Here is a 57,671-nt window from a genome sequence, read left to right as displayed (position 1 = left end):
AAAATCAATTCCGAATACTCCGATTACGGAAGTGCAATATATGAAAACAAGCTTGTTTTTACTTCTGCCAGGGATACAGGGCGTATCGCAAAAAGAATTCACACGTGGACGAATAATCCTTTCACCAGTTTGTATGAGGCAGAAATTAGCGTAGACGGAAGCATTGGTAAGGTCAAGAAGTTTGCTAAAGCTATTACCTCGAAATTTAATGAATCAACTCCTGTGTTTACGGCAGATGGTAATACCATGTATTTCACTAGAAATAATTATAATAAAGGCATTCGAGGCAAAGACATTTCCGGAACAACCTTGTTAAAAATATATCGAGCCATAAAAGTTGATGGAAAATGGGGTAAAGCCGAAGAGTTGTCGTTTAATGGTGATAATTTTAGTACGGCTCATCCCGCGTTAACTCCAGACGGGAAATGGTTGTATTTTGCTTCAAATCGACAAGGCGGGCAGGGAAATTCGGATTTATATAAAGTAGAGATTTTGGCATACGGAAATTTCGGAAGTCCGATAAATCTGGGATCTGCTATTAATACAGGAGGCAGAGAAACCTTTCCTTTTATAACCCAAAACAACGAACTGTATTTTTCTTCTGATGGTCATCCTGGATTAGGAGGTTTGGATATCTTCGGTGTAAAAATTCTCGAAGATGGAAAATTTGGGAAAATAAAAAATATAGGAACTCCTGCAAATAGTGAGTCGGACGACTTTGCTTTTATGATTAATAGTACCACTAAAAAAGGTTTTCTGAGTTCCAATCGTGCTAATGGAGTAGGTAAAGATGATATTTATTCGATTTTTGAAACCCGCGAATTGGATTTAGATTGTTTACAGACCATTAAAGGTGTTGTTTACGACAAAGAAAGTAATGAAAAGCTGAGGAACACTAAAGTAAGCCTCTTCGATAATAGTTTTAAATTCATAAATGAAGCGATAACAGATGACTTGGGTCGTTATGAATTTACTCATTTGAATTGCGGATTAAAATATAGAGTGAATGCCAGCTTAGAAGATTATAATACGGCTGAAGTTACGGTAGATTTGCCGTTCAGAGAAGGCAGTGTATTGGTGGATTTTGGATTGGAAAAAACGCGAATCATAGTAGAGAAAGGCGACGATTTATTCAAAGTACTGAAATTGCTTCCTATTTATTTTGACTTCGATAAATCAGATATTAGAAGCGATGCCACCATGGAGTTGGCTAAGGTAGTAGCTGTTTTAGAACAATATCCATCTATGAAAATCGATATTCGCTCACATACTGATAGTAGAGGAAACGACAATTATAACTTACAACTTTCCGATAGAAGGGCGAAATCAACTAGAGCTTGGTTAATCAGTCAGGGTATTAGCGGCTCGCGCTTGTTTGCAAAAGGTTATGGGGAAACCCAATTGATTAACGGTTGTGAAAATGGAGTTAAATGTACCGATGAGCAACATCAAGATAATAGAAGAAGTGAATTTATTGTTTTAGAATTGTAAAATATCCGCTGCTATATATATGGCAGAACATTGGTGTTGTTGTAGGCAAGCTCACCTCGTTATAGAGGTGGGCTTGCTGTCTTTATAAAGGTTTTCGGATGGGCTAAATACCATTCGAAGTATAAAAAACAGTTCAGAACCTTAAAAAAAAATAATTAATCTTTTAAAGATTATTAGATTTGTAGAAAAAGTAAATGAAAACACCCTCATATCTTAAGAAAGGTGATACGGTCGCCATAGTATGTACTGCAAGAAAATTCTCTGCAATAGAGGCAGCACCTGCGATAGCTGTGTTGGAGGCTTGGGGGCTTCAAGTAAAATTGGGGACTACTATAGGGTTGGATAACTTTCAATTGGGAGGTAGTGATCAAGAGCGCATTGCCGATTTTCAAACCCAGCTTGACGATCCAGAAGTTAAAGCGATATGGTGTGCTAGAGGGGGATATGGGACGGTACGGATTATAGACCATATTAAATTTGATGCTTTTATAGAATCTCCCAAATGGATTATTGGTTTCAGTGATGTTACGGTATTGCATAGCCATATTCATAATTTAGGAGTTGAAACCTTACATGCCATTATGGCTTTTAGTGTTGTGAATACCACACAGTCGTCCATAGATTCGCTTAAACAGCAGTTGTTCGGAGAAAAAGTAAGATATGAAATCGCTACGGTTAGTCATAATCGTAAAGGGAGTGCCAGTGGCGTATTGGTAGGGGGGAATTTATCGATACTTTATAGTGTTTTGGGATCTGATTCGGCAATTGATACCAGAGATAAAATCTTATTTATAGAAGATTTAGACGAATATTTATATCACATAGATCGAATGCTTTATAATTTAGATCGGAACGGTTTATTGAAAAACCTTAAAGGACTTATAGTGGGGGGAATGACCGATATGAAGGACAATGCTATTCCCTTTGGGCTAGATGCTAAAGAAATTATCTTAGAAAGTGCTAAAAAATACAATTTCCCAATATGTTTTGATTTTCCCACGGGTCATCTAAAAGAGAATTTGGCTTTAAAGCTGGGACATCAAGTCAATTTTATAGTCGATGATGCGAAGACTTCCCTAGAATTTTTATAAATGAATTATGGCAGAACACAACGATTTAGGAATTTTAGGTGAACAGTTGGCCGTTGATTTTTTAATTCAAAAAGGTTATGTTATTCTGGAACGCAATTGGCGTTTTAAAAAACTTGAAATCGATATTATTGCCTTAATCAATAATACACTTGTAGTTGTCGAAGTTAAAACCCGGACCTCCTCTGGTTTTGGATTACCTCAGGAGTTTATAAAAAAATCTAAAATCAATCGGTTGTTACAAGCTATAAACAGCTATGTTCTGGTCAACCACAGAGATGAGCAGATTCGATTTGACATCATCGCCATCATAAATCAAGCTCCCAATCCCACTATTGAGCATCTGGAAGATGCTTTTTTCCATTTTTAAATTTGATTTGCAGCAGAAGTAAAACCGTTTTATATTTGCACTGTTTTTATTCAGTCTAATTATTCCGTGTGCTCTTTGTAAGCAGTTGGAAAGATTGGAAGGAATGGATTGTTATAAGCTGTAAAACCGTTGTTAATACATTTTTTGTTATATAACTGCTTTAGCTTAAGGCACAGGCTGTAAAACTAAATTTAAAAATAAAATCTGCACATGAAAAAGCCCAAAAAATATGGATTTAGACGCCTGATGAACGACCTGCATCTTTGGTTGGGTGTGGCCAGTGCGTTAGTGCTGTTTGTTGTTTGTTTAAGTGGTACTATTTATACTTTTCGCACCGAGATAGAACAATGGTTAGAGCCGCAGAAATACACGATTACCCAAACAAAGGAAAGTAAATTTGATGTGGATGAGCTCATCAACACAGTGGCGCTAGAGGTTAAGGGAAAAGTCACTAGAGTAACGACCGAGGATGATCCGACAAAACCTTATGTGTTTACAGTAAGTACTAAAGGCGATAAAAGAGGGGAGAATTACTATGTTAATCCTTATACCAAAGAAATTATGGGCTCGGGTAAAGGACCGGCTTCTTCTTTCTTTAGTACCGTGATGAAACTGCACCGTTGGTTGCTGTTTGATTCGGAAATTGGAAGGCCTATCGTTGGAATTGCTACGCTTATTTTTGTTGTCTTGTGTTTTACAGGGATGTTTTTATGGTTTCCGAAAAAGATTAAGGGTTGGAAAAGCTTCAAACCGGGTTTTAAAATCAAATTTAAATCAAATTGGAAGCGCATAAACAATGATTTGCATAATACTTTAGGTTTTTATACTATGCTCGTTGTATTGATTATGGCGGTTACGGGACTCTGTTGGTCCTTTGAATGGTACAGAGCTGGTTTAAGTGAAATTCTGGGAGTAAAGGTATTTGGTGGAAGAGACGAGGTTAAACCTGAATCTGGGGCTAGTGCTGACGCTCCAGCTTTGTCATATGCCGATGCGGTTGCCTTGGCGAATGCCCATTTTCCTTATCAAGGAAAAACCATAGTCTCGATTCCCAAAGACGATAAGGGTGCTTTTGAAATACAAAAGAATGATGCTAAGCGTTGGAATCAGACGGCTTTTGACCGTATTTTTATCGATCAATTTTCAGGGGATATCATCAAAACGGAAGTGTTTAGTCAGAAGAAAATAGGAGATAAAATTGCTTCGCAGATAAAAGCGATTCACCTGGGTGAAATTTATGGAATATATTCCAAGGTGCTTTATCTAATAGTGTGTTTGATAGCGACAAGCTTACCAATTACGGGTATATTTATTTGGCTGAATAAGATGAAGAAAAAGCCGAAAACCAAAAGAATTGAAGTATAACATTACTTTGTGAGAATTGGATATTTTGATTAATAAAAAAAACGTAACTTTGTTGAATAACCTATTTTAAAGAGTATGTATCCAGAAGAAATTGTAAAACCAATGCGTGCGGAACTAGTTGACGCAGGCTTTCAAGAATTATATACAGCTGAAGATGTAGAGAATGCTTTAGCTCAAAAAGGAACAACATTAGTTGTGGTAAACTCTGTTTGTGGGTGTGCTGCACGTAATGCGAGACCGGCAGCAAAGATGAGTTTAACAGGCGATAAAAAACCAAATCAAATTGTGACGGTTTTCGCAGGAGTGGACAAAGAAGCTGTTGATGCGGCACGTACGCATATGTTTCCTTTTCCTCCATCATCACCGTGTATGGCCTTATTTAAGGATGGAGAATTAGTACATGTATTGGAGAGACATCATATAGAAGGTCATCCTGCAGAGACCATAGCAGAAAACCTTAAGGATGCTTTTAACGAATACTGTTAATATAAAGACCACCTTTTAGGTGGTTTTTTTATTAAAAACGTATATTTGCTCCGTAAAACATATTTATATCAACGTGCAAAAAATCATTTCCTATCCACTAAGTGTTATTTTTTTAGTGTGCTTTTTAATTTGTTTGTTGGTTTTTCATCCAATTCAATGGTTGTGTCTAAAGCTTTCGGGTTATCAGGCTCATAAAAAAAGTGTTGATTATTTGAATTTCTTACTATTAAAATGCACCCATATTTTGGGTACCACTTATGTAGTAAAAAACAAAGAAGTTGTACCGGATAATGTGCCTATTATATTTGTAGTCAATCATCAAAGCATGTTTGATATTCCATGTATTATTTGGAATTATAGAACAGCGCATCCCAAATTTGTTAGTAAAAAGGAATTGGGGAAAGGAATTCCGAGTATTTCATTTAATTTAAGACACGGAGGTTCCGTTCTTATTGATAGAAAAGATTCTAAACAAGCCCTTTCTGCTATTAAGGAATTGGGGTTGTATATTCAAAAGTATCGTCGTGCGGCCGTAATATTTCCGGAAGGAACTAGAAGTCGAGATGGAAAACCGAAGCGATTTTCCGAAAATGGGATGAAAATATTATGTAAATATGCTCCTGATGCTGTAGTTATTCCAATTACTATTAATAATTCTTGGAAATTATTGCGTTTTGGAAAATTCCCATTGGGACTGGGTAATCGGATAGAAGTGATTACGCATGCGCCTGTGGTTATTAGAGATTATACATTTGATCAACTTTTTGAACAAGTTGAAAACACTATAAAAAGAGCAATAAAATAAATATACACACACCGCTTCCCGCTCAAGAGTACCAAACGATTGAGGTGGTTTAGTCTGGTGAAATAACTAGAAATTATGTCAATTAAAAATGTTCGTCTAGAAGTGATGCAATTTCTAGAAAAAAATATTGATAGTTTCGTGGAGAACTATTTAATACCGGTTGAGAAAATTTGGCAACCCTCAGATTTATTGCCAGATTCTCAGAGTGAAACTTTCTTTGAAGATGTCAAAGAGTTAAGAGAGTTTGCCAAAGAATTGCCTTATGATTTTTGGGTTGTTTTGGTTGGAGATACCATTACAGAAGAAGCCTTGCCTACTTATGAGTCTTGGTTGATGGATGTAGAGGGGATTGATCAAAAAACCGACAACGGTTGGGGGAAATGGATTAGACAGTGGACTGGTGAAGAAAATCGTCACGGCGACTTGTTGAATAAATATTTATACTTATCTGGAAGGGTAAATATGAAAGAAGTTGAAATCACTACACATCATTTGCTAAACGATGGATTTGATCCAGGAACGGATCGTGATCCTTATAAGAACTTTGTCTTCACAAGTTTTCAGGAATTAGCAACTTATGTTTCTCACAATAGAGTAGCGCAATTGGCTAAGAAATATGGAGATCATAAATTGTCTAAAATTTGTAGATTAATTGCGGGAGACGAGATGAGACATCACCATGCATATACGGAGTTTGTTGACCGAATTTTTAAGGTTGATCCAAGTGAAATGATGTTGGCTTTTCATTATATGATGAAACGCAAAATTACCATGCCGGCTAATTTAATTAGAGAGTCGGGGGGTAAAATCGGAGATGCTTTTGAGCAATTTTCCGATTCAGCGCAGCGAATTGGGGTATATACCGCGATGGATTACGTTGATATTATGCAGAAGTTAATTGAGAAATGGCAAATTGACAAAATGACCAATTTGACTGACGATGCAGAAAAAGCACGCGATTACTTGATGAAATTACCCGGGCGTATGACAAAAATTGCAGAACGTATGGTGGTTACACGCGAGCCGCATGTGTTTAAGTGGGTGCAGCCTGCTTTGATTAAATAACAGTATATTTCATGGAAGAGTATGTTGCAAAGACCATAGCTTATGTAAAAGCGGAATTGGAAGGAGCAGAAGGAGGTCATGATTGGTTTCATATAGAGCGCGTTTACAAGAATGCCTTATTAATTGCTGAAAACAGTCCAAAATGCGATTTTTTAGTAGTAAAATTATCATCGCTTTTACATGATATAGCAGATAGTAAGTTTAATGATGGAGATGAACAGGTTGGTCCCAAGAAAGCCCAAGTGTTCCTTGAATCTATAGGTGTTGCTGAAGAAGTGGTGACGCAGGTGGTTCGCATCATTGAAAACATCTCATTTAAGGGAGGGAATTTCGAAAACAAGTTTAATTCCTTAGAGTTACAGATTGTTCAAGATGCGGATCGATTAGATGCTTTGGGGGCTATTGGAATTGCACGTGCATTTAATTATGGAGGCTTTAAAAACAGAGTGCTCTATGACCCTGATGTGGCGCCAAAAATGGCGATGTCTAAGGAGGAGTATAAGGCGGATAATGGACCGACATTAAATCATTTTTATGAAAAATTATTGTTGTTAAAAGATCGAATGAATACCCCAGCGGCCAAGGAAATTGCCAATGAAAGGCATCGATTTATGGAGCTGTTCTTGTCTCAATTTTATAGTGAATGGCAAGGAGATAAATAAAAAAAAACAGGCTGTCTGTAAAAGACAAGCCTGTTTTTTTTAGCTATATAGACATCGGTAGTTCGTTAGTGGAAAAATCGAAAGTCATTCTTGAGTTTTTTGGTATTACTTTATTTTAAAAGTAAGTACTGAAGTCGCTGAATGGTTAACCAAATCTTCGGTAATACTTCCGTTTAGGAAATGTGATATTCCCTTTCTGCCGTGGGTGCTCACTCCGATTAAGTCGGCATTGATTTTCTTGGCATAATTTAAAATACCTTTTTCTATAGAAATATCGTTGTATATGGATAAGTCGTACTCTTGTTCGTTAACATCTGATAAAAACGCAGCCAGTTGCTCTTCGGCAACCTGGGTTGTTTTAAAGTTGTTCGGTGTGTTTATCATCAACAAGTGTAGTTTGGAGCCGAATACTTTATTGAATTTTAGTGCCTTTAAAAAGGGTGCTTTCATGTCTTCTGAGAAATCGGAGGCAAATATGAAATCCTTAACTTCAAAAGTGCTCAATTGTTCTTTAATTACTAAAACAGGAACTTCAGAGGAACGAACTACTTTTTCGGTATTGGATCCGATAAACATTTCTTTTGCGCCACTTGCGCCGTGTGATCCCATAATAATCAGATCAACTTCGTTGACTTCTGCTACTTGTATAACACCTAAAAAGGTACGGTCTAATTTTAAAACCATAGAAACTTTTAGCCCTTCGAGAATTGGTGAATGCGCCAATTGAGCAAGTCTGTTTTCTGCGGCATTTTTAAAAAACATTACCTCTGGTATTTCTGCTCCTACCGAAATTTCATCTGTAGCTTGTTGAGGTAATTCGATAATGTGTAGTAAAATTACTTCAGCATTGCATTTTTTTGCGATAACTGCAGCAGCGTGTAAAGCGCTATTTGCATGCGGAGAGAAATCTGTGGGTACAAGTATTTTTTTCATAGTTTTGGTTAAGGGTATTGAAATTAATAGGTTTTATTTCTAATTTATAAAGTTAATAATATAATTATCAATTATCAAAAGTTTTAATTGTATAAAAAAAATAGTATCTTTGTGGCGTTATTTATTAGTTAAACTAAATAATGAGGGGACGGGTGTCCCCTCTTTTTATAGAAATATGACATTTAAAGAAAAAGTAAAAGAGTTGTTGAATCAGGGGTTAGCGGAGTATCCATCATTATTTTTGATAGATTTTTCGATTTCTGACGACGCCAAGATCAGTGTGATAATTGATGGTGATCAAGGTGTGATATTGCAAGACTGTATTAATATTAGTCGTGCTATAGATCAAAATTTAGATCGGGAAGAGCACGATTTTTCTTTAGAAGTGGCTTCTGCAGGTGCTACAAGTCCTTTGAAGCTTCCTAGACAATATAAAAAAAATGTTGGAAGAAAACTAAAAATAACAACCCTCGATCAAACGGTGTATGAAGCAACTTTGGTCGATTCGGATGAGGAAAACCTGTTTTTAGAGTGGAAGGCTAGAGAGCCTAAAGCCATAGGTAAGGGGAAAGTGACTGTAGAAAAAAAGCTGAGCCTTTCCATCTCCGATGTAAAAGAAGCGATTGTTATAATTTCATTTTAAATAAAATAGATTGCATGGAAAATATTGCATTAATTGAATCATTTTCAGAGTTTAAAGACGATAAACTTATCGACAGAGTTACACTAATGGCAATTTTGGAAGATGTATTTAGAAATGCATTGAAAAAGAAGTACGGTTCAGATGATAATTTTGATATCATTATCAATCCGGATAAGGGTGATATGGAAATCTGGAGAAATCGTGTAGTAGTAGCAGACGGAGAGGTGGAAGATGAGAATTCCGAGATTTCCCTTTCTGAAGCTAGAAAAATTGAGCCAGATTTTGAAGTAGGTGAAGATGTATCTGAGGAAGTAAAATTAATACAATTGGGAAGAAGAGCTATTTTGGCCTTGCGTCAAAATTTGATTTCAAAAATCCATGAACATGATAATACCAACCTTTACAAACAATTTAAAGACCTGGTTGATGAAGTTTATGCTGCAGAAGTGCACCATGTACGTCCGAAAGCAGTAATTTTGGTAGATGATGAAGGGAATGAGATTATACTTCCAAAAGAAAAACAAATCCCGGCTGATTTCTTTAGAAAAGGAGATACAGTGCGTGGAATAATAGAGAGTGTAGAATTAAAAGGTAATAAACCTCAAATTATTATGTCTAGAACTTCTGAGAAGTTTTTAGAAAAATTATTTGAACAAGAAATCCCAGAAGTTGCTGATGGACTAATCACTATTAAAAAGGTGGTTCGTATCCCAGGGGAAAAAGCTAAGGTTGCCGTAGATTCATACGATGATAGAATTGATCCTGTAGGTGCTTGTGTTGGTATGAAGGGGTCAAGGATACACGGAATTGTTCGAGAGTTAGGGAATGAAAATATTGATGTTATCAATTATACCACGAACACACAATTATTTATTACAAGAGCCTTGAGTCCTGCGAAAATCAATATGATTAAGTTGGATGAAGTAGCGAAAAAAGCTAGTGTTTATTTAAACATTGAGGAAGTTTCTAAGGCAATTGGTCGTGGTGGTCAAAACATTAAGCTAGCAGGCTTACTTACGGGCTATGAATTAGACGTAATGAGAGATGCTGCAGACCTTTCGAGTGACGATGACGTTGAATTATCAGAATTCAAGGATGAAATAGAGAGCTGGGTAATTGATGAGTTTGCTAAAATTGGATTGGATACTGCGAGAAGTATTCTAAAACAAGATGTTGCCGATTTAGTAAGAAGAACCGATCTTGAAGAAGAAACCATTCTTGAAGTAATACGAATTCTTAAGGAAGAGTTTGAAGACTAGGAAAAAACATCAACACAACTCATTAAAATACACTAAAAAGATAATATGTCTGAAGAAAGAGTAAAAAGAATAAATCAAGTTTTAAGGGAATTAAATATTTCTCTAGATAGAGCTGTGGATTATCTGAAAACTAAAGGTTTTGAGATTGAAGCAAGTCCGAATGCTAAGATATCTAAAGAGGAATACGGTGTTTTGTGTAAACAATTCTCTGCCGACAAGGGGAAGAAAGAAGCTTCTATAGAAGTGAGTGAAGAGAAGAGAAAGGAAAAAGAAGCGCTTAAAGTAGAGCGCGATAGAGAAATTGAAGTAAAACGCAAACAAGACGAGGAGCGTATTAAACGCGAACAAGAGGTTATTCGTGCAAAAGCAGAAGCTATTGCGGCCATTAAACCTGTTGGTAAAATTGATCTTGAACCTAAAAAAACTAAAGTTTCTTCAGACGATACAGTGGTTAAAAAACAGGTAAAGCCAGAAATTGTGGAAGGTAAAAAAGAAGAACAGGAACACAAACCTGTAGAGAAAAAAACCAAGACGCAAGGTGCTGTTGTCGATAAAAAAGTAGTGGTTTCTGACAAAAAGGAAATGGCTACGGAAAAGGCTGCTGTTGCCGCTGTTTCAGAAGACAAACCGGCTGTTGAAAAACCAACAGAATTAAAAGTTTCAGAGGTGAAAACAATATCTACAGAAGGGGAGTCAAAAGATGCCGCTACCGAAGAAGAAGTGGTGAAGACAAACTACCAAAAACTTTCAGGAACTACTTTTACGGGACAAACGATCGATTTGTCTCAGTTTAACAAGCCTAAAAAGAAGAAGGAAGAACCGAAGAAAGACGATGCTAAAAAAGGTGGAGTAGCTGCTAAGCCTGGTGCTGCAGGAGCTGCCGCTGCCGCTAAAAATAAGAGAAAGAGAATTCCTTCTAAACCAGGAGCTAACACAGGTACGGCAAACGCCGCTGGTGGTGGTGCTCCAAGACCAGCTGGAGCTGGAAATAAATTTGGTAACAGAACATCTCCAAACTATAAAGGTAATAACAACAGAAATGCAGCGCCAGTTGTAAAAGTTGAGCCTACAGAAGAAGAGGTTAAAAACCAAATTAAAGAGACCCTTGAGCGTTTACAAGGAAAAGGAAACCGTTCTAAAGCTGCTAAATATCGTAGAGATAAAAGAGATACGCACCGTAAGAAAACGGATGACGAACAAAGAGCTATCGAAGAAGGAAGCAAAACTTTAAAGGTAACAGAATTTGTTACTGTTGGAGAAGTAGCAACCATGATGGATGTGCCGATTACTAAAGTAATTGGAACTTGTATGTCTTTGGGTATCATGGTTACCATGAACCAGCGTTTGGATGCGGAAACTTTAACGATAGTTGCTGACGAATTTGGATTCGAAGTAGAATTTACAACAACAGATATTGAAGAATCAATTGAAGAAGTAGTTGATAATGCAGAAGATTTAAAACCAAGAGCTCCAATTGTTACCGTAATGGGACACGTGGATCACGGTAAAACATCTTTATTGGATTACATCCGTAATACAAACGTTATTACTGGAGAATCAGGAGGTATTACACAGCATATTGGTGCTTATGGAGTAACGCTAGAAGGTGGTCAACAAATTACCTTCCTAGATACACCAGGTCACGAGGCCTTTACAGCCATGCGTGCACGTGGTGCGCAAGTTACCGATATCGTTATTATTGTAATTGCGGCGGATGATGACATCATGCCACAGACTAAAGAAGCAATTAGCCATGCGCAAGCAGCTGGTGTTCCTTTAATCTTCGCAATCAACAAAATCGATAAGGATACTGCAAATCCAGAGAAAATTAAAGAAAAATTAGCCGCAATGAACTTGTTGGTTGAAGCTTGGGGAGGTACTTACCAATCACAAGATATTTCAGCCAAAAAAGGTATTGGTGTAAAAGAACTTTTGGAAAAAGTATTGCTTGAAGCAGAGATGTTAGAGCTTACTGCAAATCCAGATAAATTAGCTGTTGGTACTGTAGTTGAGGCATTCTTAGATAAAGGTAGAGGATTTGTTTCTACTGTTTTAGTTCAATCGGGTACTTTACGTGTAGGAGACTATATGTTAGCAGGTAAACATCACGGTAAGGTTAGAGCGATGCATGACGAAAGAGGAAATGCGGTTAAAGAGGCGGGACCTTCTAAACCAATTTCTGTATTGGGATTAGATGGCGCACCTACTGCTGGTGATAAGTTCAACGTATTCTTAGAAGAGCGTGAAGCAAAACAAATTGCTGCAAAACGTACGCAGTTGATTCGCGAGCAATCTGTAAGAGCACAAAGACATATTACTTTGGCTGAGATTGGACGTCGTATTGCTTTAGGTGACTTTAAAGAGTTGAATATTATATTAAAAGGGGATGTGGATGGTTCTGTTGAAGCACTTTCTGATTCCTTCTCTAAATTGTCTACTGAAGAAATTCAAATCAATATTATCCACAAAGGTGTTGGAGCTATTACAGAATCTGACGTATTGTTGGCATCAGCATCTGATGCAATCATTATCGGATTTAATGTTCGACCAATGGGTAATGCGAAACAATTGGCAGATAAAGAAGAAATTGATATCAGAAACTACTCCATCATTTATGATGCAATTGACGACTTAAGAGACGCTATGGAAGGCATGCTTTCTCCAGTTATGAAAGAAGAAGTTACAGGTACTGCTGAAATTAGAGAGTTGTTTAAAATCTCTAAAATTGGTACTATTGCAGGATGTATGGTTACCGATGGTAAAATCTTTAGAAATTCTAAAATCCGCTTAATCCGCGAGGGTGTAGTGATTTATACAGGTGAATTAACCGCTTTAAGACGTTTTAAAGACGATGTAAAAGAGGTATCTAAAGGATACGATTGTGGTATTCAAGTGAAGAATTACAACGATATTAAAGAGCTTGATTTAATTGAAGCTTTCCAACAAGTGGAAGTGAAAAAGAAATTGTAAAGTTTTTTTAAATATATTTATTAAAGGCTGTTCTTTTGGAACAGCCTTTTTTTTTTACTGACAACTTGTCGAAATGTAATTTTGGCGCAAGATTTGTTATATATTTATAACACATATATAAAAAAAAATATAGAGATGGGATTTATATTAATGGGAATAATCATGCTGGCAAGTTGGCTTGTTGGTGCTCGATTAAAAAGTAAATTTGAAAAATATTCTAAATTGCAATTGCAAAATGGAATGAGTGGAGCGGAAATTGCTCAAAAAATGTTATCTGACCACGGGATTAGAGATGTAAGAGTTATATCGACACCGGGTCGTTTGACAGACCATTATAACCCTGCCGATAAAACGGTGAATTTAAGTGAAGCTGTATACAACGAACGAAATGCAGCAGCAGCAGCAGTAGCGGCTCACGAAGTTGGACATGCCGTGCAACATGCAACAGCCTATAGATGGTTGGAAATGCGCTCGAAGTTGGTACCAGTTGTAAGTGTAGCCTCATCCTATATGCAGTGGATTCTATTGGCTGGGATATTGATGTTAAATACTTTTCCACAATTGCTATTGGTGGGAATTATCCTTTTTGCGATGACTACGCTGTTTTCTATCATCACGTTACCTGTTGAGTACGATGCGAGTCATAGAGCCTTAAAATGGCTTGAAAACAAGCATATGTTGACGCAGCAAGAACATGCTGGAGCCAAAGACTCTTTGACTTGGGCTGCAAGAACCTATTTAGTAGCTGCATTGGCATCTATTGGTACGTTGTTGTATTATGTAATGATATATATGGGGAGAAGAAACTAATTTGACTAAAAGGTCGTTTGCCTATTATAATTTAAAGGGGTATTTAAGATAAGGGATTATATAAATACCCATTTAACAACAAAAAGAGGCTGTCTCAAAAGGACAGCCTCTTTTTGTTGTACAGCAATTCCGATCCTTTGGAGGGATGTTCTTAGGGAGGGTAGCCTATTGAATAAAATCAAATCACCCCTATGGGGTATAGGCACATTAAAGGCTGACGTATCAAATAAACCTAAAAGGTCTTTTCTGACTTTTATAAGTATATTTTTAAGAGACAAAGCTTACCTTTTTGACAGGGTTCCTTTTCGGTTTTTCCTAAAAGGATATTTGATTTTGATGTTTTTACGTCCAAAATAGAGTCCGGCAATAATTAAAACACCACCGCTTATTTGTATTAACCCGAGGTTTTCACCATCCAGCAATCCCCACATAAAAGCAACGATTGGCATTAATAAGGACACAGACGATGCAAAGCTCGCAGAGGTTTCGCCTATTAATTTATAGTAAAAAATATTGGCTAAAACGCTACCAAATAGCGATAGAACAAAAATATAGCCAACACCTTCCCAGGCGTTATCATTATGAGCTAAAACTTCAAAAAATCCAGAAAGATACAGCGTTAATAAGGCCGGTAGAAAAAGTACCAATTCTATAAAAGCAGTCCAGGTTAAGGGAGAGATATTTCCCATGTATTTTTGGGTGAGTAATCCACTAAAAGCATACATCATGGCCGCAATAATCAAGATGGTATAATAAAACCACAAGTGATTAGTAGTACCTCCTTCTGTGGAACTGTTTTGTAATAATAAAATAACACCGATAAAAGCTAAAGTAACCCCAGTTAATTCACCATAGTTAGTTTTATATTTAAAAAACACGGCTCCCAATACAATTACGAATATCGACATCAAGGCATTCATAATTCCTGCAATGGAACTATCCAAATGCATTTCTGCAACGGGAAATAAAAACATAGGTATAAAACTACCCACTACAGCACATAAGATAAGCCAAGGGTAATTCTTTCTCGGAAATTGTTTTCGATTGATAAAAGCAGTAGGTAAAAGCATGATTCCTGCAAATACTACGCGTAGCGAGCCTAATTGATAGGGTGTAAAACTGTTTAATCCCTTTTTTATCAAGATAAATGACGATCCCCAAACCAGAGATAATACCAATAAAGTCAACCAGTTTTTTAAGGTGATTTTCAAAATGCAGTTTTTAAAATTTTTGCAAAAGTACTGCTTTATCGCTTAGTATAAAAGTTATTTTAATTCCCGTGTTTGACTAGCGATTTAAGGTTTTTAATAGACTGCTTTAAAAATCTATTTCTATAATAAGGGGAATGTGGTCCGATAGTAAACGAGCCTGAGTCATGTTTTCAAACGATTGATAAAAGTGTATGACTTCTGAACGAATCAGTTTAATATACTTAGGATGCAAAAGAAAATTGTCGTATTCTGAAGCTAAACAGTCGTTGGCAATACATTTTTGCCGTAAACTTGTTTTTTGATTTGTGAAAGCGGGCAGGTAGCCCATTTTTTTTAATGGGTTAAAAACCGAATGTGATTCGGGACAGTTAAAATCTCCCAAGAAAATCAAGTGAGTTGATTCATATTTTTCGGGAAAATGTTTTAAGAATTTGATTTCTCTTTCCGGTTGTTGTCTTTTGGGAATTGCATGGAAGTTGATTAGCGTAAAGGCATTCTTTTTATATTGGAATTGAATTAGATAGGGTTCTCGTTCTATTAAGTCTGTAAAATGAATGTCTAGAAAAGGGCGTGCCACTATTTTTACTTGATTTGTTTTCCATAAATAAGCGTATCGTTCAGACTTATATGGGGCGCTTTTTGTGGGGGCACTAACGACATAATCCCATGAATTGCCTTTGCGATTGAGTTCTGCTGCTAATTGTGCCACTGCTTGAGCGCCTCCTGAACCCGCCACAACTTCTTGTATGGCTATAATATCGACGTGTTTTAAAGTTTCCGCTATAAATTCAATTTCGCTTAGTGTTTTGGATTTTCCAAAATTCTTAAGGTTCCACGAACTGATTTTTATTTGCGCTTGACAAAGATTTAAAACAAAAAAGAAGCAGATAATAGAACGCATAATTACAATCATTTCAACAGCGAAACTACAAAAAAAAGGCGGTCGAGTTAGAACCGACCGCCTTTTAGAATGGAAAAGAAATGATTATTATTTTTTAATCACCTTTTTAACTTCTTTGTTAAGACCATCTTCGACAGTAACGATATAAATACCCGACTGAGCATTACTCAAGTTAATCTGTTGTTGGAAGCTTCCTGTGTTTTTATAGGATTCTTTTGAAATTAAACGGCCTCTCATGTCGTGAATTTGTACACCTACATCATTGGTAGAATTAGATTCAAATTGGATGGTAAAAATATCATTGGTTGGATTAGGGTAGATTCTAAAATCGTCTAGGCCAAAGCTATCAATACCAGCTGTTGATCCACCTAAGACAGAGAATTTCTTAGATATTGTATAGTAAATATTTCCAACGGGCTCGATTAGGATTCTACAGTTAAGAGAGTTGTAATCTGGCGCAATAATGCTTTCTGTACCATCGTTTGGGGTGTTTTCTTTTAATGTGATAAAAGTTTGACCGTTATCAGAAGAAAATAAAATATTGACAAAAGTAGTGTTGATGTTATTTGTATTAGTTCCTGCAACATTCCAATTTACTACTTGTGGTGTATTGGCTTGCCATGTTTCACGTCCAGAATTCGGGTGTGTAATTTGGAATGGACCTGCATTGGATACTATTATTTTTAAATCATCTGTTGAAGTTTGACCTCCTTGAACGGCGTGGTTATCTCTGACCACTAGGTTAAAGTTTAAAGTTCTTTGAACAGAAGGCAATACTTCCCACATTCTGCTAATACCCGTTAGCACATCCTGATAATTGGGAATGTGTCTATCAGGACTTTGAGTAGGTGCATAGACTCTAAACAATGGACCGATTGTCGATGTTGAAACAGGAGGTTGTGGACTTAATTGGTTGTCCATTTGCTCCCATGAATACGTAAGGTTTTGATTGTTTTCATCAGTGGCACTTCCGGTCAATTTGAAAGGCGTCAGTTTAGGTATAATTTTATCATCTCCAGCATTTGCTATAGGAGCTGGGTTGTTATTTGTTCTGTTTTGTGAGCAGGCGCCAAACGTTGCTATGAAATCGGATATCTGAGCAATACTAATACCGTGAAAGAACGGGTCGGAATGACCTTGTACATTTAAAAAAGAACCATCTGGTGCTGCCTGACATACACCTGCATAGCCCATGATGCTAGATCCGCTTCCCGGCTCCACTGCAGTAAGTGGGGAGATTTGAGGGTCAACACAAAAATTATTGAAGGTGTGTGCTGCACCAAATTGATGCCCCATTTCATGCGCAACAAAATCAACGTCAAAAGTATCGCCGACTGGATTTGCGGATCCTGTTACTCCTCTTGCTTTAGTAGCATTGTTACAGGGTACCGCTAGCCCTGCTAACCCTCCAGATCCGGTGCTAACAGTATGTCCTATGTCATATTTTTCAGGAGTAATTACTCTGTCAATAACGCGTTGACTTTCATTAATTAATAAGTTGGAATCAGTGTTCGAAAACTCATCAGCTGTTAAAAAGAGGATTTTATCATTATCCGTTACAAAATTCATTCTAATAGCCAAATCGCGTTCGAAAATAAAATTAACACGAGTCATTGTTGCGGTCATCGCTGAAAGCACAGCAGCCTTTTTTTGTGCCTCTGTAGCAACGGGTATTTGTGCTTCTTGTGCAGCATCAATGTGAAATTTAGCATATTCAATAGTACAAGCCATAGCTAAACGATATTGGCGAAATACTCCTTGATTGTTTAAACGTAGTGCTGATGGGGTAGAAAAGGAGTCGATAGGGAAATCTTTTTCCATATCGGTTACTAAACATCCAGCGGGTTTTGTCGAATTTAATTCATCTCTATTGTATACGATATAACTCTTTAAATCGTTGGTATAGGTATCTATATAGCTTGTTCCATTTTCAGCAGAATAATTTACAGCATGTAGCCCAAATAAAGTAACGCTAAAACGAATACTAGAACCGGGTTTATCTAAACTTTTACCGCTATAAGACATGATTTCGGTAAATTTATCGGCAAGCCCTTGCTCCATAATTGGTGCTTTGTAAATCTCGAAACGTTCTAGTTTACCCGTTGAATTTGGAAATGAAATGATGGTTTTAGATACCGTGTTTTCGGTGTCTAACGGGGCATCTTTTAAACTGTTTTTTAATTGGTTGATATTGAGGTTGTAAATCTCGTAATTCATAGGATTTGAACTACGCGACAATTTTTCAGATTTAGCGACATCTTTTTCTGAGATGGTTTTCCAAAGATTATTTTGAGCTTGACCATACGAGAATATCGCAAATGCAAATAATCCCCAAAAATATTTTTTCTTCATAATTAGATTGTTTTGAGTTGTGTTGTTTCTTGGTTGGTTGATTTATTTTTTTATTATCCGTTTTACTTGTTTGTTTTGACCGTCTTGCACGCTAACTAAATATACCCCAGTTTGAGCTTGAGTAAGATCGATTTCTTGATTAAAATCCCCATTGTTGTTATAGGTCTTGTGACTGATCATTCGACCGGCTAAATCGTGGACACTGATGGTGATTTTGTCCAGGGTTTTGGGTTGGTATTTAATATTAAAAACACCGTTTGTTGGATTTGGATATAAACTAAATTCCGAAAGGTCAAAAGATTCTTGTCCTGCGGTTGGGTTACCTGTAATTTTAAATTTCTGTGAAAGGGCATAGTATACGTTTCCAACGGGTTCTATAAGTATACGACAATTGTCTGAATCGCTTTCTGGAACAACTATATTTTCGGAACCGTCATTAGGAGTGTTTTCTATTAAAGTGATAAAGCTTGCGCCATTGTCCGCAGAAAATAAAATATTAACATGACTGCTATTGATGTTGTTAGCTGTTGTACCCGCAACATTCCAAGTAACCGTTTTAGTAGAAGTCGTTTGCCATTCCGCAGCTGCCGATGGTGAAGTAACCACAAATGGACCTACGTTTTGAACATATATCGTAGTGGCTGATTCTGATGTTTGTCCTCCGAATTGAATGTTGTTGTCTCTTGCGAGTAGATTGAAATTCAGGGTTCTGGCAACGTTGGGTAAAACTTCCCAAGTACTGTTAGCTCCAGATAATACATTTTCAAATTTTGGAAAATATCGGATATTTGAAAGTGTCGGTTCAAAAACTCTAAAACTAGGGCCTGATGTTGCGCTAGAAACGGGTGGTTGAACAGTAAATTCTGTGTCTGTTTGCTCCCAAGAGTAAGTGATATTATTTAGTTGATTACTAGTGATGTTTCCCGTTAATTTAAATGGGGTGCCAAACGGGATATTAAATTCTACGGCAGTATCTACTTGTAGTAGTTCAATCTCATTAAAAGTGTTGTCGGAACAATTTCCTCTTGCAGCTTTGTAGGCATTTATTTGAGCAATGCTGACAGAATGAAAGAAAGGATCTGAGTGTGACTGTACACTTGGGGCACAAACCCCCGCATAAGCCATAATGGTGCTACCACTACCGGGTTCAACAGCGGTTTCCTCTTGAACATTATCATTACAAGAACTGTTAAAGGTGTGAGTGGCTCCAAATTGGTGACCCATTTCATGAGCTACAAAATCAACATCAAACGGATCTCCAGTAGGTTCTGGAGAGCCGGTAATTCCCATCGCTTTGATATTGGTGTTACAAGGTGACTGTAGTCGTGCTACACCGCCACCACCAGTACTTACGGTATGACCAATATCGTAATGGAGTGCTCCAATAACGCGGTTTATTACGGTTTGGCTCTGGCGAAGTAATTGATTAGCATTAGAATTACTAAATTCGTCGCTATCGATAAAAATAATCTCATCGTTATTGTCAATCAGATTCATTCGTATAGATAAGTCTCTTTCGTAGATGAAGTTTACACGAGTCATCGTCGCAACCATGGCAGACAATACAGCGGCTTTTTTTGTGGCTGTGGTATTGACAGCGATGTTAGAAATACGCGCTTGGTTAATGTGATAAGCTGCAAATTCAATGGTACAGGCCATAGCCAATCGGTATTCTCTAAACGTATGTGTACCGCTGTCAAAAGCTGCGTTTATTGTTGGCAATTCAGAAATTTCGGGAATATCTGCAACAGTAGTATCGGCAAAACACTCGAAGCTTCGATTACTCTTTAAGTTTTTTCTATTATAGAAAATGTAGTTTTTTAAATCGGAGGTATAGGCATCTATATAGCTGGTGCCGGTTTTTGCTGCATAATGAACCGCTTGAAATCCAAAAACAGTAATACTAAAGCGAATGCTTGATGTGGGATCCGTTAAACTTTTACCGCTATATGAGGTGATGTCAGGAAATTTTCCCGAAAGTACGGGTGACATTACTGGAGCTTGGTATATCTCAAAGCGCTCTAGTTTTCCATCCGAAGTTGGGAAATCCATGATTATTGTTGACTTTTGTGAAGAAAGATCGAGAGGCGCTTTTTGCACAATTGTTGTCAATAGATTTAAATCGAGTTGGTAAATCTCGTATTCAGAGGGAGTAGAAACCCTGGTTTTTTTGTCTAATTTAATGATTTCTTTTTCAGAAATTTTTTTCCAAGGCTGATTTTGCGCTTGACTACTTAAAGATAATATTAAGATAAAAAAAACATTCCATAGGTGTTTATTTTTCATAATGTTTTGACTTTGTTTAATATTCGTATTCGCAAATGTATCTTATTTTTTTTTTAACTGAGAATAATGTTTGAAAAAAACTTTTTTTTTGCATCATAATTATGATTTTTGCATCATAAATGAGGATATTTAGATTGTCTTTTTTTTAATTCTTTTTTCCATCTTAAATAAGTAAACACTAAATTTGATAAAAAAAAATTGAAAACCTATTCTTCCATATATAATTACCACAGCAATCAAAAAACCATAGTAACATTAGGGACTTTCGATGGGGTACATTTGGGACATCAGATGATTATTCGTAAATTGGTGACTGCTAGTAAGCTTCTAGGTGGTGAAAGTTTAGTGTTAACCTTCTTTCCGCACCCGCGAATGGTACTTAAGCAGGATGATTCGATCAAACTTCTCAATACAATGGAGGAAAAAATAGCGTTATTGGAACGCTATGGATTAGATAATCTAGTCATTCATACTTTCGACAAGGACTTTTCACAACTTTCCGCGGAAGCATTCGTATCAGAGGTTTTGGTAAAGCAGTTTAATGTAGGAAAAATAATCATTGGATATGATCATCGTTTTGGAAAAAACAGAACGGCCGATATTCATGATTTAAGAATGTTTGGATTGAAATATGATTTTGAAGTAGAAGAAATTTCTGCTCAGGAAATCGATCATGTATCCATTAGTTCTACTAAGATAAGAAAGGCATTAGAAGTCGGTGATGTGTCGATGGCCAATGAGTATTTAGGTTACGATTATACTTTTTCGGGTACAGTAGTTAGTGGTAAAAAACTGGGAAGAACCATAGGTTATCCTACAGCAAATATCCAAATTCCCGAAAATTACAAACTCGTTCCTAAAAATGGAATTTATATAGTATCGTCTGTACTCGATGGCAGTGTGGTTCACGGTATGATGAGTGTTGGGGTCAATCCAACATTTAAAAATCATCCTTATACTATAGAGGTTAACTTCTTGGATTGGGAAGGTGACCTATATGGAAAAGCGGTATGCATAAGTATTCATGATCGTATTCGTGATGAAGAGCGATTTGATCAATTGGATTTGCTCATTGAGAAAATTCAGCAAGATGAATTAATAACTAGAAAGTATTTTATAGAACATGTTTAAGAAATTATCAAGCACTATAGATAATGCTCCTTTAATTTTATTTAGAATTATTTTCGGACTGCTATTTGTATGCGAATCTTTTGGTGCGATTTTTACCGGTTGGGTACGTGAAAATTTAGTAGAGCCACAATTAACTTTTTCCCATATTTATATGGAATGGTTGCAACCCTTGCCTGGCAACGGTATGTACTATTATTTTGTGCTCATGGGATTGGCGTCCATAGGAGTGATGCTTGGTTATCGGTATAGACTCAGTATTATTTTGCTGACCTTGTTGTGGGCTGGTTGTTATTATATGCAGAAAACATCGTATAATAATCATTATTATTTGATGTTGATTATCTGTTTTTTCATGTGTTTTATGCCTGCCAACCGTTATGCCTCTTTAGATGTTAAGTTGGGTCGAATACCGCAAAAGTTGACTATGCCTGCGGCCTATTCTTATTTATTTATCATTCAGATTACGCTGTTGTATTTCTTCGCAACGGTGGCTAAGTTTTACCCGGATTGGCTTGACGGAACTTTTAGTAAAAATTTATATGGTGGACTGCACAATTCACCGGAGTTTTTTAAAAATATCTTTGCCCAACCTTGGTTTTATATGTCCATAACCTATTTAGGGATTCTATTTGACGGACTAATTATACCGTTGTTGTGCTGGAAGAAAACCCGTAATTTTGCAGTAATCATATCTTTGGTTTTCCATCTCTTCAACTCAGCCACTTTGCACATTGGAGTATTTCCGTACTTTGCTTTGAGTTTTGCCTTGTTTTTTTACAGTCCCGAAACGATTCGAAAGGTGTTTTTTAAACGAAAACCTATTGCAGTAATCGAAGAGGGGCAAACGGAGAAGATCCCAACGGGCTTATTAAGTTTCTTTGCGGTTTTTCTGTTTATTCAGCTGTTGTTGCCTTTAAGGCATTGGGTGATACCTGGCGACGTTTTATGGACCGACGAAGGGCATCGATTAAGTTGGCGTATGATGTTGCGGCAACGAGGGGGATATACCAATTATACGGTGGAAGATAAAGCGACTAACGAAAGGTGGTCTTATGATTTGGAAGCCAAGCTAATGCGCAAGCAAAATGCGAGATTGACTTCGCCTGATATGATTTGGCAAATGGCTCAATACATTAAAAAGGAATATGCTAAACAGGGACGAGATGTGCGAGTATATGCAGATAGTTGGGTATCAATTAACCAACGTCCTTATAGTATATTTGTAGATCCCGGTGTTGATTTAGCCGCTGTAAAATGGAATTATTTTGGGCATAACGAATGGATAACAGTTAGCCCATTAGGTAGCGATTAACCTTCGTATTTCTCCAAATGAAAATGACCGTCATACATACCGTATGTAAAATAGTTGATCCAATCGCCTAAATTGATATAACGACTGTTTTCGTTTAGAACAATATTCATCGGCAGATGTCTATGGCCAAATATAAAATAGTCGTAATGTTGTTCTTCTAATTTTTTCTTAGCGTATAAAACCAACCATTCGTTGTCTTCTCCTAAAAAAGTAACGTCTTCGGCTCCGGAAATCAATTTGTTTTTGACGGATAAATATTGTCCCAGTCGAACACCTATGTCGGGATGTAGCCAACGAAACAACCATTTTGAAAAGGGGTTTGTAAAAACTTTTTTCATTCTTTTATAACCAAAGTCACCGGGTCCGAGACCGTCGCCGTGACCTATAAAAAAGGTTTTTCCGTTGATGTCAAATATTTGAGGTTGATGAAATACCGGAATGCCCAACTCCGAAATAAAGTAATCATCCATCCATAAATCGTGATTACCTACAAAAAAGTAAATGGGAATGCCTGCATCTTTCAATTGGGCTAATTTGCCTAAAACACGAACAAAACCTTTGGGTACAACTGTTTTGTATTCAAACCAAAAGTCAAATAAATCGCCTAAAATAAACAAAGCGCCCATTTCAGCCTCGTGTTCATTTAACCATCGGAGAAACTTCTGTTCTCTCGGTAAGCTTTTTTCGGCTGTAGGTGCTCCGAGATGTTGGTCGGAAGCAAAAAATATTTTTTTGTCCGTTTGAATCTGAATTTTCAAAAGCGTATTTTTTTTAGTTGTCGGAGGCATGCCATTCTGCATAAGACGATTCGGTTTCTTGTAAACGCAAAGAGAAAAGGGCAATCTCTTTAGGAAGACGAGAGCTGATACGTGCCGCAAAGTCAATAACCATGTTTTCACTAGTAGGTTGATAGTCCACTAAAATCACGTGATGACCGCGGTCCTGTAATTCTTTTGCTAAATCAACATGAGGTGTGTTTTGATTAAAAACCGTCGCATGATCAAATTGATCAACCACCTCTTCCTTAACTATTTTCTTTAAATCTCCAAAATCGATTACCATACCGAATTTTACATAGTCGGGATTGCTGTTGGGATAGCCAATAACAGTAACGGCTAATTTATAACTGTGGCCGTGTACATTTCTGCATTTTCCATCGTAACCGTATAGAGCATGACCGGTTTCAAATGTAAACTGTTTGGTGATTCTAATTTTAGGCATAATATTATTTTTTGCAAATTTACTAAAAATATCGGACTAGTCTATTGATTAAAACAGCTAAAATACGGCTGACTTCCTGAAAAACAGTTACTTCTTTTTAAACTGATTTAGTGCACTTTTCGTAAAATCGGACAAAACCAGTTTCCCGGATATAGCAGCCCTTTCGGCAAGTAGGTTATCCCAGTTTTCGGTGCCCTCCCAAAAAATATTTTTCATTTCGCTTAGGGCTTCAGGATTATATTGAGAAATTCGCTCTGCGAGTTGATTAATTTGAAGGTCTAATTCGATTTCTGTGTCACAGATTTTGGCGTATAGTCCTTTTTGTTGTGCCCAGGCTGCACTTTTCCATTCGTGTGCTTCTAAGGACATTTCTGTAAAGGCATTTTTACCAATTTTACGGGAGACTATAGGTTCTATCACGAAAGGACCAATTCCGATGGCTAATTCTGACAGTTTAATGGCGCTCTTGATGTCGGCAAAACAATAATCGCAAGCGGCTGCAAGTCCGACACCTCCACCAACTGCCTTTCCGTGAATGCGACCGATAAAAATCTGTTTGCTTTTGCGGATAGCATTGATAACATTGGCGAATCCGGAAAAAAATCTCGTACCGGCTTCCGTATTGTCAATGGCTAATAATTCGTCAAACGAGGCACCTGCGCAAAAGGCTCCATTTCCCTTGCTTTGTAAAATAACCGTAGTAATATCTTGACGATGATCTAAATCATTGATAGTACGGGTTAAGGATTCCAACAGTGAGCTGGGAAATGAATTGCTAGCCGGATGGTAAAAACTGATTCGGGCAATTTGATTCTGTATGGCTATATCGATAGAGCCGTTTGGTAAGTCCATGGGCATTTTTTTTTCAAAAATAATTAAAATTTATCGGTAAAGATACTATCCCCTTGCATTTATCCAAAGTTAGACTTGTTGTTAAAAAGTTTTTAATACTTGATATATAAATAATCTCATTTCGCGATTTTTTGATCAACTCAATAACGGCGCCTATTGCAGCCTGTAGAGGTGTTCTAAAGTTTTTATTTAACTTTTTTAACTTGATTTTAAATAAGTTTCTGTTGTTTTGAGGTCTGATTTTTATTTAAAATAATTATAAAATCTATTTTTAATGCACATTATATTATGTAATTGCCTGTAAAAGACTTAAAATAACGATATCGTCAGTATAATTGATTTTTATCGATTGGAATAGGCTGTAAAATCGTTTGTTTTTATAGTGTTAAAATTTTTTTATTTTTTTTATTCACAAAATGTATTATTTTTGATATGAAATGACAAAACGTCTTAATTTTATAAGATAGTATTGAACAGTTTGGCTTTTCGATTTCTTTTTATTTAAACAAGGTCTTTTTTCTTAAAATAACACTATGAAGTCAATAACTACTCTAGCCGCTTTGAATGGAAAAGTCTTCGGACTATTTTTCGTTCTAATTGTTTTCTTATTAGGGTCAGTTTCTTATGGACAAGTGACGAAATCGTATGCTACTTGGGCTCCTTCCGCCGATCGCATTGCAGTAGGATTATCAGCGGGAATTGAAGGAGTGCTTGATCCAGTCAATGCGAGTATTGGAGACAATACTGTTGCTGTGATGACTGCCTATCGCGCGGGGGCGGTTGTGAATATTACTGGAGGAGACGCCTATTTACAGATGAAATTTCCAACGAACAGAAAAAAAGGGGAAACGGTCTATATTCGTGTTGATAAACCGGTGCAAAGTGGTGTTAATATAAATTTAGGCGATGTATTAGGAATAGTCGGGACTTACTTAATTCCGGAATTGTATGTTGGGGCAACGAATCTTGGTACTCCTGAGGCAGTTGGAACAAAGGTTAATACTACCTTAATAACCAAATGGATGATTGATAAAGATGGGAAGTATTATCTGGCCATTACTCCTGAAGCTACCGCTGAATATAATTCGATTCGGATTACTTTAAAGCACCCGCCAGGCTTAGTAGTTGGAAATAGTAGATTGGTTTTAAGTGTTTATAATGCTTTTACTTTTCCGCAAGAGATAAGCGGACAAGCTCCTTTTTCGGGACTTGGTAAGGTTACAGGTCTTTCAGTAAGTTTAACGGACGCAGTTATAAATCCTGAAAAAGCGATCAATGGAAATATTGCGGAATTCTCGACCTTAAAACCAGGACTGATTCAAGCTTTAGGGTCAATCTCTCAAGACTTTTATTTTGACAAATTATCCAGTGCGCAAGATTATTTTAAGATTCGATTAAAAATTGGTGGTGGTTCTGCTCTAAATTTAAGTTTGATTGGAAATTTTGAGGTTAAAGCATACAACGGCGAAAACTTGGTTTATACAAACAAACTTCAAGGCGGGCTTGTCAATGGGTTGGATCTGTTGACGCTTTTGCAAGCGGATGCTCCAATCACTATACCTTTTGGACCAGGAGTTGCTTTTGACCGAGTGTCTGTGGTGGTTAATACTGCGGTCGGACTTAATCTAAACGCATCACCATTAAATATTTATAGCGTAGAGCGTTATGGTGGTATCGGTTCTGTTTTAACAGAAACAGACCCTGATTCGCCAATTGTCGATGAAGGAGGGATACATATGTTAGGTGGTAATAAAATTTGTGCAACCACGGTTAAAAGTTTTTCGCATGCAAATTTTCCGTTGAATGCCGTTGATGGGCAAAACGGAACTTTTACCACCTTAGATGCTACTTCAGGGCTTTTACTCGCTGCAAATGCTTATGGTGGACATGTCGAACTTGCCTATGATGCCAACGTAAACGCAGGAGTAACCTCCTATATGCGTATTGATGTCGCTGATAAAAAACTTTTAGGTGCTCTTTTGGATGGGTCTGTAGGACAATTGCTAAACGGCGTTGTCGGAAATCTGCTTTTTGGAAGCCATTATTTTAAAATTGAAGTTAAAGATGCCTCTTCCGGGGTTGTTTTAACCGGTGATAGCAATAACGGCTTTTTTGGTAAACCGATTAAGGTGATTCAGGATAAATACGGTAATTTTTATGTGGCCATAACTCCGACTAGCGCTTATCGCAGTATACGTATAACAGAGTTTTATCCAGCGGCAGTTGGATTGGGAGCCAGTGCTACTCTTAAAGTTTATGGACTGTGTTATGCGACGACACCCACTGCTTGTGAACAAGCTTTTTCGACTTATTCCATCTCCTCAGGTGTTAGTTTAGACCTTTTAGGTACTGGAGCAGCTGGTGTTAAAAATGGAAATTTAGCTATTGATTTGAATGCGACTACTGCATCAGAAATTAATTTGGGTACTGCTGCAGTTGGAGCCAGTGCTTTTCAATTTGTGGATTTTCATACCTTATCAAATGTAAGAGATTATTTTAGAGTTAAAATAGGTGTGAATAACGGGTCCCTAGTTGATTTAGCCGCCTTGTCTAATATCGAAATCAAAGCTTATAATGGTACTGTAGAGGTGTTTTCTCAAAAATTGAGTAGCGAAGTGATTGGATTGGATTTGCTTGGACTGTTGCAAACAGGACAGGCTATTTCTCTAGCTTTCGGGCCGGGAAAACAATTTGATCGTATAGCCATAGGTAAATCGTCATTGGTTGGACTTAATGTATTGAATTCGCCTTTGTACGTCTATGGTATAGAACGATATGGTGCAACTTGTGTAGATCCCAATCCGATTCCGGTTCCAACACCAACGGTATCGCCGTTTACAACGCCGGTATGCGCAACAAATATAATCGATTTTGGTGGAGTTAACTTTCCGTATAATGCGGTAGATGGGAATCATGATACAGCGGCTGTTTTAATTTCCGGAACAGGTGCAGTGGCAGCTTTAGGTGGTTTTAATAGCTTTATAGAATTGGGTTATAGCGCCGCTGCCGGGTCACATACAACATCTTACATTAGAGTGGATATGGATGCTACCTTGCTTCAAAGTTTGTTGGGTGGTAGTTTGGGTACACTTTTGGGAAATGTAGCTGGTGCAGTTGCTTTGGGGAATCATTATTTTGTGGTGGATGTTAGACGCCCTAATGGTACCATAATTCATACCGCTTCTAGTGCCACAGGTTTTAATTCACAACTGGTTAAAATAGTGCAAGATAAAAGTGGGCGGTATTATATAGCTGTTACGGCAAATGAGGCCTATCAAAGTGTTCGAATTACCCACAATCTGGCTTCTTTGGTTGGTTTAAATAAAACGGCCGAGATGAAGGTGTACAACATGTGTAGAGAAACGGTTTTTGATGCCTGTGATCAAGGTAGTTTTACTTCTTATGACGGTAATGGGTTAAGCTTGAGTTTGTTGGGTATAAGCAAGGGTGGTGTTACCAATCCGTATTTCGCTATAGATGATAATTCTAGCAATTACTCGACCATAAATTTAGGGCTTACCTCGGTGGCTGCAAGTGTTTATCAAAATATCTATTTTAAAAAACCGTCTCTTAGTTCAGATATTTTGAGACTAAAAGTACAATTGAGTCAACCCAGTTTATTGAGTTTAGATTTAATTGGAGCTTATAAAGTGAAGTTGTACATGGGAAATACCTTGGTGTATAATAAGACATTACAGGAGGGGTTAATCAATAATTTGGAGCTTTTAGGTTTACTGAATAGCGGAACACCTCAGGAAATTACAATTAGACCAGGTGTTGTTTTTGATCGGGTACAGTTTGGTTTAGAATCTTTGGTCAATGTGACTACTGCCGCGCCATTACAGTTGTACGCTGTGCATCGAGTTTCGGAGAATTGTCAAGACCCGGGTGTAGAACTACCACCATATCGATCACCCGTATGTGCCAATACCTTAATAGGGTCAGCCAATGCCACTTTAACTTCCAATTTGTTCGATGGAAATTTCAATAGTTATGCCGTTATTCATTCTAAAGGAGGAGCAGGTGGTTATGAAGGATTCGTAACTATGGGCTTTCCGGGAGGGGCTTTAGTTCCTGCAGGAACCACTACTTATATTCGAATCGATACCGATGCTACTTTGTTGCAATCGTTACTCGCGGGAAGTGTTGGTGGAGTTATAGGGAAAGTCTTAGGGAATGTGGTTTTGGGTAATCACTATTTTAAAGTGGAGCTGCTCGCTGCAAATGATGCCACTGTGATTAGCGGTTCGAGTGAAGATGGATTTGCTAATATCATTGATCAAATTAGAATAGTACAAGATAATAAAGGCCGATATTATATAGCTATTACGGCAAAACTTGCATATAAAAGTGTCAAAATAACCGATTCCACAAGTGGTTTGTTGCTCGGTCAGGAAAACAGCCTACAAATTTATGGGATGTGTTATGAAACTGATTTTTCGGGTTGCGCAGAAGCAGTAACTACTTCGGTTAGTGGTTCAGGAGTCAGTTTGGGGGTATTAAATATTGGTAGTTATGGAGTTACCCATGCTGATCGCGCCTTGTCAAACAACAACAACAGCGACTATTCGGAATTGAGTTTAGGTACGGTTTCAGTAGTATCGACTATTCAGCAAAATATCCATTTTAATAAAGAGATTTCACCCTATTCGGTTTTTAAAATAAAAATGGCCATAGGTACGGGGGCATTAACCTTGGATTTACTAGGGAAAGTTGAGCTTGTCGGATACTATAAAGGTCTACAAGTTTGGGTCAAAGATTTGGAGGCAGCCGTTATAGGCAATGTCAATTTGCTAACCTTGTTTAACAACGGGCAAATAGCTGAGGTTAGTTTTGGTACAACAACCCAAGTAGATGCAGTAGCAGTTCGATTAAAATCACTGGCATCTGTAAACGTTACTCCGAATTTGAGATTATATAATTTATATCAAGATTGTTTGGCTCGTATGAGTAAAGCCTGTCTTATTTCAAATAAAACCTTAACCCAAAAAATCAAGAAAAATTAATAACACTTTATACTAAAAATTATGAAAAGAATTACACTATCGGTAGCAATCCTGCTGTTTGGAGGAGTCTACATGGCAAATGCGCAGGTCGGAATAGGAACACCTAATCCGAATTCTGCAGCACAATTAGACATTGTATCAGGGAATAAGGGGGTTTTAATACCTCGTGTAGAATTGACAACAACAACAGATTTTAGTCCAATCATTGGTGATCAGGCTGAAAGTTTATTGGTGTATAATACCAAGCCTCAGAATGATGTAGCTTTGGGATTCTATTATTGGTCTGCTAATAAATGGAATAGAATCATCAATCAAACAGATTTAGATACCGCAATAAATAATTTCGGAGGAGATCTTACAGAGATTAAAAAACTCGTTAGTTTTATCTTGCCTAGTAGTCCGGTTAACAATCCGGCTGTACCGCAAACTCATACTACGATGGTTTATAATCCAACGACCAAGCAGATTTCTTTTGTAACATACGATACGGCTACGAGTTCGTATAAAACGGATTTGGTTGATATTGCTTCTGTGGTTGCAGGTGCGGAGACCAAAACCTTTATCAGAACAATAACAGCAGCAGGTGGTAATGTACAACATATATATTTCGGTGAGCAAGCTATTCAAAATTGGATTGCAGCGAATCCGGCAACCAATACGGTAGCTAATATTCCAGATAATGCTCCAGGTGGTGTAACCATTGATGCGGGAGCAGATATCGTGCAGAATTTTGAAAATATTTTAAATCAATCTACTACCTATGGAGCAGGTCAGATGACGATTAGAAATATCATAAAAGAACTCGCAGGTGTTGCAGATGGTAACGTGATTTACAAAAACATCGGAGTTGCTCCAGCGGTGGAGTGGGTATTCCAATATTGGAATGGTACTGCATATACAACGATTTCATTGGCTGATTTAGTGCACGAAATTGAAACCAAAACAAGAATCATTAAAACGACAGTAGCTACCGAAATCATCTATAACTACGCCAATGAGGGTAATATACCTGATGCTAGTGGTGTAGCAACGGTTGGTACGCCAGATGTAATCAATGTTACAGCGGATATGGTAACGTCGATTACCAATAATGAAAATGTTAAAACAGCTATAAAGAATGTTTTAAGAGGCGGTGGAAATGTGTTTTACACCTTGACTGAAATCTTAGCAGCAGATAATGATGGAACAGCTATTCCTGCAAAGTCTCTATACACAGTAGATGCTACGGGTAAGAAGGTGCTGATTGACATCTCTGGTGCGGTAATGACAACCATTACTAACAATGCAGGTGATATTAAAACGATTTTAGGTGATAAATACAATTCCACAACACATTTCAAAACTGGTGATACCTGGATTGATGGAAAATCGATTTATGCTTTTAAAACGACTACGACTATGTCTTTGAACTCAGCAGTGGCTTCAGCAATTACGCTACCGATTACCGCAGGAAATATTGTTAGCGTTAGATTGTATAAAGGAGGGAATCTAGTGACTTCAGCTACTACGGATTTGGTTCTAACTGGAGGAACAACCTTGAATTTTAACATTGGAACAGGAACGATGTATAACGTACTTCCAATAGGGGCTTACGATGTGATTGTAGAGTTCTCTGCGGACTAATATATACCTTAAAATAAGTCTATACAGCTACTGCATAGACTTATTTAAATAAATTAATAAATCTATGGCCACGCCATTTGTACCGCAATTTAAATGGATTGTTAGGTTATAGATGATGGGACTATAGTACTGTTGGAAAAACAAAAACAAGCTATCTATGAAAAATGTTTACACCTTAGTTGTTGCCCTGTTTGCAGTGTCTGCTTTTGCCCAGGTAAAAGTTGGAAGTAATCCGCAAACGATTAATTCCAATGCACTTTTGGAAATAGAGGGAAATAAAGGGCTTTTGATGCCGAGAATGGCTTTAGAGCGAACCACATTGTCTGCTCCTTTAACCGCACATGTTTTGGGTATGACGGTGTATAATACGGCTACGGTTAACGATGTTAAACCCGGATTCTATTATAATGATGGAGCAAAATGGTCTAAGTTAATTACATCGGATGATAAGGCAGTAAAGTTTTTTTATATGCCTTCCATAGCTTTTGATACCTCTCAGGATCGCTTAGCTCAAACTAAGGATTTGTACACAGAATACAAAAATCAGTTTTCGCTAGCTGCAACGGGACATCATGTCATCAGCCAGGGAGCGCCAGCAGCGGGAATCCCTTACTTTGGTACGGCAACCGATTTATATTATTATATTACAGAATATGATCCGGCAGTTTTTCAAAATATAACGATTAATGCAAATGGAGTAATGACGTATGACGTTAAAGCCGCAACAACAGATTGTTCTTTGATAAACATCGTTTTTGTGGTTAAGTAAGGATGTCGTTTTTTACGATATGTTTAAAAGTACAATGAGTATTTAAATAGTGTAACTCTATTATTATGAACAGCAAAAGAATTTCTGTAATTACGGCGATGAGTCTTCTTTTTATTCCGAGCGTTATGGCGCAAACGGTAAACAAGGGGCAGATGGTAATTTTACCTAAAACGGAAATTTCCACCTTGCTAGATTTGCAAAATAAAGAGTCTGGGGTTATTATAAACGATGGGGTTTTTTATATATATAAAGACTTTCATAACGATGGTTTATTTGATTATTCGACAAATGCAACCACGGGCTATGCCGTATTTCAAAATAATACAAACCAAGCACAGCTGTTGACAGGTAATAAACCGAGTTCGTTTTACGATGTTTTATTTGACAACAACAAACAAGTGAGCGCTTTTGATTTAAAAAACGACATGAGTATAGGAGGAACGGCCAATTTTTTAAATGGGGTAGTTCTAATAGACTCCTTAAAAGGAGCTCTGGTGTTTCAGAAAGATGCCTTAGCCATCAATGTATCCAATGCGAGTCATGCCGACGGAGAAGTAGAGAAAATTGGAAATAAAGCCTTTGAGATGCCTATAGGTCAGGATGGTTTTTACCGTCGGGCTATTATAGGAACTTCAGAAAACATTGCAAATTCATTTTTGGGGAAATATTATCACAAAAATTCCAATGCCAATCAGCCCCACTTAAACAAGAAAGAATCCATCAAATTCATTGATGACAAAGAATATTGGACCATTACAAAAAATGGTGGAACGAGTGATATCGTACTTACATTAACTTGGAATGAAGAAACTACTGCCAAAGAAATTACTGCAGAAAATGCCAAAGATCTTAAAATTGTTCGTTGGGATAAAGACCTCCAAATTTGGGTAGACGAAGGCGGGATTGTCGATCTGAGTACAAAGACCGTAACCTCGATTACGAAGGTCGGTGGGTATGGCGTTTTTACCTTAGCATTAGGTAAAGAAAACACAATCGTTGAGATAGGGGATGTGGTGATTTACAATGGGGTAACACCTAATGGAGATGGAGATAACGATTATTTTGTAATTGAAAACATACAAAAATATCCAAACAATACCGTTGAAATATATAATCGTTGGGGTGTGAAGGTTTTTGAAACCAAAAACTACAATTCTAGTGGTAATGTGTTTAAAGGAGTATCGGAAGGAAGGGTAACCGTTAAGAAAAATGATAAATTACCGACGGGTACTTATTATTACATTCTTAAATACGAGCGCGTTACTAAAGACGGTTCTCATATGGAAACCAAAGTGGGGTATCTTCACTTAGAAAACAATTAAATTGGGTTTTTAGATTAAAAATAGTGTTTTGTGGAATTGTGTTGTAATTAATTTTAAGCGAGCATCCGTCATAAGGTGCTCGTTTTTTTTATTATATAAACAGGTTATCTGGAAATTAATAGCCGAATAGTCACCAGTACGAGCATGCTTTTTTAAGATTCCTGTCGGTCCGATTCGATTTTACTGCGTTCTTCCAAAAGATTGTTTTTTTGTTCTTTTAGGGCATTAAAATAGGCTGCTCTGCTCAAGGGTTCATATTCTTCGGTTTCACCGAGTAAAACCAAATTGTCGTTCGCGGCTTTTCTAAAGCTGTAATGAGCTAAGTTTCCGGTTCTGGTACAAACGGCATGTACTTTGGTTACGTATTCTGCTGTAGCCATTAAAGCGGGCATGGGGCCAAAGGGGTTTCCTTTGAAATCCATATCCAATCCGGCTACTATAACACGAATACCTGCATTGGCCAAATCGTTGCAAACCCTTACAATTTCATCATCAAAAAACTGGGCCTCATCAATACCAACAACATCACAGCCATCTGCTAATATTCTAATATTAGCTGCGGCGGGAACGGCGGTTGAACGGATTTCATTGAAATCGTGCGAAACCACATTTTCCTCGTCGTATCGCGTATCGACCGACGGTTTGAATATTTCGACTTTTTGTTTGGCAAACTGAGCGCGTTTGAGTCGGCGAATCAATTCTTCCGTTTTACCGGAAAACATCGATCCACAGATCACTTCAATCCAACCAAATTGTTCTTTGTGATTAACGGGATTTTCGAGAAACATTTTGTAATTTTCAGGCTGTAACCAGCAGTTTTTTCTGTTACTTTTGTAACAAGGCAAATTTACCAAAAAAAGCGTGTGTTTTTCTTAATCTAAAATAAAAGTTATGAAGAAAGTATTAGAAGCAGAATTGTTAAGTATCGCTCATCGAATACTACAAATGAAAAATAAAGATGATGTTCAAAACCTTTATCAGGAATCTAAAGAACTCTATGAAAAACTCTTAATTTTAAAATTTCATGAAGATAATTTCAATCTGATTCAGCCCAATATTAGTGCGGGAGAGATTGAGAATAAATTAGAAAAGGCATACCAAGTAGAGGCTACGACAAGGAGTCAAATGCCGATGGATTTGATGGATGAAGAGTATCCTTTGGTGATAGAAACAGAAGTAGAAACGCATAAAATACAAGTAGAAGAGGAGATTGCTATTCAAGCAGAAGCAACGAAAATGGAACTGGAGGTTGAAGAGACTATTGAAGAGCCGATTGCTGTAAATTATACCGATGCAGTCGTAAGCACCCCATATCTGGAAGAAGTGGAAAAGTCAGAGTTGGTTCATTTTTTGGAATCTGAAGATTGGACTAAAGAAGATTTGGAAGAAGAAAAAGCACTGCGCGAGAGTGAAGAACTTGTCGATAGTCAACTAGAAACAGAAGAAAGCAAAGAATTAGAAGAAGTATTAAACCTTCATTTAATCAACAAAGATGGAAGACCTAATGAGGAGCAACAAGAGTTAGTCGTTGAAAAAACGTTGGAAGATTCTTTTTTTGGTGTGGATTATCAAGATGTTGACTTTATACGTGTTGAAGAAATTGATCGCGAGCACGAATTAATGAATGAATTGGTTTTTGAGCCGGTTTTTAACCGATCTAATATTGAGCGAGAGATACCGGTAAGTGAAACGGATCTTTCTCAAATGATTGCGGAAGATAAAACCGAACGACTTAAAACCCTTAATGAAACTTTTTCTCAAAACATCAGCGTGAGCTTAAACGATCGCATTGCTTTTGAAAAACATTTGTTTGGCGGAAGTTCCGAAGATTTTAATCGCGTGTTATCACAGATAAATACTTTTAATAGCCTGGATCAAGCGCTTGCATTTATCGATGATTTGGTAAAACCCGATTATAATTATTGGACAGGTAAAGAGGAATACGTTAGTCGCTTAATGGAATTGATAGAAAAGCGATTTGCTTAACACACAAGAATGGGAAAATTATATATAGTTCCAACTCCGATTGGAAATTTAGACGATATGACTTTTAGAGCGATTAAAGTTTTAAAAGAAGTTGACTTTATTTTAGCAGAAGATACGCGTAATAGCAGTAAGCTTTTAAAGCATTTTGAAATTGGTACGCATATGCAAAGCCACCACATGCACAACGAACACAAAACCGTAGAGGGACTGGTAAAACGCATGCAGGCTGGAGAAAATTTGGCCTTGATTTCCGATGCGGGAACACCGGCGATTTCCGACCCCGGTTTCTTGTTGACCAGAGCTTGTGTTGAAAATGATATTGAAGTAGATTGTTTGCCTGGAGCAACGGCATTTGTGCCCGCGTTGGTCAACAGTGGGCTGCCTAATGACAAGTTTGTCTTTGAGGGATTTTTACCCGATAAAAAGGGACGTCAAACCCGTTATTTGGTTTTGGCTGAAGAAACCAGAACCATGGTTTTATATGTTTCTCCGCATAAGTTGATAAAGACACTTCAAGAATTTAAAGAATACTTTGGTGCTGATCGTCAAATTTCGGTGTCCAGAGAGTTGTCAAAACTTCATGAGGAAACCGTTAGGGGAACCGTGGATCAAGTGGCGCAACACTTTGATGTCAAGGCTCCAAAAGGGGAAATTGTCGTGATTGTAGCGGGAAAGAAATAGAGTAAAACAAACTAAAAGTTAAAAGTCAATGTAGGCTGTTAAACCGCTTTACATTGACTTTTATTTTTTATAAATTTGAAAAAATCAAGATTATGTCACATAAAATAACCACTACTTGGATTGAAAATATGCAATTTGAATCTACCAATCCGGGAGGGAATCTACGTATAGATGCCGGACCAGAGTTTGGAGGTGAGGGCAAGGGATATCGGCCTAAGGCCTTGATGCTTTCTGCATTAGCAGGTTGTTCCGGTTTAGATGTAGCCTCGTTAATTAAAAAAATGCGATTGGATGTTTCCGATTTTAAAATGATAACGGAAGGTATTTTAACCGATACCGAACCGGCCATATATCATACTGTTTTGGTCGATTACCATTTTTACGGACCGGACTTAGATCAGGAAAGATTGACCAAGGCCGTAAATTTATCGGTAGAGAAATACTGCGGCGTGATGGAAATGTTTCGCAAGTTTGCCATGATTAAAATTAATATTCACTTTCACCAAACTTAAATTTAAATTATGCGTTGGACTTTAAAACCTAAACCAACTTCGGAGGAGATTGAGCATCTGGTCAGTGTGTTACAGGTTGATCCACTTATTGCAAGCTTGTTGGTGCAACGCGGTATTAAAACTTTTGAGGAGGCCAAGCGGTTTTTTCGTCCAAAATTAGACGAATTACATGATCCGTATTTGATGAAAGATATGGCTAAAGCAGTTCAAAGGCTGGAAACGGCTTTTGAGAGAAAAGAACGCATCTTGGTTTTTGGCGATTATGATGTAGATGGTACTACTGCGGTGGCTTTAATGTCGTCGTATCTAAAAACGATTTACTCGGAAGTGGATACCTATATTCCAGATCGTTATGGAGAGGGTTATGGTATTTCCAATGCGGGAATTGACTATGCTGAGAATAACGGTATCACTTTAATTGTTGCACTGGATTGCGGGATCAAATCTCTGGATAAAGTGGCGTATGCCCAAGCAAAGGGAATTGATTTTATTATCTGTGATCACCATTTGCCCGGAGAAACCGTACCAGATGCTGTGGCGGTACTCGATCCTAAGCAAAGCGATTGTTCCTATCCATATAAAGAATTATGCGGTTGTGGAGTGGGTTTTAAATTGATACAAGCCTTAGCTGAGAAGCGTGGAAAAACGGTACAAGATTTAATTCCTTACCTCGATTTGGTTGCTACGGCCATTGGAGCAGATATAGTTCCGATTACGGGCGAAAATAGAATTTTGGCTTATTATGGCTTGCAGGTCATCAATGAAAACCCGCGTCCGGGAATACGAGCATTGTTAATGCAATACAAACAAAGATATTTCACCATTACGGACATCGTCTTTAAGGTGGCTCCAAAAATAAATGCCGCGGGACGAATAGAACACGGGAATTTTGCAGTAGCCCTTCTAACAAAATTTACGCTGGAAGAGGCCATACGTGTAGCTGAACAAATTGTTGCTTTTAATTTGGAGCGCAGAGAATTGGATAAAGAAATTACAACTGCTGCTTTAAAGCAGATTCATGACAATGGAGAAACCGATTGTAAATCAACCGTAGTATATAAGGAAACTTGGCATAAAGGTGTTATAGGAATTGTAGCATCGCGATTAATCGAGACCCATTATAGACCCACTTTGGTTTTTACTAAAAGCGGCGATAAATTGGCGGCATCAGCACGATCGGTAAAGAATTTTGATGTTTATAATGCCTTGGAAGCTTGCTCAGATTATCTGGAACAGTTTGGGGGACATATGTATGCAGCGGGTTTAACCTTAGAAGAATCCAAATATCAAGCATTCAAAAACCGCTTTGAAGAAGTAGTGTCGCAAACCATTACAGACGAAATGCTAATTCCCGAAATCGAAATTGATGCGGAAATCGAACTTTGTCAAATCGACGATAAATTCCTTAGGATTCTCAAGCAATTTGAACCGCACGGCCCCGATAATATGGCTCCGGTATTTTACAGCAAAAATCTCTATGATTGTGGTGATATGCGTACTTTGGGTAGTGAAAAAGAACATTTAAAATTAAGTGTTGTTCAACAAAATTCGGAACCGGTTTCCAGTATTGGCTTTGGATTGGGACATTTTTACACCAAACTTTTAGGAAAAAAGCGTTTTAGTATGGCTTATTCACTCGATGAAAATGAGTGGAATGGAAAAGTGAGTACTCAATTTCAAATTAAAGATATTCAAGTCGAAAATAGTTCCAATTAAACAGGCTTTTTTATAAAGTGCATTGGCTATATTTGTCATAAGAAATCATAGGTATTACCTATTTTGATGATTGTTACTAAGTAGGGTGTAAGTAGTTAAATAGGTGATAAGATAATAAATAAAATAATAGGCATATATGAAAATAGCAGTTGTAGGAGCCACCGGTATGGTTGGCGAAATCATGCTAAAAGTCTTAGCAGAGCGAAATTTTCCAATCACCGAGTTAATTCCAGTGGCTTCTGAAAAGTCTGTAGGGAAAGAGCTTGTTTTTAAAGGCAAAAAGTATAAGATTGTGAGCATGGAAGCAGCCGTAAATAGGAAGCCTCAAATTGCGATATTTTCTGCAGGAGGGGAAACTTCATTAGAATGGGCCCCAAAATTTGCAGCAGTAGGAACCACTGTAATCGATAATTCATCGGCATGGAGAATGGATCCAACAATAAAATTAATCGTTCCAGAAATCAATGCGTCTGAATTGACACATACAGATAAGATTATAGCCAATCCCAATTGTTCTACCATACAATTGGTGATGACTTTGGCACCTTTAAAAGAGCAATATGGAATTAAACGGCTGGTAATTTCAACTTATCAATCCATTACGGGTACTGGGGTAAAAGCAGTGCGTCAATTGGACAATGAGTATCAAGATGTAAAGGGGGAAATGGCATATCCTTATCCAATTCACCGCAATGCGATTCCACAATGCGACGTTTTTGAAAGTAACGGTTACACAAAAGAAGAGATGAAGTTGGTTCGAGAAACTCAAAAAATTCTTAATGATACCAGTATCCGCATAACCGCAACTGCCGTTCGTATTCCTGTAGTAGGAGGGCACAGTGAAGCTGTAAATATTGAGTTCGATAGGGATTTTGATGTAGAACGTATCCGTCAGATATTGCACCAAACACCCGGAATTACTTTACAAGATAATCCCGATACCAATACCTATCCCATGCCGATTTATGCATCGGGTAAGGACGACGTCTTTGTAGGTCGAATTCGCCGAGATGAAAGTCAAGTTAATACTGTTAACATGTGGATAGTGTCCGACAATTTACGTAAAGGAGCCGCAACCAATACCATACAGATTGCCGAGTATTTAGTGGCAAACGATTTGGTTTAACACATAAAAAAAGAAAGGACGAAAGTTCTTTCTTTTTTGTTTTTACTGCCTTTTACTTTATTCTGGATTAGATAGGGGGAGGTATAAAGATCTGGTGTAGCTTGTTTAAGTATTTAAGTGTGGTGTTAGTACAAGGCTATCCACAATTGAGAACAAATGATAACTAGGGAAAGTACTAGAATAAAAGCTAAAATACCATATTGCCATATTGGGATTTTAATCTCGTGAAAACGCATGGCTTTTACAAATAGAAAAGTCGGTATAAGAAGCGCCAAAATAACTCCTGCAATAGCAGCATATCCCAATGCTAGTATAAATCCTTGAGGATAAAAAAGTACAAAAATCAAGGGAGGTATAAAGGTCAATAAACCAACAATACTTCGCTGTTGCAATGTTTTTTTCCGCTTTGTCCAATCCATAAAGTAATCAAAAAGCCCAATACTAACTCCGAGGAAAGACGTTCCTAAAGCCGTTGCGGCAAAGATGTTAAAAGCATCGCGAATTAGAGGCGTTTGTGCCATTTCGCGAATACTTATAATCAAACCTTCCAAACCTAAATGTTGTTTGAGTAACCCCATAAATGTCGATTGGTCAAAACTACCTAAAACGACAAACTGCCAAAATAGGTAAATCAAGAGCGGTATAAGACTGCCTAGAATAAAAGCTTTATTCAGTTTTTTTTCATCGCCATTGAGGTATTTTACGATACTGGGAATACTGCCATGAAATCCGAACGAAGTAAATACTACGGGAATCGCAGTAAAAATCAATCCTTTTTCTATCGGTAGCTGAAGTAAATTATCCTGTTGCACGTAGGGAAACAAGATTATTAATAAGAGGATAAGGAAAACGATTTTTGTTAAAAAAAGCATACGGGAAAACAAATCGACCCATCGGGTGCTAATGGTTACTATGCCGCCGAATAGTAAAGTGAATAAAACAGCACCCCAACGCGCGTCAATTGGAACGCTGAACCAACGTTGCAGTTGGTCGTTTAAAATACTGCCGCCACCAGATATATAAGCTGCCGTGAGGGCATAAATCAAAAATAACAAACTGAATCCTGCCATATTATTACCAAAAGCACCCAAATATTTTTTGGTTAAAGTGTCAAAACCGTCCGTAGGATTGTTATAACGGTAAACTCGAACCATCAACAAAGCAGTATAACACATGGCAAACCAGATCAGGACGAGTAATATACTGATTCCGATAAAGCCAACACCGGCAGAAGTTATAGGCATAGCCAACATACCTCCTCCAATAGAAGAGCCCGCTACGAGCAAAATACTGCCTAAAAGTCTGTTTTTCATTTTTATTTGATTTGAATTACTGTTTTTGTAGTAAAAAAGGGATAATTCTCTAGGACAACAATCATTAATTTAAGACAAAAGTACTAAAACATACGGAATCGAATTGGAGGAAAAACGCCATATAAAACCCAAATTTTTGCCAAAAAAAACCAATTTTCAATAATTCTTAAAACGCTTCCTTCACAAAAAATAGGTAAAATTTTTTTAAAGCGCGGATTGTTATCTATATTTGCGCTTATGAAAAGTAAAAATGCCATATCAAAATTATTGCTTATAACTGCACTGCTATTTACAGTAGTGTTTCAGTTTGCGCATAGTTTATCGCATTTTTCGGACGATTTGCACTCTTTTACGGATGTGAAAACCGCCACTTTGACTTCGCAAAACGACAATCAGTCCACGCATTTTTCTACAGCCGAACACGCTATGGAAAAGTGTTTTGCCTGTGATTTTTTTCTAAGTCCTTTCTTGCAAACAGAAAGTTTGGTTTTCCAAGTTGTGGAAAACACCCATTACAATCCTATAAAAACCCTAGTAGAGGTACCATTCTATACGGTTACTTCTATTTTCTTTTCGCTTCGTGCACCCCCAGCTTTATTTTAAATAACGAGAATGGAACTCTTGGGATATGACATCCTTTAAGAGCTTATTGTAATTGTTTTAAAAATAAGTAAAATGCGAATTTATATACTCGCTTTTTTCTTAATGACTGCTAGTGTCGGTCGGGCTCAGTACATCGTTTCCGGACGAGTGATGAACGACCACGCGCAAGTCTTAAGCGGAAGCACCATTTCTATTGATCAAAAATATTATAGTACTGATATACAGGGTAAGTTTAAAACCACCCCCTTAATGGCAGGAACATATCCTTTGCAAATTATTTATATGGGGTATCAAACCTTGGATACCGTAATACAAGTAAAGGGAAATCTGGATTTACATCTTCATTTAAAGCCGGAAAGCATCTTTTTGGAGCAAGTAATCGTTAATACAGCACAAAAGAAGACCATTTATAATACCGAGAAAGTAACTCAAAGTGACTTGGCGAAAAACTTCTCAGGTTCCTTTGCAAAAACTTTAGAGCGCTTGCCTGGAGTTAATGCTATGGAAATTGGATCTGGAGCCTCAAAGCCCATTATACGTGGATTGGGGTTTAACCGAGTAGCCGTTGCAGAAAATGGAGCCAAACAAGAAGGGCAACAATGGGGAGCCGATCACGGATTGGAAATAGATGCGTTAAATACCGAAGAGGTGGAAGTAATCAAAGGAGTAGGAACTTTGGAATATGGCAGCGATGCCATGGGCGGCGTTATTCAAATCAATAACGAAAAAATCCCACAGATACATTCTTTTTCCGGCCAAGCTACTCTTTTGGGTAAGTCGGTTAATGAAACATTGGGCACCTCGATACACATACAAAGCCGTGGCGATCGATTTTTCTATAAATTGAAAGCTACAGCCCAAGAATATGGTGATTATCGCGTACCAACTGATCAAATCATCTACCTCAATACTGAAATACCAATTTACAACCGCAGGATGAAAAACACGGCCGGTAGAGAAATGGATTTATACGGGCAAATAGGGTATGTTGGTGAATCTTTTCAAAACATATTGAGTTTTAGCAATGTGTACAACAAAAGTGGTTTTTTTACGGGATCACACGGATTGCCTTCCATAGCTGCAGTTCAAGATGATGGAGACAGTAGAAATATAGATTACCCTAGGCAAAATGTCAATCATTTTAAGGTTACAAACTCTTCGGTTTGGACTTTGAAGAACGATGATAAACTTAAGGTAGTACTTGCTTTTCAAAATAATAAAAGGCAGGAATGGAGTGCTTTTCATACCCATTACAACGATCAAAAGGCGCCGGAAACCAATCCCGATTTAGAATTGGAATTCAACCTGAATACTTTTGATATCAATGCGAAATACGAACACATTTCTGTAAACAATCATAAAACGACCTTTGGTTTTCAACAGAATTACCAGAACAACACCATATCGGGATACGGGTTTTTATTGCCGAAATTTAATCGATCTTCTATAGGAGCTTATGCCATTCACGAACACCAGTTTTCAGATGATATTAGCTTACAGGCTGGAGCGCGATTTGATTATGCGAAAATGCAAATACGTCCCTTTTACGACAACTTGCTGTATGATTTTTTAATTCAAAATCAAGAATCAGAACAAACGGCAGTCCGTTATGCGCAAAGAAGTAAACAGTTAGATAAGGATTACAGCAGTTTTAATGCTATGGTTGGCGGAAAGTGGCAAATGCATGAACATTGGAATTTAGCAGCAACTGTAGGGACTGTTTTTAGATTCCCAACAGCCATTGAGCTTAGTGCAAATGGCGTACATCACGGCGCTTTTAGACATGAATTGGGTAATCCGGATTTAAAACCTGAACGTGGATTTGCTGCCGACTTACGTGTGAACTTTGAAATGGCCGGGTTTAAGTCAGAACTGAGTCCTTATGTGTATTATTTTAACAACTATATCTTTTTAAAGCCGTCAGGTGTTTTTTCAATACTTCCCGATGGGGGACAGGTTTATCAATATACCCAATCCAAGGCATTGCTTACTGGAATAGAATGGAAAGTGGAAAAAACTTTATGGGAAAAGTGGTATGCTGAAGTGGTTTTTGAGTATTTGTATAACAGACAAATCACCGATCAATCCAGTAGTAATTACCCCTTGCCATTCTCACCACCTATGAATCTTTTTGGGCAGTTGGAATATCGTTTTAAAGAGTGGAAGCACTTTAAAAACTCAACGCTAAGTGCTAATGTTAAATGGAGCTCTGAACAAAGTCGTATTGCTCAAAATGAAGATATAACACCGAGTTATAAATTGTTTGGCGCCGCTGCAGCCACGGATTTGGAATGGGGTAAATTTAAAATGACAATGCAATTGTCTGCCACGAACCTAGCCGATGCCAAGGTGTTGAATCATACCAGCTTTTACCGTCCGTTAGAAGTTCCGGAATTAGGACGTAGCATACAACTAATGATACAGATTCCTTTTTAGAACAAATGATGAGGTATTTTAAAAAACATATTGGATGTGTGTTTTTGTGGATTTTTCTAGTTCCTCAAATTAATAATACACTTCATTTTTGGATAATCAAACATGATTTTTCAAGAGAATTGACAGTCAAGTCGTTGGTGTCGAATAAGAGCAATATACACTATTGCGACCAAAGTCTTTTTAAAACACCTTCGATGCTTTTGCTATTGTACGATTTTGGTATTCCAAATTTTACTATGAATATCCAGCAGTTAGATGGCATATTGGTTCAACTGTTTAAAAAGATCGTTTTCATAGGTTATTATTTGCGTGGTCCTCCCTGTAATTTGTTTAATTAAGAGGAATAAATACAAATCGTTTAAAATAATTACAACATAAAAATACATACAAATGAAAACAATAAGAATATTTTCAATCTTAGCATTAACCGCTTTTTTCGGATTAGCATCTTGCTCTAGCGACGATAACAATATAGATACGGTAAGACCGGTGGTCAATTTGATAGCTCCTAAGGAGGGAGCTGTTTTGGTAGCCGGAAAAGATGTTCACTTTGATTTGGAAGTGTCTGATAATGTGATGCTGGGATCATACAAAGTTGATATTCATAATAATTTTGATAATCACAACCATCCTTCATCCATCAGCAATAAGGAGAATGATGATTTAGTAGCCTTCGTTTTTAATAAAACGTGGTCTTTGGAAGGAATGAAAAATGCAGATATACATCATCATGAAATCATTATCGCTGCCAATGCCAAACCAGGGAAGTATCATTTTGTGGTTTATGTAGTAGATCATGCTGGTAATGAGTCTAAAGTGGCGCGAAATATTGTTATTGCAGCCGCTGGCACACCAGGTGACGATCACGATGATCATGACGACCATGATCACAATCACTAGTAGACTGTAGAACCTATTTTATAAGGCCTTGGAAATCTCCAAGGCCTTTTTTTAAAAGGTTATTTTAAAAACTCTATATTTGTTAGAATACAAATAGAAAAATCAGATTAAACAATGAAAAAAACTCTAACAACCCTTCTTGTTGCAAGCATCGTTTTGTCTTGTAAGCAAGAACCTAAAGAAGAAGTTATGGTATTGAAGTATCCGGAAACTCAAAAAGGTGATGTAGTGGATACGTATTTCTCGGAACAAGTGGCGGATCCATATCGTTGGTTAGAAGACGATCGCTCTGCAGAGACCGCGGCTTGGGTTAAGGCTGAAAATGAAGTGACATTTGAATATTTAGATAAAATTCCATTCCGCGAAGATTTGAAAAAACAAATGGAGAAAATTTGGAATTACGAGAAAATTGGGGCTCCTTCTATTGAGGGAAATTATACGTACTATTCCAAAAATAATGGCTTACAGAATCAATCGGTTATTTACCGTAAAGGAGCCGACGGTAAAGAAGAAGTTTTCTTGGATCCTAATAAATTTTCAAAAGACGGTACAACTTCCTTAGGAGGTATAGATTTTTCAGTTGATGGAAGTAAGGCTGCCTATGCGATTTCTGAAGGTGGAAGTGATTGGAGAAAAGTAATTGTATTAGATGCGCTTACTAAAACGATTATTGGCGATACCATTGTTGATGTGAAATTTAGTGGTGTTTCTTGGTTGGGTAATGAAGGGTTTTATTATTCTAGTTATGACAAACCTCAAGGAAGTGAATTGTCTTCCAAAACCGATCAACACAAATTGTATTTCCACAAGTTAGGTACGGCGCAGAAGGATGACCAGGTAATTTTCGGTAAAGATCAGAAAAGGCGTTATGTAGGAGGAAGTGTAACGGACGACAATCATTATTTGGTGATTACCGCTGCGAATTCTACCTATGGAAACGAATTGTATATTAAAGATTTGACCAAGGCGAATAGTCCTATTGTTAAAATCGTAGATAATTTTGATTCTAGCAGTACTGTTATTGAAAACCAAGGTAGTAAATTATTTATAGAAACAGACTGGAAAGCTCCTAATACACGAGTAGTTACTGTAGATGCGTCTAATCCAAAACCTGAAAATTGGGTTGATTTTATTCCGGAAACTAAAAACGTTTTATCTCCAACAACTGGGGGTGGTTTTTTCTTTGCTCATTATATGAAAGATGCCGTTTCTATGGTAAATCAGTACGATTACGAAGGTAAATTGATTCGAGAAATCAAATTGCCAGGTATAGGAACAGCAAGTGGTTTCTCTGGTAAAAAAGCAGACAAAACCCTGTATTTCTCTTTTACTAACTATATCACGGCTGGAACTATTTATTCTTTAGAACCTAAAGACGGTACTTCTAAGGTATACGAAAAACCTAAAGTGGCTTTTGACGCGGATAAATTCGAATCCAAACAAGTTTTTTATACCTCGAAAGACGGTACTAAGGTTCCGATGATTATTACACATAAAAAAGGATTAAAATTGGACGGTAAAAACCCAACCATGCTTTATGCCTACGGTGGATTTAATGTGAGTTTAACGCCGAGCTTTAGTATTGCCAATGCTATTTGGTTAGAGAATGGTGGTGTATATGCTGTTCCAAACCTTAGAGGTGGAGGTGAATACGGTAAAGAATGGCATGTAGCGGGTACGCAATTAAAAAAGCAAAATGTATTTGACGATTTTATTGCAGCTGCCGAATATTTAATTGAAAATAAATATACAACATCCGATTTCTTAGCTATTAAAGGAGGGTCTAATGGTGGGCTTTTGGTTGGTGCAACCATGACTCAAAGACCGGACTTGATGAAAGTTGCTTTACCGGCAGTAGGTGTTTTGGATATGTTGCGTTACCATACCTTTACTGCAGGAGCAGGATGGGCTTATGATTATGGAACTGCTGAAGACAGTAAAGAAATGTTTGAATATTTAAAAGGCTACTCTCCATTACACAACGTGAAGGAAGTATCTTATCCAGCGACGATGATTACTACTGGAGATCATGATGACCGTGTAGTTCCTGCGCATAGTTTTAAATTTGCGGCAGAATTACAAGCGAAAAACAAAGGAAACAATCCTATGTTAATTCGTATCGAAACCAATGCCGGACATGGTGCTGGTAAATCGGTAGCTCAAAACATTCAAGAAAACGTGGATTTGCAAGCATTTACATTATATAATATGGGTATTAGAAAATTAAAATAATTTTTTTGTACTAGTAAAAAAGCCCAATTGGAATTTTCCAATTGGGCTTTTTTTTCGAGTTTTTAGATTTTCGATTTATGCATTGCGATTTCGCCAAAGTAGTAATAGGAGTCCGAGTAGGGCATAACAACACAGTATAATCACAGTGATGTTGCTAACAGCGCTATCCATATTTTCTTTAGGCATAAATAGTGTAAGAACAGATAACCCAATTCCCGCTCCCATAAAATAAGACGTGCTGGATAAACTCGATGCAAGACCGTAATGTTCGGAAGGGATATCTTGTATACATAAAAGCGATAAACTGGTAAAACATATCGTCATTCCAATACCAGACACACAGGCGGCAGACAATAAAATGAGGATTAATGGATAGTCAAAAACCAACGTGAGCACTAACAATGCGCCACCTAAAGACATCATTGACATGCCGATAATGCCCAATTGTAGTGTTTTTACCCTTTTCATAAGGGAAGGAAGTAAAAACTTGGCTACGGCGGCCGATAATAAGCTAAACGGAACTAAAAGCAAACCTGCTTTGGCAGCGGTATAGCCCATATCGCGTTGTAATATCAAAGCGATTAAGAATAGATAACCTATAAAAAAGCAACCTAAGGTAAAGAAGACTGCATTGGCTGTAATGATGGTTTTCGAATTAAAAACGCTTAAATTAATCAAGGGGTTTGGTATGCTCTTTAACCTTTTGTAGATGATAAAAAACAAGACCACTGTTGTGGTTAAAGAAACGCTTATCGATACATAATTGCTTTCAAAAGCACCAAATTGATGAATGCCATACGTAAAAAGCAATAAGCTAAAAACCAATAATATACTGGATAAATAATCGGTTTTTTCTACACGAGCTGCAATCTTGTCCTTTTCAAGTATAAAGTATGAGGCTATCAATACCACTATGAGGATAGGGACATTGATTAAAAAAACCCAGTGCCATCCCCAATATGTACTGATTAGCCCACCAACAGCCAAACCGCTTCCAGATCCTATAGCGGCAAAGGAGCTGAAGATTCCTATGGCTTTGCTTCGTTCGTTTGTTTCGGTAAAAGTATGAGTGACGATTGATAATGCGGAAGGCATAATTAAAGCAGCTCCAAGCCCTTGTAGTGCTCTGAAAAAGGCTAAAGACACAAAGGAGTTCGACAAGCCAGCTCCCAAGGAACTAATTAAGAACAGTGCCGCACCGATGGTAAAAATTGTTTTACGACCGATGACATCAGATAATTTTCCACCGATGATTAAAAAACCACCGTAGAGCAATACATAAAGCGTTTGCAGCCATTGAAGCGTATCGTTGCTCACCGCAAATTGGTTTTGAATAGCGGGAATGGTCAGGTTTATAATAGCGATATCCAGTGCTTCTACGAAAACGCCCATAGAGGCAATGATCAAAACAAGGTTCTTCTTTAACTCCATTTTTTTTAATTTGTCCGCGCAAAAGTAAATATTAAAGTATAGCTGTCATTAAAAAAATAAAAATTTAGAACAAATGTTCATTTTTTGTATTTTTACAAGAACAAATTATCGGAATACGAACGACTATGACAAGCAAAACAGAACAAGCGAAAAAGAGCAGCTATGCAATAGATGAAAAAGACCGCGAAATACTAAAGCTTTTGGAGCAAAATGCAAAATGGACAGTACGTCAAATTTCGAGTCAAATCAATTTAAGTCCAACACCAACCCATGAGCGAATCAAACGGCTCGAAAGAAGCGGTGTAATTAAGCAATATGTAGCGGTTTTAGACAAGAAAAAGGTAGACAAAGGCATTATGGTGCTTTGTATGATTACGTTGAGCAAACACAACAAAAAGGCAGGGTCGGAATTTATAAATACAGTACTTCAGTTTAAGGAAGTTGTAGAATGTTATAATATATCTGGTGATTTTGATTTTATGCTAAAAATCTTAGCAGAGAGCATGGATAGCTACCACAATTTCTTCGTCAACCAATTGACCGAAATTGAAGGTATAGCGCAGACAAAAAGTATTTTTGTAATGGATATTATTAAGGAAACTCACGAGGTTCTTTAGCTAGATTTTTTGTATGCCCATTCGCGTATCTGCGTATTCGCCCATCCGCTAAAACCCCTCTTTTATCCCTGCTTTAATTTCGGTATTTATAAAATTTTCTTCAGGAGGAATTGGGCAAGAATATTTAGGATTGTAAACGCAATAAGGATTGTAAGACAGATTAAAATTAAGGATAAGCGTATCACCTTCAGGGATTTCGATGTCCATATAGCGGCCACCTCCATAGCTGCTTACCCCAGATGTTAAGTCGGTAAAGGGTAAAAACAGGCTGTTTTTGAACTCGGATTTTTGAATTAATTCTAAATTTTGAAAAACGCTCAATACATAATTGCTGCCGTTTAATTTAAAATGGAGTTCCCCATACTTTTTGTACATCGGTTTTCTCTGGGTGGTGGTTGGCATTTCGAAAGGCTTGGAGTCGGGTGTTTTGGTCAATTTGGCACTGACAACATACAGTTCGCTAAACGGAAAAAAATCTAAAGATTTAAAATTCTTAATGGCGTCTTTGGGTAAGGGGCTTGTTTCTGGGTTTTTAAAGTCCTTATTAAGGCTTTCTTGGAAATCCAAAGTCGTATCGGCAGCTGATTTATTTTGTGCACAGGCCGCAGTTAGGAAAAGAGTGCATAAAAAAAGGACAAGACGTTTCATAAGAGATTTGAAAAGGGATTGAATTGAATTAAACAAGCCTCCGAAGAGGCTTGTAGCAAATATAGCGGTTTTTGGTTTATAAAAGTAGCCGTTGTACGACTGCTTATTTGATATGTGCACGTAACATCCATGCTTGTTTTTCGTGTAACATCATAATTCCAGTAACAAAATCACTAGTACCGTAGTCGAGTTCTTCTTCTATGGTATTGATGTTTTCTCTGATGTGTTTGATAATGGTGTCGTGATCGTTGAGTAAGTCTTTTATAAAACTCATACTATCATTACCTCCTCGACGGGCTTCTGTCAAATGCGTCAATGCGAGGTATTCCTTTAAAGTAGCGGGTGCGTAATGGCCTATTTGACGAATGCGTTCTGCCACTTCATCAATCACGGTTTCCAATTCGGTATATTGGCTTTCGAAAAACAAATGCATTGCGTGAAAATCTGCACCTTCAACATTCCAATGTGCATTTCTCGTTTTGGTATATAAGATAAATTCATCAGCTAAAATAGCGGATAAGAATTCAGCAGTTTTCTCTCTTGAACCGGCCTTGATTCCAATTAATGTTTTCATATAAATCTGTTTTTGGTTAATATTTTTTGGTCTATTAGTAAAGTTACGAAAAAAAGAAGAAAATAAATAATCATTTGTATTAATGTTATGTTATCTCCGTGAAAACGTAGCTACTTTTTTTCTTTATATGTAATGCAGTAACTGTCCTAGTTCCGTTAAATAGAGGTATGTTAATCGGGTCTTGTGGCTCGTTGTTCACAGTTATAGAAAGGCTGTAAAATAAAAGACCTTGCCGCGAGCGGCAAGGTCCATAAATCTCTGGTTACAAAGATTTTTATTTGTTTTTCCCTAAAGCATTGTTTATTCCTGCTTTAGCATCTGCTTTGGCGTCTTTGACAGCTTCTTTGGTGTCTTTTGCAGCTGCATTTAAGTCTGCTTTTACATCATTAGCGGCGTCTTTGATATTACTTCCAGCATCGTTGATGCTTTCTTTTAAATCATGACCGGCTTCTGATGCTTTAGTTTTTGCATTTTCCCAAGCGCTGTTAGCTTCATCGATTGCCTTTTGAGCAGCTTCTTGTGCTTTTTTGTCGCCTTTTACCTTAGCTTCTTCCAAAGCCTTTTGAGCTTCTTTTAGTTTTGCCTCAGAGTCGTTTTTCAATTGCTCCCATTCGTTTTTGGCATCAATCTCGTCAACCATAGTCTCGTCAGTTGTAATAACGGTTTCAGTTCCGTTTTCATCGATTACAGCCGCTTTGTCTTGTTTACAAGAAGTTACTGTGATTAGGGCAAGTGCAGCAACGGATAACATTAATTTTTTCATAGTTTTTCGAATTTTATTTATACTCAAAGCTACAAAAAAAGAAATTACTAACCGACAATAAAATTATATTTTATTAAAAATTTAAGACTTATATTGTGTATTTACGTCAAATTTATCGGTGTATTTGTGATAATAATAATCGCAAAAGCACTGAATCTCAACTAATACTTCAGCGGTCCGTGATAGTTGATGTATTTTACAATAGTGTTTTTTCGGCGGTTGATATAGCCTGAAGAGTTGGAGGCCTTGAATCTTCTTGGATTAGGGAGTATTGCAGCTATTCCTGCTGCTTCATATTTGCTGAGGTTGCTAGCGCTTTTCTTATACCAGTATTGGGATGCAGCTTCGGCTCCATAGACCCCGTCACCCATTTCGATACTGTTGAGATATACTTCCATAATGCGTTCTTTGCTCCAAATTACCTCGATCAGAACGGTAAAGTATACTTCAAGCCCTTTTCTCAAATAACTTCTTCCTTGCCATAGAAATACGTTTTTAGCGGTTTGTTGAGAAATGGTACTGCCGCCGCGTATTTTTTTTCCTTTTTGGTTGCTTTTAAATGCTTTTTCAATGGCTTTTAAATCAAAACCATGATGTTTAAGGAAATTTCCATCTTCACTAACAATTACGGCTTTCTGTAAGTTGGTACTTATTTGGTCTATAGAAACCCAATCATGAGCCATTTTGATGTCTTTTCCAGCGCTTTTTTGTTCTATAGCTCTGATAAACATTAAAGGCGTGAAGGGTACGGGTACAAATTTAAAAATAATTACAACCGCTATGGTTGATCCAAAAAACCAAAGGAGTATTTTAAAAAGGATGCGAAGTGCTTTTTTGATCATTTTTGTAGCGCTAAATGAAGTGCGAAATTACAAAAAATATCATAGTAAAAAAGGGCAAATTTTTAGGGATACCGCATAAAAAAAGCGAAGAAATTATTTCTTCGCTTTTTTTATATTTAAGACTACACAGTTATTCTACCGTTTCTTCAACTTTTTTACTCTTTACTAATTTTAATATAATTGGTAAAGTCGTTACGGCAACCAAGAACAAAATAATGTATTCGATATAATCTTTTAGATTAACACCATAGCTTTCCAATAGGAATTTTTGAAGGTAATGACCTGCAAAAATTAAAGTAGTTGCCCATAAAAACGAACTGATGATGTTGTAAAACATAAATTTCTTAAAGTCCATGTGAACGATACCGGCGATAATTGGAGCGAAGGTTCTTACGATAGGTAAGAATCTAGCAAATATAATGGCACGTCCGCCATGTCTTTCAAAGAAAACTTTTGATTCGTATAAATATTTCTTTTTAAAGATAAAATTATCTTTTTTCGTATATAAATAGTTTCCACTTTTAGAACCAAACCAATATCCAAACATATTACCTAATATCCCAGCCAAAGCAACTAGAGTGGATAATAGAGCAACATTCGTAAAGTCACTTTCAATGGTGAAAAGTTCTTGCATTAAGGCTGAGCTGTATATACCTGCTAGAAACAACAAACTGTCGCCGGGTAAAAAGAAACCCGCAAATAAACCGGTTTCTGCAAATACTATAAATAGCACTACATAAATACCGATATGGTGACCTGCTATTTCAAGGTTGATATAAAACTCAGGGTTAATAAGTTGTGAAATGTGAAATTCGTTCATTATGTATTAGTTGTTTGTAAGTTTTCTTCGCGTTTTGATTCCCATTTATCTATTGCAGCTGTCGATAATCCATTGCCAAGGACATTAGTCATGCTTCGTGCCATATCACAAAAGTGATCGATAGGTAGAATTAAGGCTATACCTTCAGGTGGTATTCCAAACATAGAGCAAGTAGCTACAATTACAATTAAGGAGGCTCGTGGAACTCCAGCTACTCCTTTACTGGTTAACATCAATACCAAAAGCATGGTTAACTGCTTTTCAATAGGCATGTGTATATCATAGATTTGTGCAATAAACAAACTGGCAAAAGTCATATACATCATACTTCCATCCAAGTTAAAGGAATAACCTAAGGGTAGGGTAAACGATACAATTTTAGGTTGGCAGCCGAAAGCTTCCAATTCTTCTACCATTTTGGGAAATACAGCCTCACTACTAGTGGTTGAAAATGCTATTAAAATCGGCGTTTTTAATCTTTGTAATAACTCCCATAAGCGTTTGCCCAAAATGAGATAACCTACAGTTAATAGCACCAGCCATAAAACGGCTATACCAGCTATAAAGGCTAAGAGATAATGTGCGTATAAGGTAAAAACTTCAAAACCATAATTAGCTACGGCAGAGGCCACAGCGCCTAATACACCTAATGGTGCTACCCACATGATATAGCCTACCATCTTTAGAACCACTTTGGATGTTTTATCTAAGAAAGTAATAATCTGATCACCTTCTTTTCCTAAAGTAGATAAAGCTACTCCAAAGAATATTGAAAAGATTACAATTTGCAGGATTTCGTTATGTGCAAAAGATTCAAATACACTTCTCGGTACGACGTGGTTAATAAATACTTCTAAAGAGAAAGCAGAAGTCTGTTGGATTAAGTCGGAAGCAGAACTGGTTTCTGCCATCGAAATATTGGTACTCTCGCCAGGTGCAAACCAATTGACTAAAGCCATTCCAATTAATAGGGAAGTTAGGGAAGCCGTGATAAACCAAATCATCGCTTTTCCACCAACCCTTCCAACCATCTTCATATCGCCCATTTTTGCAATTCCCACTACAAGAGTACAAAATACTAATGGAGCAATAATCATCTGCACCAATCGAATAAAAATAGTTCCTAAGAGTTTTATGTTCTCTGAAAAACTAGGAATCGATTCGGGATATTGATAATGGACTAAACCGCCAAGACTCACTCCAATTATAAGGGCAATGATGATTGCAATAAATAGTTTGTTATTACTGTTTTTCACTGGATCTATTTTAAGTGCGTGAAAATAGACCTTTTTTTTTATTTTTTGTCTTTAAGTGCCGTTAAAAAATCTAATAAACGAGTAATTGATACTTTTGTTGCGATCATTTTTCAAAATCTAAATGGTTTTTTATGCAATTTTCGGATTGAAAATGAAGTTTTTATACAAAAAACCTCAGATATTGATCGTAAGGGCAGGCAGCTTTGGGATTTCAATCGGATTATTTTGAAATTTAAAAAGTGCATAGCGAAGATCATAAAAGAGAGGGTTTCATTTAAATTTAGTAATTTTAGCGCATACAAAAACAATAATAATGAAAAGAATTATTCTATTAACCCTGAGTTTGATGAGTATATCCGCTTTTTCTCAAGAGGTTATGACTAAAGAATTACTTTGGAAGTTAGGAAGAGTTAGTCCTGTAGCCCTTACCAAAGACGGTAAAAACTTGATTTATAAAGTAGGACATGCTGAAATGGAAGCGAATAAAATCAATTCCAAAATTTATCAAATTCCTCTCTCAGGAGGTGCAGCTGTAGAGATTACAGATTATAAATCCTTAGTGGCTGATAAAAATATCGCACCAGATGGCAAGAAAAGCTTATTTGACAAGGCGGTAAAAGTGAATAAAGTGTTGGGAAAGGACCTTTATGAAAAGATGGATAAATCCGATGTATATGTGTTTGATGCTTTGGATTATAGACATTGGGATACTTGGAATGACGGAACACATAATCACGTTTTTGTGGGCGATGTAAACCAACCCGATAAAGCTATTGACTTGATGGAAGGTGAACCTTATGATGCTCCGCAGAAACCTTTCGGTGGAGATGAAGACTATATTTGGACTCCAGATGGTAAGAAGGTTATCTATGTCTCTAAAAAGAAATTTGGAACGGACTATGCGATGAGTACCAATACCGATTTGTACGAATACGATTTAGAAACCAAACAAACGAAAAATTTAACGGAGGCCAATAAAGGTTATGATACCCACCCAACTTTTTCGCCTGCTGGTGATTTGACGTGGCTTCAGATGAAAAACGACGGTTATGAGGCAGATAAAAATGACTTAATCGTTCGTTTTAAGGGAATGGATATAAACTTGACTGCTCAGTGGGACGGAACGGTTGATAGTTACCAATGGGCTCCAGACGGTAAAAAGATTTATTTTACAGCGGCTGTCGACGGTACTGTACAACTTTTTGAAGTCAATTTTCCTGGTATGACTCGTATAGCGATTACCGTTCGTCAAGTAACGGATGGAAATTTTGATGTTACGGGAATTGTTGGATTTGCAGATGGAAAAATAGTATTGACTCGTACCGATTTTAACCATGCTACCGAAATTTATACTTATGATTTAAAGAAGAGCAGTTGGAATCAAGTAACTAAGGTTAACGACGATTTGTATGCTAAAGTAGCTATGAGTAAATCGGAAAAGCGTTATGTAACGACTGCCGATGGAAAAAAGATGTTGGTTTGGGTAGTGTATCCACCGAATTTTGATCCGAATAAAAAATACCCAACCTTGCTTTATTGCCAAGGAGGACCACAATCTGCCTTAACTCAGTTTTATTCATTCCGTTGGAATTTCCAATTGATGGCGGCAGAGGGATATATTGTAGTAGCTCCAAATCGCCGCGGTATGCCAGGGCATGGTGTAGCATGGAATGAAGCCATTAGTAAAGACTGGGGAGGTAAGCCGATGCAGGATTACTTAGATGCAATTGATGCGGTTTCTAAAGAAAAATATGTCGACAACTCTCGTCTTGGGGCTGTAGGTGCAAGTTATGGAGGGTATTCGATTTTTTATCTGGCGGGTATTCACAACAATCGTTTTAAGACATTTATCTCTCATTGTGGGGTATTTAATTTAGAAAGCATGTACGGAACCACGGAAGAGGTTTTCTTTCCAACCTGGGATACGGGAGGGGCTTATTGGGAAAAAGACAACGCAGATGCTCAAAAAGCAATAAAAGATTTTAATCCTATTAAAAATGTAAGTAAATGGAATACACCGATTTTGGTGATTCAGGGAGGTAAAGACTATCGCGTACCAATCGGACAAGGACAGGAAGCTTTTCAAGCGGCACAATTATTAGGCGTGAAAAGTAGATTTGTATATTTTCCAGAGGAGAACCACTGGGTAACTAAACCGCAAAATGCGCAAGTTTGGCAAGGGGAATTTTTCCGTTGGTTAAAAGAAACCTTATAGGTAAATCGCAATTGAAGTAAACTAAAAAAAGACTGTCTCTAATTAGAGACAGTCTTTTTTTATACCCTGTTTTTTACTCCAAAATCGCGTAACATATTGATATTAAGCCGAAATTGGTGTGTGTTGTTTGTGTTTTGATTTTGCGATAGGTTTTTACCCAACAGTTCTATTCAGTACAATCGCTATAAAAAAACAAACTACGTTAAACTCCGTAGGGGTGACATGATTCTAGAACATGGTGTATCGTTAAAATGATATGCCGTTCGTTAAACCCCGTAGGGGTGACATGATTCTAACAAATCATATATCGTTACAAAATATGCCGGTAAAAGAATGTTTTATTTTCGTTAAACCCCGTAGGGGTGACATGATTCTAGAACATGGTGCATTGTTAAAATGATATGCCGTTTTCGTTAAACCCCGTAGTGGTGACATGATTCTAACAAATCATATATCGTTACAAAATATGCCGGTAAAAGAATGTTTTATTTTCGTTGAACCCCGCAGGGGTGACATGATTCTAGAACATGGTGTATCGTTAAAATGATATGCCGTTCGTTAAACCCCGTAGGGGTGACATGATTCTAGAACATGGTGTATCGTTAAAATGATATGCCGTTTTCGTTAAACCCCGTATGGGTGACATGATTCTAACAAATCATATATCGTTACAAAATATGCCGGTAAAAGAATGTTTTATTTTCGTTGAACCCCGTAGGGGTGACATGATTCTAGAACATGGTGTATCGTTAAAATGATATGCCGTTCGTTAAACCCCGTAGTGGTGACATGATTCTAACAAATCATATATCGTTACAAAATATGCCGGTAAAAGAATGTTTTATTTTCGTTGAACCCCGTAGGGGTGACATGATTCTAGAACATGGTGTATTGGTAAAAGAATGTTTTATTTTCGTTGAACCCCGCAGGGGTGACATGATTCTAGAACATGGTGTATTGTTAAAATGATATGCCGTTTTCGTTAAACCCCGTAGTGGTGACATGATTCTAACAAATCATATATCGTTACAAAATATGCCGGTAAAAGAATGTTTTATTTTCGTTGA

At 37.3% G+C, this 57,671-nt stretch carries 46 protein-coding genes (1 of these 46 running past the window's edge); 29 read left to right on the top strand and 17 right to left on the bottom strand.

Features of this window, described 5'->3' with window-relative positions; translation table 11 throughout:
* From KO524_RS13420 to KO524_RS13385, 8 genes are all read left to right on the top strand, one after another.
* Positions 1–1,491, top strand: partial view of an OmpA family protein gene (locus tag KO524_RS13420; protein WP_219294744.1) — the 3' portion only. The gene continues 459 nt to the left of window position 1, outside the view; only the last 1,491 of its 1,950 coding nucleotides appear in the window; its start codon lies off the left edge, out of view; it ends in the stop codon at positions 1,489–1,491.
* Positions 1,492–1,685: 194 nt separating this feature from the next.
* The gene (locus tag KO524_RS13415; protein WP_219294743.1) at positions 1,686–2,582 is read left to right on the top strand and encodes an LD-carboxypeptidase; all 897 of its coding nucleotides are present in this window, start codon (positions 1,686–1,688) and stop codon (positions 2,580–2,582) included.
* A gap of 7 nt (positions 2,583–2,589) precedes the next feature.
* Positions 2,590–2,949 (top strand): YraN family protein, encoded by a 360-nt coding sequence (locus KO524_RS13410; RefSeq protein ID WP_219294742.1) that lies wholly within the window; start codon positions 2,590–2,592, stop codon positions 2,947–2,949.
* Between the two features lie 210 nt (positions 2,950–3,159).
* Positions 3,160–4,314 carry a PepSY domain-containing protein gene (locus KO524_RS13405; protein WP_219294741.1) on the top strand — a complete coding sequence of 385 codons (1,155 nt, stop codon included), beginning with the start codon at positions 3,160–3,162 and terminating at the stop codon, positions 4,312–4,314.
* A 75-nt stretch (positions 4,315–4,389) separates the two neighbouring features.
* The gene (locus KO524_RS13400; protein ID WP_219294740.1) at positions 4,390–4,800 is read left to right on the top strand and encodes a BrxA/BrxB family bacilliredoxin; all 411 of its coding nucleotides are present in this window, start codon (positions 4,390–4,392) and stop codon (positions 4,798–4,800) included.
* A 73-nt stretch (positions 4,801–4,873) separates the two neighbouring features.
* The gene (locus KO524_RS13395; RefSeq protein WP_219294739.1) at positions 4,874–5,605 is read left to right on the top strand and encodes a lysophospholipid acyltransferase family protein; all 732 of its coding nucleotides are present in this window, start codon (positions 4,874–4,876) and stop codon (positions 5,603–5,605) included.
* A gap of 75 nt (positions 5,606–5,680) precedes the next feature.
* Complete coding sequence (locus KO524_RS13390; RefSeq protein ID WP_219294738.1) at positions 5,681–6,670, top strand: acyl-ACP desaturase; 990 nt, start codon at positions 5,681–5,683, stop codon at positions 6,668–6,670.
* Positions 6,671–6,681: 11 nt separating this feature from the next.
* Positions 6,682–7,332: an HD domain-containing protein gene (locus KO524_RS13385; RefSeq protein ID WP_219294737.1), complete on the top strand. Its 651-nt coding sequence runs from the start codon at positions 6,682–6,684 to the stop codon at positions 7,330–7,332.
* A gap of 105 nt (positions 7,333–7,437) precedes the next feature.
* Here the strand turns inward: KO524_RS13385 and KO524_RS13380 are convergent, their stop codons facing one another.
* Positions 7,438–8,265 carry a universal stress protein gene (locus tag KO524_RS13380; RefSeq protein WP_219294736.1) on the bottom strand — a complete coding sequence of 276 codons (828 nt, stop codon included), beginning with the start codon at positions 8,263–8,265 and terminating at the stop codon, positions 7,438–7,440.
* A 175-nt stretch (positions 8,266–8,440) separates the two neighbouring features.
* Between KO524_RS13380 and rimP the strand changes: the two genes are divergently transcribed.
* The 4 genes from rimP (at position 8,441) to KO524_RS13360 (ending at position 13,947) form a co-directional block, all read left to right on the top strand.
* Positions 8,441–8,908 (top strand): ribosome assembly cofactor RimP, encoded by a 468-nt coding sequence (rimP, locus tag KO524_RS13375; RefSeq protein ID WP_219294748.1) that lies wholly within the window; start codon positions 8,441–8,443, stop codon positions 8,906–8,908.
* Positions 8,909–8,922: 14 nt separating this feature from the next.
* Positions 8,923–10,167: a transcription termination factor NusA gene (gene nusA, locus KO524_RS13370; protein ID WP_219294735.1), complete on the top strand. Its 1,245-nt coding sequence runs from the start codon at positions 8,923–8,925 to the stop codon at positions 10,165–10,167.
* Between the two features lie 45 nt (positions 10,168–10,212).
* Positions 10,213–13,137 (top strand): translation initiation factor IF-2, encoded by a 2,925-nt coding sequence (gene infB, locus KO524_RS13365; protein ID WP_219294734.1) that lies wholly within the window; start codon positions 10,213–10,215, stop codon positions 13,135–13,137.
* A 135-nt stretch (positions 13,138–13,272) separates the two neighbouring features.
* Positions 13,273–13,947 (top strand): zinc metallopeptidase, encoded by a 675-nt coding sequence (locus tag KO524_RS13360; RefSeq protein WP_219294733.1) that lies wholly within the window; start codon positions 13,273–13,275, stop codon positions 13,945–13,947.
* Positions 13,948–14,228: 281 nt separating this feature from the next.
* Here the strand turns inward: KO524_RS13360 and KO524_RS13355 are convergent, their stop codons facing one another.
* The 4 genes from KO524_RS13355 to KO524_RS13340 all read right to left on the bottom strand — a co-directional run bounded on the left by KO524_RS13355 (position 14,229) and on the right by KO524_RS13340 (position 20,697).
* The gene (locus tag KO524_RS13355; RefSeq protein ID WP_219294732.1) at positions 14,229–15,158 is read right to left on the bottom strand and encodes a DMT family transporter; all 930 of its coding nucleotides are present in this window, start codon (positions 15,156–15,158) and stop codon (positions 14,229–14,231) included.
* A 106-nt stretch (positions 15,159–15,264) separates the two neighbouring features.
* Entirely contained in the window at positions 15,265–16,059 is a 795-nt protein-coding gene (locus KO524_RS13350; RefSeq protein ID WP_255555265.1) for an endonuclease/exonuclease/phosphatase family protein, read from the bottom strand.
* Between the two features lie 87 nt (positions 16,060–16,146).
* Positions 16,147–18,411: a zinc-dependent metalloprotease gene (locus KO524_RS13345; RefSeq protein WP_219294730.1), complete on the bottom strand. Its 2,265-nt coding sequence runs from the start codon at positions 18,409–18,411 to the stop codon at positions 16,147–16,149.
* 42 nt (positions 18,412–18,453) lie between these two features.
* Positions 18,454–20,697: a reprolysin-like metallopeptidase gene (locus tag KO524_RS13340; RefSeq protein WP_219294729.1), complete on the bottom strand. Its 2,244-nt coding sequence runs from the start codon at positions 20,695–20,697 to the stop codon at positions 18,454–18,456.
* Between the two features lie 198 nt (positions 20,698–20,895).
* Here KO524_RS13340 and KO524_RS13335 point away from each other — a divergent pair, with 198 nt between their 5' ends.
* Complete coding sequence (locus KO524_RS13335) at positions 20,896–21,828, top strand: bifunctional riboflavin kinase/FAD synthetase (protein WP_219294728.1); 933 nt, start codon at positions 20,896–20,898, stop codon at positions 21,826–21,828.
* The gene (locus KO524_RS13330; RefSeq protein ID WP_219294727.1) at positions 21,821–23,140 is read left to right on the top strand and encodes an HTTM domain-containing protein; all 1,320 of its coding nucleotides are present in this window, start codon (positions 21,821–21,823) and stop codon (positions 23,138–23,140) included. Before KO524_RS13335 ends, KO524_RS13330 begins: the two co-directional genes overlap by 8 nt.
* On the opposite strand, the gene KO524_RS13325 is transcribed toward KO524_RS13330, so the two are convergent.
* From KO524_RS13325 to KO524_RS13315, 3 genes are all read right to left on the bottom strand, one after another.
* Positions 23,137–23,892, bottom strand: coding sequence for a UDP-2,3-diacylglucosamine diphosphatase (locus KO524_RS13325; RefSeq protein ID WP_370629742.1), 756 nt, complete (start codon positions 23,890–23,892; stop codon positions 23,137–23,139). The two genes, KO524_RS13330 and KO524_RS13325, sit on opposite strands and share 4 nt — an antisense overlap.
* Positions 23,893–23,911: 19 nt before the next feature.
* Entirely contained in the window at positions 23,912–24,361 is a 450-nt protein-coding gene (locus KO524_RS13320) for a 6-carboxytetrahydropterin synthase (RefSeq protein ID WP_219294725.1), read from the bottom strand.
* A gap of 87 nt (positions 24,362–24,448) precedes the next feature.
* Positions 24,449–25,219, bottom strand: a complete 771-nt coding sequence (locus KO524_RS13315; protein WP_219294724.1) for an enoyl-CoA hydratase/isomerase family protein — start codon at positions 25,217–25,219, stop codon at positions 24,449–24,451.
* A gap of 527 nt (positions 25,220–25,746) precedes the next feature.
* Here KO524_RS13315 and KO524_RS13310 point away from each other — a divergent pair.
* The 4 genes from KO524_RS13310 to KO524_RS13295 all read left to right on the top strand — a co-directional run bounded on the left by KO524_RS13310 (position 25,747) and on the right by KO524_RS13295 (position 33,933).
* Entirely contained in the window at positions 25,747–30,219 is a 4,473-nt protein-coding gene (locus KO524_RS13310) for a hypothetical protein (RefSeq protein ID WP_219294723.1), read from the top strand.
* Between the two features lie 21 nt (positions 30,220–30,240).
* A complete protein-coding gene (locus KO524_RS13305) occupies positions 30,241–31,842 on the top strand; it encodes a hypothetical protein (RefSeq protein WP_219294722.1) in 1,602 nt (533 codons plus the stop codon).
* A 157-nt stretch (positions 31,843–31,999) separates the two neighbouring features.
* The gene (locus KO524_RS13300; protein WP_219294721.1) at positions 32,000–32,611 is read left to right on the top strand and encodes a hypothetical protein; all 612 of its coding nucleotides are present in this window, start codon (positions 32,000–32,002) and stop codon (positions 32,609–32,611) included.
* A 65-nt stretch (positions 32,612–32,676) separates the two neighbouring features.
* A complete protein-coding gene (locus tag KO524_RS13295; protein WP_219294720.1) occupies positions 32,677–33,933 on the top strand; it encodes a gliding motility-associated C-terminal domain-containing protein in 1,257 nt (418 codons plus the stop codon).
* A gap of 152 nt (positions 33,934–34,085) precedes the next feature.
* Here KO524_RS13295 and KO524_RS13290 read toward each other — a convergent pair whose 3' ends face one another.
* The gene (locus tag KO524_RS13290; RefSeq protein WP_219294719.1) at positions 34,086–34,721 is read right to left on the bottom strand and encodes a thymidine kinase; all 636 of its coding nucleotides are present in this window, start codon (positions 34,719–34,721) and stop codon (positions 34,086–34,088) included.
* Positions 34,722–34,824: 103 nt separating this feature from the next.
* Here KO524_RS13290 and KO524_RS13285 point away from each other — a divergent pair, with 103 nt between their 5' ends.
* From KO524_RS13285 to KO524_RS13265, 5 genes are all read left to right on the top strand, one after another.
* Positions 34,825–35,919 (top strand): hypothetical protein, encoded by a 1,095-nt coding sequence (locus KO524_RS13285; RefSeq protein WP_219294718.1) that lies wholly within the window; start codon positions 34,825–34,827, stop codon positions 35,917–35,919.
* A gap of 9 nt (positions 35,920–35,928) precedes the next feature.
* A complete protein-coding gene (gene rsmI / locus KO524_RS13280; protein WP_219294717.1) occupies positions 35,929–36,600 on the top strand; it encodes a 16S rRNA (cytidine(1402)-2'-O)-methyltransferase in 672 nt (223 codons plus the stop codon).
* A 92-nt stretch (positions 36,601–36,692) separates the two neighbouring features.
* Positions 36,693–37,112: an OsmC family protein gene (locus KO524_RS13275; protein ID WP_219294716.1), complete on the top strand. Its 420-nt coding sequence runs from the start codon at positions 36,693–36,695 to the stop codon at positions 37,110–37,112.
* A gap of 9 nt (positions 37,113–37,121) precedes the next feature.
* Positions 37,122–38,828: a single-stranded-DNA-specific exonuclease RecJ gene (recJ, locus tag KO524_RS13270; RefSeq protein WP_219294715.1), complete on the top strand. Its 1,707-nt coding sequence runs from the start codon at positions 37,122–37,124 to the stop codon at positions 38,826–38,828.
* 136 nt (positions 38,829–38,964) lie between these two features.
* Positions 38,965–39,954: an aspartate-semialdehyde dehydrogenase gene (locus KO524_RS13265; RefSeq protein WP_219294714.1), complete on the top strand. Its 990-nt coding sequence runs from the start codon at positions 38,965–38,967 to the stop codon at positions 39,952–39,954.
* A gap of 125 nt (positions 39,955–40,079) precedes the next feature.
* Here the strand turns inward: KO524_RS13265 and KO524_RS13260 are convergent, their stop codons facing one another.
* Positions 40,080–41,267, bottom strand: coding sequence for an aromatic amino acid transporter (locus KO524_RS13260; protein WP_219294713.1), 1,188 nt, complete (start codon positions 41,265–41,267; stop codon positions 40,080–40,082).
* Positions 41,268–41,504: 237 nt separating this feature from the next.
* On the opposite strand from KO524_RS13260, the gene KO524_RS13255 reads away from it, so the two are divergent.
* From KO524_RS13255 to KO524_RS13240, 4 genes are all read left to right on the top strand, one after another.
* Complete coding sequence (locus tag KO524_RS13255; RefSeq protein WP_219294712.1) at positions 41,505–41,870, top strand: hypothetical protein; 366 nt, start codon at positions 41,505–41,507, stop codon at positions 41,868–41,870.
* Between the two features lie 72 nt (positions 41,871–41,942).
* Positions 41,943–44,306 (top strand): TonB-dependent receptor domain-containing protein, encoded by a 2,364-nt coding sequence (locus KO524_RS13250; protein ID WP_219294711.1) that lies wholly within the window; start codon positions 41,943–41,945, stop codon positions 44,304–44,306.
* A gap of 390 nt (positions 44,307–44,696) precedes the next feature.
* Positions 44,697–45,206, top strand: a complete 510-nt coding sequence (locus KO524_RS13245; protein WP_219294710.1) for a DUF4625 domain-containing protein — start codon at positions 44,697–44,699, stop codon at positions 45,204–45,206.
* A 114-nt stretch (positions 45,207–45,320) separates the two neighbouring features.
* A complete protein-coding gene (locus tag KO524_RS13240) occupies positions 45,321–47,438 on the top strand; it encodes a prolyl oligopeptidase family protein (RefSeq protein ID WP_219294709.1) in 2,118 nt (705 codons plus the stop codon).
* Between the two features lie 75 nt (positions 47,439–47,513).
* Here KO524_RS13240 and KO524_RS13235 read toward each other — a convergent pair whose 3' ends face one another.
* The gene (locus KO524_RS13235) at positions 47,514–48,869 is read right to left on the bottom strand and encodes an MFS transporter (RefSeq protein WP_219294708.1); all 1,356 of its coding nucleotides are present in this window, start codon (positions 48,867–48,869) and stop codon (positions 47,514–47,516) included.
* Between the two features lie 125 nt (positions 48,870–48,994).
* On the opposite strand from KO524_RS13235, the gene KO524_RS13230 reads away from it, so the two are divergent.
* Positions 48,995–49,486 carry an Lrp/AsnC family transcriptional regulator gene (locus KO524_RS13230; RefSeq protein ID WP_219294707.1) on the top strand — a complete coding sequence of 164 codons (492 nt, stop codon included), beginning with the start codon at positions 48,995–48,997 and terminating at the stop codon, positions 49,484–49,486.
* Between the two features lie 48 nt (positions 49,487–49,534).
* Here the strand turns inward: KO524_RS13230 and KO524_RS13225 are convergent, their stop codons facing one another.
* The 6 genes from KO524_RS13225 to KO524_RS13200 all read right to left on the bottom strand — a co-directional run bounded on the left by KO524_RS13225 (position 49,535) and on the right by KO524_RS13200 (position 54,431).
* The gene (locus tag KO524_RS13225) at positions 49,535–50,134 is read right to left on the bottom strand and encodes a DUF1684 domain-containing protein (protein ID WP_219294706.1); all 600 of its coding nucleotides are present in this window, start codon (positions 50,132–50,134) and stop codon (positions 49,535–49,537) included.
* 103 nt (positions 50,135–50,237) lie between these two features.
* Positions 50,238–50,708, bottom strand: coding sequence for a Dps family protein (locus KO524_RS13220; RefSeq protein ID WP_219294705.1), 471 nt, complete (start codon positions 50,706–50,708; stop codon positions 50,238–50,240).
* A gap of 274 nt (positions 50,709–50,982) precedes the next feature.
* Positions 50,983–51,471 carry a hypothetical protein gene (locus KO524_RS13215; RefSeq protein WP_219294704.1) on the bottom strand — a complete coding sequence of 163 codons (489 nt, stop codon included), beginning with the start codon at positions 51,469–51,471 and terminating at the stop codon, positions 50,983–50,985.
* 161 nt (positions 51,472–51,632) lie between these two features.
* Complete coding sequence (gene mtgA, locus KO524_RS13210) at positions 51,633–52,313, bottom strand: monofunctional biosynthetic peptidoglycan transglycosylase (RefSeq protein WP_219294703.1); 681 nt, start codon at positions 52,311–52,313, stop codon at positions 51,633–51,635.
* 130 nt (positions 52,314–52,443) lie between these two features.
* Complete coding sequence (locus tag KO524_RS13205) at positions 52,444–53,133, bottom strand: DedA family protein (protein ID WP_219294702.1); 690 nt, start codon at positions 53,131–53,133, stop codon at positions 52,444–52,446.
* On the bottom strand, positions 53,133–54,431 hold the full coding sequence (locus KO524_RS13200; RefSeq protein WP_370629741.1) for a dicarboxylate/amino acid:cation symporter: 1,299 nt from the start codon (positions 54,429–54,431) through the stop codon (positions 53,133–53,135). The genes KO524_RS13205 and KO524_RS13200 overlap by 1 nt, the downstream gene beginning before the upstream one ends.
* Before the next feature lie 271 nt (positions 54,432–54,702).
* Between KO524_RS13200 and KO524_RS13195 the strand changes: the two genes are divergently transcribed.
* Complete coding sequence (locus KO524_RS13195) at positions 54,703–56,604, top strand: S9 family peptidase (protein WP_219294700.1); 1,902 nt, start codon at positions 54,703–54,705, stop codon at positions 56,602–56,604.
* Positions 56,605–57,671 lie beyond the last annotated feature (1,067 nt).

Origin of the sequence: Flavobacterium sp. NKUCC04_CG, assembly GCF_019345525.1 — a bacterium.
In the GTDB taxonomy this organism is placed as follows: domain Bacteria; phylum Bacteroidota; class Bacteroidia; order Flavobacteriales; family Flavobacteriaceae; genus Flavobacterium.
The sequence above is the reverse complement of the archived record's forward strand: the minus strand, read 5'-3'. Positions and strand labels throughout refer to the sequence as shown.

What these genes read in the sequence shown, in the direction of transcription:
- KO524_RS13415 (WP_219294743.1), top strand. Translation starts at nt 1,686, where the DNA reads ATGAAAACACCCTCATATCTTAAGAAAGGTGATACGGTCGCCATAGTA.
- KO524_RS13410 (WP_219294742.1), top strand. Translation starts at nt 2,590, where the DNA reads ATGGCAGAACACAACGATTTAGGAATTTTAGGTGAACAGTTGGCCGTT.
- KO524_RS13405 (WP_219294741.1), top strand. Translation starts at nt 3,160, where the DNA reads ATGAAAAAGCCCAAAAAATATGGATTTAGACGCCTGATGAACGACCTG.
- KO524_RS13400 (WP_219294740.1), top strand. Translation starts at nt 4,390, where the DNA reads ATGTATCCAGAAGAAATTGTAAAACCAATGCGTGCGGAACTAGTTGAC.
- KO524_RS13390 (WP_219294738.1), top strand. Translation starts at nt 5,681, where the DNA reads ATGTCAATTAAAAATGTTCGTCTAGAAGTGATGCAATTTCTAGAAAAA.
- KO524_RS13385 (WP_219294737.1), top strand. Translation starts at nt 6,682, where the DNA reads ATGGAAGAGTATGTTGCAAAGACCATAGCTTATGTAAAAGCGGAATTG.
- KO524_RS13380 (WP_219294736.1), bottom strand. Translation starts at nt 8,265, where the DNA reads ATGAAAAAAATACTTGTACCCACAGATTTCTCTCCGCATGCAAATAGC.
- rimP (WP_219294748.1), top strand. Translation starts at nt 8,441, where the DNA reads ATGACATTTAAAGAAAAAGTAAAAGAGTTGTTGAATCAGGGGTTAGCG.
- nusA (WP_219294735.1), top strand. Translation starts at nt 8,923, where the DNA reads ATGGAAAATATTGCATTAATTGAATCATTTTCAGAGTTTAAAGACGAT.
- infB (WP_219294734.1), top strand. Translation starts at nt 10,213, where the DNA reads ATGTCTGAAGAAAGAGTAAAAAGAATAAATCAAGTTTTAAGGGAATTA.
- KO524_RS13360 (WP_219294733.1), top strand. Translation starts at nt 13,273, where the DNA reads ATGGGATTTATATTAATGGGAATAATCATGCTGGCAAGTTGGCTTGTT.
- KO524_RS13350 (WP_255555265.1), bottom strand. Translation starts at nt 16,059, where the DNA reads ATGCGTTCTATTATCTGCTTCTTTTTTGTTTTAAATCTTTGTCAAGCG.
- KO524_RS13345 (WP_219294730.1), bottom strand. Translation starts at nt 18,411, where the DNA reads ATGAAGAAAAAATATTTTTGGGGATTATTTGCATTTGCGATATTCTCG.
- KO524_RS13340 (WP_219294729.1), bottom strand. Translation starts at nt 20,697, where the DNA reads ATGAAAAATAAACACCTATGGAATGTTTTTTTTATCTTAATATTATCT.
- KO524_RS13330 (WP_219294727.1), top strand. Translation starts at nt 21,821, where the DNA reads ATGTTTAAGAAATTATCAAGCACTATAGATAATGCTCCTTTAATTTTA.
- KO524_RS13320 (WP_219294725.1), bottom strand. Translation starts at nt 24,361, where the DNA reads ATGCCTAAAATTAGAATCACCAAACAGTTTACATTTGAAACCGGTCAT.
- KO524_RS13315 (WP_219294724.1), bottom strand. Translation starts at nt 25,219, where the DNA reads ATGCCCATGGACTTACCAAACGGCTCTATCGATATAGCCATACAGAAT.
- KO524_RS13310 (WP_219294723.1), top strand. Translation starts at nt 25,747, where the DNA reads ATGAAGTCAATAACTACTCTAGCCGCTTTGAATGGAAAAGTCTTCGGA.
- KO524_RS13305 (WP_219294722.1), top strand. Translation starts at nt 30,241, where the DNA reads ATGAAAAGAATTACACTATCGGTAGCAATCCTGCTGTTTGGAGGAGTC.
- KO524_RS13300 (WP_219294721.1), top strand. Translation starts at nt 32,000, where the DNA reads ATGAAAAATGTTTACACCTTAGTTGTTGCCCTGTTTGCAGTGTCTGCT.
- KO524_RS13295 (WP_219294720.1), top strand. Translation starts at nt 32,677, where the DNA reads ATGAACAGCAAAAGAATTTCTGTAATTACGGCGATGAGTCTTCTTTTT.
- KO524_RS13290 (WP_219294719.1), bottom strand. Translation starts at nt 34,721, where the DNA reads ATGTTTCTCGAAAATCCCGTTAATCACAAAGAACAATTTGGTTGGATT.
- KO524_RS13285 (WP_219294718.1), top strand. Translation starts at nt 34,825, where the DNA reads ATGAAGAAAGTATTAGAAGCAGAATTGTTAAGTATCGCTCATCGAATA.
- rsmI (WP_219294717.1), top strand. Translation starts at nt 35,929, where the DNA reads ATGGGAAAATTATATATAGTTCCAACTCCGATTGGAAATTTAGACGAT.
- KO524_RS13275 (WP_219294716.1), top strand. Translation starts at nt 36,693, where the DNA reads ATGTCACATAAAATAACCACTACTTGGATTGAAAATATGCAATTTGAA.
- recJ (WP_219294715.1), top strand. Translation starts at nt 37,122, where the DNA reads ATGCGTTGGACTTTAAAACCTAAACCAACTTCGGAGGAGATTGAGCAT.
- KO524_RS13265 (WP_219294714.1), top strand. Translation starts at nt 38,965, where the DNA reads ATGAAAATAGCAGTTGTAGGAGCCACCGGTATGGTTGGCGAAATCATG.
- KO524_RS13260 (WP_219294713.1), bottom strand. Translation starts at nt 41,267, where the DNA reads ATGAAAAACAGACTTTTAGGCAGTATTTTGCTCGTAGCGGGCTCTTCT.
- KO524_RS13255 (WP_219294712.1), top strand. Translation starts at nt 41,505, where the DNA reads ATGAAAAGTAAAAATGCCATATCAAAATTATTGCTTATAACTGCACTG.
- KO524_RS13250 (WP_219294711.1), top strand. Translation starts at nt 41,943, where the DNA reads ATGCGAATTTATATACTCGCTTTTTTCTTAATGACTGCTAGTGTCGGT.
- KO524_RS13245 (WP_219294710.1), top strand. Translation starts at nt 44,697, where the DNA reads ATGAAAACAATAAGAATATTTTCAATCTTAGCATTAACCGCTTTTTTC.
- KO524_RS13240 (WP_219294709.1), top strand. Translation starts at nt 45,321, where the DNA reads ATGAAAAAAACTCTAACAACCCTTCTTGTTGCAAGCATCGTTTTGTCT.
- KO524_RS13235 (WP_219294708.1), bottom strand. Translation starts at nt 48,869, where the DNA reads ATGGAGTTAAAGAAGAACCTTGTTTTGATCATTGCCTCTATGGGCGTT.
- KO524_RS13230 (WP_219294707.1), top strand. Translation starts at nt 48,995, where the DNA reads ATGACAAGCAAAACAGAACAAGCGAAAAAGAGCAGCTATGCAATAGAT.
- KO524_RS13225 (WP_219294706.1), bottom strand. Translation starts at nt 50,134, where the DNA reads ATGAAACGTCTTGTCCTTTTTTTATGCACTCTTTTCCTAACTGCGGCC.
- KO524_RS13220 (WP_219294705.1), bottom strand. Translation starts at nt 50,708, where the DNA reads ATGAAAACATTAATTGGAATCAAGGCCGGTTCAAGAGAGAAAACTGCT.
- KO524_RS13215 (WP_219294704.1), bottom strand. Translation starts at nt 51,471, where the DNA reads ATGAAAAAATTAATGTTATCCGTTGCTGCACTTGCCCTAATCACAGTA.
- mtgA (WP_219294703.1), bottom strand. Translation starts at nt 52,313, where the DNA reads ATGATCAAAAAAGCACTTCGCATCCTTTTTAAAATACTCCTTTGGTTT.
- KO524_RS13205 (WP_219294702.1), bottom strand. Translation starts at nt 53,133, where the DNA reads ATGAACGAATTTCACATTTCACAACTTATTAACCCTGAGTTTTATATC.
- KO524_RS13195 (WP_219294700.1), top strand. Translation starts at nt 54,703, where the DNA reads ATGAAAAGAATTATTCTATTAACCCTGAGTTTGATGAGTATATCCGCT.